Annotated in this window: 51 protein-coding genes (1 of these 51 running past the window's edge); 23 read left to right on the forward strand and 28 right to left on the reverse strand. The window is 33.2% G+C overall.

Annotated elements, in window-relative coordinates:
- Nucleotides 1-59: 59 nt before the first annotated feature.
- The 3 genes from WN975_RS01060 to WN975_RS01070 all read left to right on the forward strand — a co-directional run bounded on the left by WN975_RS01060 (nucleotide 60) and on the right by WN975_RS01070 (nucleotide 2,756).
- On the forward strand, nucleotides 60-932 hold the full coding sequence (locus WN975_RS01060; RefSeq protein ID WP_337964814.1) for an AraC family transcriptional regulator: 873 nt from the start codon (nucleotides 60-62) through the stop codon (nucleotides 930-932).
- A 346-nt stretch (nucleotides 933-1,278) separates the two neighbouring features.
- The gene (locus WN975_RS01065; protein WP_337964815.1) at nucleotides 1,279-2,148 is read left to right on the forward strand and encodes an alpha/beta hydrolase family protein; all 870 of its coding nucleotides are present in this window, start codon (nucleotides 1,279-1,281) and stop codon (nucleotides 2,146-2,148) included.
- Between the two features lie 89 nt (nucleotides 2,149-2,237).
- Complete coding sequence (locus WN975_RS01070) at nucleotides 2,238-2,756, forward strand: hypothetical protein (protein WP_337964816.1); 519 nt, start codon at nucleotides 2,238-2,240, stop codon at nucleotides 2,754-2,756.
- Nucleotides 2,757-2,813: 57 nt separating this feature from the next.
- On the opposite strand, the gene WN975_RS01075 is transcribed toward WN975_RS01070, so the two are convergent.
- The 4 genes from WN975_RS01075 to WN975_RS01090 form a co-directional block, all read right to left on the reverse strand.
- Complete coding sequence (locus tag WN975_RS01075) at nucleotides 2,814-3,809, reverse strand: hypothetical protein (RefSeq protein ID WP_337964817.1); 996 nt, start codon at nucleotides 3,807-3,809, stop codon at nucleotides 2,814-2,816.
- Between the two features lie 165 nt (nucleotides 3,810-3,974).
- Nucleotides 3,975-5,831 (reverse strand): T9SS type A sorting domain-containing protein, encoded by a 1,857-nt coding sequence (locus tag WN975_RS01080; RefSeq protein ID WP_337964818.1) that lies wholly within the window; start codon nucleotides 5,829-5,831, stop codon nucleotides 3,975-3,977.
- 175 nt (nucleotides 5,832-6,006) lie between these two features.
- Nucleotides 6,007-6,975 carry a TerC family protein gene (locus WN975_RS01085; RefSeq protein WP_337964819.1) on the reverse strand — a complete coding sequence of 323 codons (969 nt, stop codon included), beginning with the start codon at nucleotides 6,973-6,975 and terminating at the stop codon, nucleotides 6,007-6,009.
- Between the two features lie 548 nt (nucleotides 6,976-7,523).
- A complete protein-coding gene (locus WN975_RS01090) occupies nucleotides 7,524-8,540 on the reverse strand; it encodes a glutamine synthetase beta-grasp domain-containing protein (RefSeq protein WP_099711445.1) in 1,017 nt (338 codons plus the stop codon).
- A gap of 426 nt (nucleotides 8,541-8,966) precedes the next feature.
- Between WN975_RS01090 and WN975_RS01095 the strand changes: the two genes are divergently transcribed.
- From WN975_RS01095 to WN975_RS01145, 11 genes are all read left to right on the forward strand, one after another.
- The gene (locus WN975_RS01095) at nucleotides 8,967-11,156 is read left to right on the forward strand and encodes a glutamine synthetase III (protein WP_337964820.1); all 2,190 of its coding nucleotides are present in this window, start codon (nucleotides 8,967-8,969) and stop codon (nucleotides 11,154-11,156) included.
- A gap of 392 nt (nucleotides 11,157-11,548) precedes the next feature.
- Entirely contained in the window at nucleotides 11,549-12,451 is a 903-nt protein-coding gene (locus WN975_RS01100) for a hypothetical protein (protein WP_337964821.1), read from the forward strand.
- A gap of 72 nt (nucleotides 12,452-12,523) precedes the next feature.
- Nucleotides 12,524-13,060 carry a hypothetical protein gene (locus WN975_RS01105; RefSeq protein WP_337964822.1) on the forward strand — a complete coding sequence of 179 codons (537 nt, stop codon included), beginning with the start codon at nucleotides 12,524-12,526 and terminating at the stop codon, nucleotides 13,058-13,060.
- Between the two features lie 5 nt (nucleotides 13,061-13,065).
- Entirely contained in the window at nucleotides 13,066-13,476 is a 411-nt protein-coding gene (locus tag WN975_RS01110; protein ID WP_337964823.1) for a hypothetical protein, read from the forward strand.
- 5 nt (nucleotides 13,477-13,481) lie between these two features.
- Nucleotides 13,482-13,802, forward strand: a complete 321-nt coding sequence (locus WN975_RS01115; RefSeq protein ID WP_337964824.1) for a CsgE family curli-type amyloid fiber assembly protein — start codon at nucleotides 13,482-13,484, stop codon at nucleotides 13,800-13,802.
- A gap of 16 nt (nucleotides 13,803-13,818) precedes the next feature.
- Complete coding sequence (locus WN975_RS01120; RefSeq protein ID WP_337964825.1) at nucleotides 13,819-14,223, forward strand: curli assembly protein CsgF; 405 nt, start codon at nucleotides 13,819-13,821, stop codon at nucleotides 14,221-14,223.
- 1 nt (nucleotide 14,224) lies between these two features.
- Nucleotides 14,225-15,595, forward strand: coding sequence for a CsgG/HfaB family protein (locus WN975_RS01125; protein WP_337964826.1), 1,371 nt, complete (start codon nucleotides 14,225-14,227; stop codon nucleotides 15,593-15,595).
- Nucleotides 15,596-15,620: 25 nt separating this feature from the next.
- Nucleotides 15,621-17,108 (forward strand): carboxypeptidase regulatory-like domain-containing protein, encoded by a 1,488-nt coding sequence (locus tag WN975_RS01130; RefSeq protein WP_337964827.1) that lies wholly within the window; start codon nucleotides 15,621-15,623, stop codon nucleotides 17,106-17,108.
- A gap of 152 nt (nucleotides 17,109-17,260) precedes the next feature.
- Nucleotides 17,261-18,439: an AIR synthase-related protein gene (locus WN975_RS01135; RefSeq protein WP_337964828.1), complete on the forward strand. Its 1,179-nt coding sequence runs from the start codon at nucleotides 17,261-17,263 to the stop codon at nucleotides 18,437-18,439.
- A gap of 189 nt (nucleotides 18,440-18,628) precedes the next feature.
- Entirely contained in the window at nucleotides 18,629-18,985 is a 357-nt protein-coding gene (locus WN975_RS01140) for a hypothetical protein (RefSeq protein WP_099711455.1), read from the forward strand.
- A 201-nt stretch (nucleotides 18,986-19,186) separates the two neighbouring features.
- On the forward strand, nucleotides 19,187-19,795 hold the full coding sequence (locus WN975_RS01145; RefSeq protein ID WP_337964829.1) for a GNAT family protein: 609 nt from the start codon (nucleotides 19,187-19,189) through the stop codon (nucleotides 19,793-19,795).
- Nucleotides 19,796-19,807: 12 nt separating this feature from the next.
- Here the strand turns inward: WN975_RS01145 and WN975_RS01150 are convergent, their stop codons facing one another.
- From WN975_RS01150 to WN975_RS01160, 3 genes are all read right to left on the reverse strand, one after another.
- Nucleotides 19,808-20,266 (reverse strand): hypothetical protein, encoded by a 459-nt coding sequence (locus tag WN975_RS01150; RefSeq protein ID WP_337964830.1) that lies wholly within the window; start codon nucleotides 20,264-20,266, stop codon nucleotides 19,808-19,810.
- Nucleotides 20,267-20,405: 139 nt separating this feature from the next.
- Nucleotides 20,406-21,029, reverse strand: coding sequence for a hypothetical protein (locus tag WN975_RS01155; protein WP_337964831.1), 624 nt, complete (start codon nucleotides 21,027-21,029; stop codon nucleotides 20,406-20,408).
- Between the two features lie 102 nt (nucleotides 21,030-21,131).
- On the reverse strand, nucleotides 21,132-23,954 hold the full coding sequence (locus tag WN975_RS01160) for a tetratricopeptide repeat protein (RefSeq protein WP_337964832.1): 2,823 nt from the start codon (nucleotides 23,952-23,954) through the stop codon (nucleotides 21,132-21,134).
- A 243-nt stretch (nucleotides 23,955-24,197) separates the two neighbouring features.
- Here WN975_RS01160 and WN975_RS01165 point away from each other — a divergent pair, with 243 nt between their 5' ends.
- The 3 genes from WN975_RS01165 to WN975_RS01175 all read left to right on the forward strand — a co-directional run bounded on the left by WN975_RS01165 (nucleotide 24,198) and on the right by WN975_RS01175 (nucleotide 27,401).
- Nucleotides 24,198-26,519: a GH92 family glycosyl hydrolase gene (locus tag WN975_RS01165; RefSeq protein ID WP_337968974.1), complete on the forward strand. Its 2,322-nt coding sequence runs from the start codon at nucleotides 24,198-24,200 to the stop codon at nucleotides 26,517-26,519.
- A gap of 6 nt (nucleotides 26,520-26,525) precedes the next feature.
- Nucleotides 26,526-26,885 (forward strand): hypothetical protein, encoded by a 360-nt coding sequence (locus WN975_RS01170; protein WP_337964833.1) that lies wholly within the window; start codon nucleotides 26,526-26,528, stop codon nucleotides 26,883-26,885.
- A 72-nt stretch (nucleotides 26,886-26,957) separates the two neighbouring features.
- Nucleotides 26,958-27,401 carry a hypothetical protein gene (locus WN975_RS01175; RefSeq protein WP_337964834.1) on the forward strand — a complete coding sequence of 148 codons (444 nt, stop codon included), beginning with the start codon at nucleotides 26,958-26,960 and terminating at the stop codon, nucleotides 27,399-27,401.
- 251 nt (nucleotides 27,402-27,652) lie between these two features.
- Here the strand turns inward: WN975_RS01175 and WN975_RS01180 are convergent, their stop codons facing one another.
- The 16 genes from WN975_RS01180 to WN975_RS01255 all read right to left on the reverse strand — a co-directional run bounded on the left by WN975_RS01180 (nucleotide 27,653) and on the right by WN975_RS01255 (nucleotide 42,642).
- The gene (locus WN975_RS01180; protein ID WP_337964835.1) at nucleotides 27,653-29,512 is read right to left on the reverse strand and encodes a peptidase M61; all 1,860 of its coding nucleotides are present in this window, start codon (nucleotides 29,510-29,512) and stop codon (nucleotides 27,653-27,655) included.
- A 100-nt stretch (nucleotides 29,513-29,612) separates the two neighbouring features.
- Nucleotides 29,613-29,891, reverse strand: coding sequence for a DUF2805 domain-containing protein (locus WN975_RS01185; protein ID WP_068843242.1), 279 nt, complete (start codon nucleotides 29,889-29,891; stop codon nucleotides 29,613-29,615).
- Nucleotides 29,892-30,011: 120 nt separating this feature from the next.
- On the reverse strand, nucleotides 30,012-30,839 hold the full coding sequence (locus WN975_RS01190) for a sterol desaturase family protein (protein WP_337964836.1): 828 nt from the start codon (nucleotides 30,837-30,839) through the stop codon (nucleotides 30,012-30,014).
- Between the two features lie 93 nt (nucleotides 30,840-30,932).
- Nucleotides 30,933-31,175 (reverse strand): GlsB/YeaQ/YmgE family stress response membrane protein, encoded by a 243-nt coding sequence (locus WN975_RS01195; RefSeq protein ID WP_337964837.1) that lies wholly within the window; start codon nucleotides 31,173-31,175, stop codon nucleotides 30,933-30,935.
- Between the two features lie 38 nt (nucleotides 31,176-31,213).
- A complete protein-coding gene (aqpZ, locus tag WN975_RS01200) occupies nucleotides 31,214-31,921 on the reverse strand; it encodes an aquaporin Z (protein ID WP_337964838.1) in 708 nt (235 codons plus the stop codon).
- 24 nt (nucleotides 31,922-31,945) lie between these two features.
- Entirely contained in the window at nucleotides 31,946-32,302 is a 357-nt protein-coding gene (locus WN975_RS01205) for a DoxX family protein (RefSeq protein WP_337964839.1), read from the reverse strand.
- 87 nt (nucleotides 32,303-32,389) lie between these two features.
- Nucleotides 32,390-33,286 (reverse strand): DMT family transporter, encoded by an 897-nt coding sequence (locus tag WN975_RS01210; protein ID WP_337964840.1) that lies wholly within the window; start codon nucleotides 33,284-33,286, stop codon nucleotides 32,390-32,392.
- Between the two features lie 222 nt (nucleotides 33,287-33,508).
- Nucleotides 33,509-34,675, reverse strand: coding sequence for a peptidylprolyl isomerase (locus WN975_RS01215; protein ID WP_337964841.1), 1,167 nt, complete (start codon nucleotides 34,673-34,675; stop codon nucleotides 33,509-33,511).
- 49 nt (nucleotides 34,676-34,724) lie between these two features.
- Nucleotides 34,725-35,798: a peptidylprolyl isomerase gene (locus WN975_RS01220; protein ID WP_337964842.1), complete on the reverse strand. Its 1,074-nt coding sequence runs from the start codon at nucleotides 35,796-35,798 to the stop codon at nucleotides 34,725-34,727.
- Nucleotides 35,799-35,813: 15 nt separating this feature from the next.
- Nucleotides 35,814-36,503 (reverse strand): gliding motility-associated peptidyl-prolyl isomerase GldI, encoded by a 690-nt coding sequence (gene gldI / locus WN975_RS01225; RefSeq protein WP_337964843.1) that lies wholly within the window; start codon nucleotides 36,501-36,503, stop codon nucleotides 35,814-35,816.
- 4 nt (nucleotides 36,504-36,507) lie between these two features.
- Entirely contained in the window at nucleotides 36,508-37,512 is a 1,005-nt protein-coding gene (locus tag WN975_RS01230; protein ID WP_337964844.1) for a bifunctional oligoribonuclease/PAP phosphatase NrnA, read from the reverse strand.
- Nucleotides 37,513-37,698: 186 nt separating this feature from the next.
- A complete protein-coding gene (locus tag WN975_RS01235) occupies nucleotides 37,699-39,192 on the reverse strand; it encodes a rhomboid family intramembrane serine protease (RefSeq protein ID WP_337964845.1) in 1,494 nt (497 codons plus the stop codon).
- Between the two features lie 77 nt (nucleotides 39,193-39,269).
- Nucleotides 39,270-40,526 (reverse strand): voltage-gated chloride channel family protein, encoded by a 1,257-nt coding sequence (locus tag WN975_RS01240; protein ID WP_337964846.1) that lies wholly within the window; start codon nucleotides 40,524-40,526, stop codon nucleotides 39,270-39,272.
- Between the two features lie 166 nt (nucleotides 40,527-40,692).
- Nucleotides 40,693-41,076: a RidA family protein gene (locus WN975_RS01245; RefSeq protein WP_337964847.1), complete on the reverse strand. Its 384-nt coding sequence runs from the start codon at nucleotides 41,074-41,076 to the stop codon at nucleotides 40,693-40,695.
- Between the two features lie 341 nt (nucleotides 41,077-41,417).
- Nucleotides 41,418-41,726 carry a chaperone modulator CbpM gene (locus tag WN975_RS01250; protein WP_121325958.1) on the reverse strand — a complete coding sequence of 103 codons (309 nt, stop codon included), beginning with the start codon at nucleotides 41,724-41,726 and terminating at the stop codon, nucleotides 41,418-41,420.
- Complete coding sequence (locus WN975_RS01255) at nucleotides 41,719-42,642, reverse strand: J domain-containing protein (protein ID WP_337964848.1); 924 nt, start codon at nucleotides 42,640-42,642, stop codon at nucleotides 41,719-41,721. Before WN975_RS01255 ends, WN975_RS01250 begins: the two co-directional genes overlap by 8 nt.
- A 257-nt stretch (nucleotides 42,643-42,899) precedes the next feature.
- Here WN975_RS01255 and WN975_RS01260 point away from each other — a divergent pair, with 257 nt between their 5' ends.
- Both WN975_RS01260 and WN975_RS01265 read left to right on the forward strand, forming a co-directional pair.
- Nucleotides 42,900-43,154, forward strand: a complete 255-nt coding sequence (locus tag WN975_RS01260) for a hypothetical protein (RefSeq protein WP_337964849.1) — start codon at nucleotides 42,900-42,902, stop codon at nucleotides 43,152-43,154.
- Between the two features lie 456 nt (nucleotides 43,155-43,610).
- Complete coding sequence (locus tag WN975_RS01265; protein WP_337964850.1) at nucleotides 43,611-44,324, forward strand: hypothetical protein; 714 nt, start codon at nucleotides 43,611-43,613, stop codon at nucleotides 44,322-44,324.
- A gap of 200 nt (nucleotides 44,325-44,524) precedes the next feature.
- Here WN975_RS01265 and WN975_RS01270 read toward each other — a convergent pair whose 3' ends face one another.
- The 3 genes from WN975_RS01270 to WN975_RS01280 all read right to left on the reverse strand — a co-directional run bounded on the left by WN975_RS01270 (nucleotide 44,525) and on the right by WN975_RS01280 (nucleotide 48,847).
- Nucleotides 44,525-45,760 carry an MFS transporter gene (locus tag WN975_RS01270; RefSeq protein WP_337964851.1) on the reverse strand — a complete coding sequence of 412 codons (1,236 nt, stop codon included), beginning with the start codon at nucleotides 45,758-45,760 and terminating at the stop codon, nucleotides 44,525-44,527.
- 148 nt (nucleotides 45,761-45,908) lie between these two features.
- A complete protein-coding gene (locus WN975_RS01275; RefSeq protein ID WP_337964852.1) occupies nucleotides 45,909-47,645 on the reverse strand; it encodes a thiamine pyrophosphate-binding protein in 1,737 nt (578 codons plus the stop codon).
- Nucleotides 47,646-48,319: 674 nt separating this feature from the next.
- Nucleotides 48,320-48,847 (reverse strand): hypothetical protein, encoded by a 528-nt coding sequence (locus tag WN975_RS01280; RefSeq protein WP_337964853.1) that lies wholly within the window; start codon nucleotides 48,845-48,847, stop codon nucleotides 48,320-48,322.
- Nucleotides 48,848-49,058: 211 nt separating this feature from the next.
- On the opposite strand from WN975_RS01280, the gene guaA reads away from it, so the two are divergent.
- The 4 genes from guaA (at nucleotide 49,059) to WN975_RS01300 (ending at nucleotide 55,182) form a co-directional block, all read left to right on the forward strand.
- Nucleotides 49,059-50,588 (forward strand): glutamine-hydrolyzing GMP synthase, encoded by a 1,530-nt coding sequence (guaA, locus tag WN975_RS01285; protein WP_099711478.1) that lies wholly within the window; start codon nucleotides 49,059-49,061, stop codon nucleotides 50,586-50,588.
- A gap of 61 nt (nucleotides 50,589-50,649) precedes the next feature.
- Nucleotides 50,650-52,566 carry a LysM peptidoglycan-binding domain-containing protein gene (locus tag WN975_RS01290; RefSeq protein ID WP_337964854.1) on the forward strand — a complete coding sequence of 639 codons (1,917 nt, stop codon included), beginning with the start codon at nucleotides 50,650-50,652 and terminating at the stop codon, nucleotides 52,564-52,566.
- A 94-nt stretch (nucleotides 52,567-52,660) separates the two neighbouring features.
- Nucleotides 52,661-54,781, forward strand: a complete 2,121-nt coding sequence (locus WN975_RS01295; RefSeq protein WP_337964855.1) for a LysM peptidoglycan-binding domain-containing protein — start codon at nucleotides 52,661-52,663, stop codon at nucleotides 54,779-54,781.
- Nucleotides 54,781-55,182, forward strand: a complete 402-nt coding sequence (locus tag WN975_RS01300) for an OsmC family protein (protein ID WP_337964856.1) — start codon at nucleotides 54,781-54,783, stop codon at nucleotides 55,180-55,182. The genes WN975_RS01295 and WN975_RS01300 overlap by 1 nt, the downstream gene beginning before the upstream one ends.
- Before the next feature lie 359 nt (nucleotides 55,183-55,541).
- Here WN975_RS01300 and WN975_RS01305 read toward each other — a convergent pair whose 3' ends face one another.
- Nucleotides 55,542-57,416 carry a beta-galactosidase gene (locus WN975_RS01305; protein ID WP_337964857.1) on the reverse strand — a complete coding sequence of 625 codons (1,875 nt, stop codon included), beginning with the start codon at nucleotides 57,414-57,416 and terminating at the stop codon, nucleotides 55,542-55,544.
- 88 nt (nucleotides 57,417-57,504) lie between these two features.
- Nucleotides 57,505-57,671, reverse strand: partial view of a Gfo/Idh/MocA family oxidoreductase gene (locus WN975_RS01310; protein WP_337968975.1) — the 3' portion only. 1,159 nt of this gene lie beyond the right edge of the window; the window shows 167 of its 1,326 coding nt (coding positions 1,160-1,326); the start codon falls outside the window, past its right edge — the gene reads right to left on this strand; its stop codon occupies nucleotides 57,505-57,507.

The raw sequence follows: 57,671 nt of genomic DNA on the forward strand, positions 1-57,671 counted from the left end.
ATTTTGAGTTATTGTAGGTGTTTTTGTTAAATTTGCTATTATTTTTTAAAGATATTATCATGAAGACAATCGCCCCAGCTCTTGAAGTGATATCAAACTCCTACGGAAGTTCTTTTACCTACACTAAACACGCCGAAAAGACCAATAGTAAAGCTCATTTATGGCATTACCATCCGGAGATTGAATTGGTTTATATAAACGGTGGAGCAGGGAAAAGACAAATAGGAAGCCATGTTTCTTATTATACCAACGGTGATTTGATCTTGATAGGTGCTAATTTGCCACATTGTGGTTTTACGAACGAACAAACGGGAAACACGAACGAAACCGTTATTCATATTAAACCGGAGTTTTTAGGGAATGATTTTTTTATCGCCCCAGAAATGAGAAAGGTTCAGAATATCTTTAATCAGTCTAAAGGAGGAATTGCTTTTGGTGGTGAAACTAAAAAACAGATTGGTAAGAAAATCGAAATGATGGAAAACCAACTTCCGTTTGAACGATTATTGACGCTTTTGAGTATTCTGGACGAATTAGATTCATCTAGTGATTATACAGTTCTAAATGCCGATGGCTTTTCATTAGAATTGCAAACTCAGGACAGCGATAGAATTAATGTAGTTTTTAATTATGTGAAAGATCATTTTCAGGAATCAATTGCTATAGATGAGGTTTCGCGTTTGGTGAGTATGACAACGCCTTCTTTTTGTCGTTATTTCAAAAAGATTTCAAATAAAACTTTTACTGAATTTGTAAACGAATACCGTTTGGTTCATGCTTCAAAACTTTTGGCAGAGAAACCAATGAGTATAAATGAGGTTTGTTACGAAAGTGGTTTTAATAATTTCAGTCACTTTAGTAAATCATTCAAACAATATACAGGTAAAAGCGCTTCGCAATACCGTCTTGAACACAAGATTATAATTAGTTAAGATGATTGCCCACGGGTTTTACGGATTTAACTGATTGTCGCAGATATTCTTTTGCCACTAATGTCACGAATTTACACTAATTCAATTCGCGGAAAAAAGATAAATCAGTGAAAACCCGTTCCATCCGTAAAATCCGTGGGTAAAAAAAGATGCCCAGCATTCTATTAATGATAATTAATGAAATTCGAAGAAAAAAAATCAGTGAAAACCCGCTCAATCCGTAAAACCGGTAGGCAAAAAAATATCACAAATTCATAATCCGAGCAGAGAAAAACTGGTCGGATTTTTCATATAATTAATTCGAAAAAAGGGTATATTTACAACCCTTAATCGAAAAATTATAAATATGAAAAACTTTAAGATCTTAGTATTTACGGTTCTTTTGTGCGCCTCGTCTTTGAGTTATGCAGCAAAAGTAGATACTCTACAAGTTGCCAGTACAGCAATGAGCAAAACCTACAAAGCTGCTGTTGTATTGCCAAATTCGTATGCTAAAAGCAAAACAACATATCCGGTTATGTATTTATTACATGGTGCTTACGGGCATTTTAGTGACTGGTTGAAAAATACACCCAATAAAAAATTAGTTCAAAATCTATCTGATCAATACAATATTATTATTGTAATGCCTGAAGGTGAAACATTTAGCTTTTATCTGGATAGTCCAGTAAATAAAGGAAGTCAGTTTGAGACTTTTATTACGCAGGAAGTTATTCAGAAAGTAGATAAAACATATCGAACCATAAGCAATAGAAGCGGAAGAGTTATTACGGGACTTTCTATGGGCGGTCACGGTGCTTTATATTTATCGGCCAAACATCCTGATTTGTTTTGCGCAGCCGGAAGTATGAGTGGTGCAGTTGATATGAGTGTAATGCTTAATAGAGATTCTTCGGCTCAGGTAGTGAAATTAATGCAGCCGGTTTTTGGAGATAAAAGCGATAGTTCAGAAATGTATGCGCAATATGCAGTTATGAATATGCTTGATAAAATTAAAGCCAACAAATTACCGCTAATTATAGATTGTGGAGTTGACGATTTTTTAATAGAACCCAACAGAGAATTACACCGAAGATTGGTTTATAACAAAGTAGAACACGATTATACAGAACGTCCTGGAGCTCATACTTGGGATTATTGGGAGAATTCACTGCCTTATCATGTATTATTTTTTAATAAAATATTGCTTAAAAATCAGTTAGTTGTGAAAAAATAACAAAGAAATTTTAGCCGACTCCCTACAAAAAGCTTTTTTTGGTTTGATTTTTGGTTTACCTTTATATATAAACTTAAAAAAAATATGTTATGAAAAAGATACTTACCTTATTCGCAGTTGTTGGACTTTTCGCATTTTCTAGTTGTGAAGGACCTGAAGGTCCACAAGGACCTCCGGGAGATCAAGTAGTGGCTCCAGTTTTTGAGAGAGAAGTAGATTTTAATCCTACTGGATACTCTGTAATAATTCCTTTTATTGCGCCGATCTACCCATATGATGTTGTTTTAGTTTATCATTTGTATGAAGTTAATAATGGAAATAAAGTTTGGAGATTAATACCTCAAACATATTATATGAGTGATGGAGGTGCATTAGATTTTAATTATGATTTTACAGTAAATGATGTAAGTATTTGGCTTGCAGCAGATTTTCCATTAAATACGTTGTCTTCTGATTGGACTCAAAATCAAGTATTTAGAATTGTTATCGTTCCTGGTGAAAAACTTGCTACTGGTAAATCTGTTAATAAAATGGACTACTCAGATTATAGTGCAGTTATCAAAAAATATAATATTGATGATAGTAATGTTAAAAGAGTGAAATTGTAATCAATTTGTATTAAAATAAAAAAGGAGATCGTATGATCTCCTTTTTTATTTGTATTGTTAACGACGTGGTGGAGTTTTTATTTCAACGTTAAGTGATGGGTCAAATGGTTTCTCGCTAATATTTATTAAAGGTAAGGTCATTGTATAGTCATTTGTTGATATAGGTGTTCCGTAGCCAGGAGTGCTAGTGAAAGGATGTAATGAAATTACTAAAGCATTCTTTTTTTCCGTTGGGGAGAATTTAAAATTTATTGTTCTTTGTATTACAGCTCGACTATCTAGCGTGTAGGATCTTGTGTAATTGACAAGATAAGAATCATATCCAGACATAACATATCCGTAAATATTATTTATGCCGTTTTTACCGCAAGATTTTTTTTCATCGGGAACAATAACTCCGTCATCTTTTAATTGTGCAAAAATTGTAGGATATCCATCACTATATGCGTTATTAATTAAACGTTTATTATCGTAAAAAGTGACTTTAAGAGAGATTTCATAGGTTACACTTGCTTTAAAGGGATACTCTATTGAAATTGCAGAACCATTGTTATTATTATCATGCCAAATTTTTCCTGTTCTATCAGTACTTTTTTCTTCTTGATTACTTGCAAATAAAACTAATGAGTTGTAATAAATATTATGGTGAGTTGTTCCGAAACCACGTATTAAATATCCATTTTTATCATATGGTATTGAGCCATATACACCATCATCTGTAAAGTAGGAATTACCGTTATTGTATCTTTTAACTGTACAGCCGCTTTTTGTTGAACCACCAATACCATAGTCAAATTTTAAAGTAACAGATTGTTCTGAAGTTTTTGAAGTCAAATTAGTGACTTCATTTGTTTTCTCTGGAATGTCATATACAAATATGGGCTTTTTCGGTTTTGAGCCATCAGTAATTTCAGAGTAATATTCTATATCTCCATTAATAATGTATAATTGCATTGGGTTATTAAGCGCTTGTTTTTTTGAAGATAAATCTTCTTTACTGTCACAGCTTGTGATAATAAAGATTAACAATAAATAATAGGAAATTTTTCTCATGATAAATGGTTTTAAGGTTTATAGTGAGCTAAATGTATCGCTCAACACAGCTAGATCTTGCCAGTAAAAGATTTAATAATAACATTATAAGGTATTTAATAATAATGAGGTATAAAAAAAGGAGATCAAAACGATCTCCTTTTTTATGTTGCAGAATTTTATTTTTTAATTACTTTTTATAAAAGTTACCCCAGCATTTCTTCTTGAGCCTAATCCTGTTTGAACAGTTATAAAATAGGTTCCAATAGGCAGACTAGAAACATCGATACTAATTACGTTTGGACTTACAGTCGAAAAATTATTAGAATTTACAATAGTTCCCATTGCATTTGCTACTGTTATTGCTGTATTCGATAAAGTATAATCAGTTCCTTTGTATTCAATGTTTATAATTGATGAGGCAGGATTTGGATATGCAATTAATGTTGCAGCTCCGTAGTCACGTCCTGATCTTACATATATCTCATTACTATACGATTTTGTACTTGCATCAGAATAATTTCCATTACTATTTGTAGTTCTATAAGTAATTGTTGCAATACGTCTGTAGTTATAAGTAGTTTGAACAGATTGACTTGTTCCTCTTGGGCCAGTTGTTACTGTGTATTGTAAAGGTACAGGAAGGCAATCTTTTGATGTTGCTCCATTAATATTAGTCCAGGCTCCATATTGAGAAGGTCTAGCGCTTAGTATGGTTTGATTCTGCCATTGGTACGTTATATTTAAAATTTGAATATTTGCACCATTTGGATTTTCAACAGATGGAGTTACACCAGTAATTACTGATGGCTTTTCTACTTCTGAAGGGCCTTCGGTTAAAACCTGATCACAGCAAATAATATTGTTGTTCTTTACTGTTCTTGGTATAATTTTTAGAAAATTACTAACTCTTTGAATGTCTTTGTAAATTGCGATTCTTCTAACTACGAAGTAATTGTCGTCTGTAGTTGACATGTTTTCCGGAGTGAAATTCTCTAAAGTTGAACCGTTTTCATTTGGTAACGTTACCCAAGTTCTAAAATAATTAGAATCATTGTAATTTGTTTTTGCATATTGCCATTCATATCGGTCTAAATTATCATAAGTATCTCCTCTTTGAGCAACGTGATAAGGATCTGCAAGAATGTTTAAGTTTACTTGATCTGCTCCTCTGCCATTACCGCTTCCGTATATTGATTTTGGATTTGTATTTGTAATTTCAGCAAAACCATTTGCATCTTTAGCGCCTTCAATCGAGATTTCATTTGAAGTTATTGGAGAAGGAATTATTCTGATGTTTACAGGATTGCTATCATTAAAAGGGAAATCGTTACCTAGTCTTCTTTTATAAGTTCCAGGTTCTGTTACGTAATCTGTAATTAATATATTAGACTTATTTGTAGAATAGTTAGGGCCATTGTATGTAGCATTAGGAAATTGACCGCCAACAAGTTTAAGCCATGAAGTTGAAACTTTTGAAGGATCAACTGTACTAGCGATCATTGGAGCTGGTCTATCTCCATATCGTACGTCTTGATCACAGCATAATGTGTTTTTGAAATTTGGAGCAGTTGGTGTTGTCGGAGGTGTTACTGGAGGAGTGGTAGGTGTGCTGCCATTTTTAATAACAGATACATTGGCACTCTTGTAAACAATACCCGAAAAGCTTTTGTATTGTGCGGAGATAGATCCTCCTGAAACATTAAAAGAACTTAGGCTTAATGTGATTACAAAGCTTATCGTTGCAGAATTTCCTCCTGAAAAGTTTGTGATTCTTTCGAACCCTCCTTCGGCTACAACTGGAGTAATTGCATTATCTTTGGTAAACCAGATACTAAGCGTACCTTCGGTTCCTACAGGGATTGGAGAATCTATTTTTACAGATAAAGAAACACTTGATCTGTCTACAGATTCAAGATTTATAGGGCTTGTACTCGCTACGCTTTTGCCGTTAACGACAAGCGGTGTAATAGTAACTTTTTGTCCAAACATTAAAGTGTTTAGAAAAAACAGGAAAATAAAAGGAATGTAATTTTTACTCATAATAAAGTTTTGATTATTTATAATAAGTAAAAATAATAAATTGGTTAGGTATAATCTTATTTTTTAATTTTAAAACATAAGATTTGTTTTATATTATGATATTGTGTTAAAATAATGCACATAAAAAAGGAGATCAAAACGATCTCCTTTTTTATGTTTATATATTTTAGAAAAACTATTCATTATCTGAATCTGTAAGTTCTTTTTCTTCTCCGAATTTTAGAGAAACCAAAATTCCCACTAAAAGCGAAAGTGCAATAAATCCTAAAGAAGCCCATTCCGGAACGTGAATAAAATCATGAAGAATCATTTTTAATCCAACAAAAGCAAGAATAGCAACTAAACTATATTCTAAGAAACTGAATTTTGCCAGCATATTCGCCAGGAAGAAATACATAGAACGTAAACCTAAAATTGCAAAAATATTAGAACTAAATACTAAAAACGGATCTGATGTAATAGCAAGAATTGCAGGAACACTATCGACAGCAAAAAGTACATCCATAACTTCGATAACAATCAAGGCTACAAATAATGGAGTTGCTGCTTTTTTCGCCGTTTTTGTAGAAATGAAAAATTTCTCTCCATCCATTTCTGAAGTAATTGGAATAATTTTTCCAAGTGTTTTGTATACAAAAGAATCTTTTGGCTGAAAATCATCGTCTTCGCCAGAAAACAACATTTTTAAAGCGGTGAAAATTAAGAATGCACCAAATAAATAAGTTGTCCATGTAAATTTATTGATCAACATTACTCCAAAGAAAATCATTAATCCGCGAAAGATTACTGCTCCAAGGATTCCCCAGAATAAAACACGGTGTTGGTATTTTTGTGGTATTTTGAAAGAAGCAAAAATAATTGCGATCACAAAAATGTTGTCTACACTTAATGATAATTCAATCAAATAACCTGTAATAAACTTCATAGAAGCTAAAGCAGGTTTTAGATTGTCAGGATTTTCAATATAATCTGTTGTATAAAGCCAGTAAATAACTCCTGAAAACAAGAATGAAAGTGTAACCCAAATAAGGGTCCATTTACTTGCTTCTTTGGTACTAATAATATGAGGTGTTTTGTTGAAAACGCCTAAGTCTAAAGCAAGGATGAAAACTACCGCTAATAAAAACAAAATCCAGACTATCATGATACTTTTTTTAAATGATCTACAAAGATAGTTTTTGAAGTTTAACTTAAAAATTTATTAGTATAAATAACCTTAAAATTTACGGTTTGTCACATTGAGCGAGATCGAAATGCAAACTTGACGTGACCTTTGTCAAAGTTTAAAACTTTGACAAAGGTTTTAGTTCAAAGTTATTCTGCCAATCTTTGTCGAATCCCGCGTGTGATTTCTCCTCCGTCGAAATGACAAACTAACTTGTCAATCTTTGTCGATCATCGCGTGTGATTTGTCCCTTCGTTCGAAATGACAAACTAAACGAAAAGATTCTTATGAAAATGTTTGCCTTAGCCCCGATAGAAGTGGAAATCCTTTTGTTCCGGGGTTCGGAACAAAAGATTGGAACAAATAGCGGGATTAGCTCCCGAAAAAAATTATAGAAACCGAAATGACAAGATTGGGTTATTTACGCAAAGATAAACCCGACAGGTTTTTGAAACCTGTCGGGTTTTCCGGTAATAAAAAAAGTGCCATCAATTTGATGGCACTTTTTTTATATTCTAAACTAAGAATTACAACGCTGATTTTACAGTTTTGATAATTCTTGCAGCGATTTTGTATGGATCACCGTTTGAAGCTGGTCTTCTGTCTTCAAGATATCCTTTCCATCCTTTTTGAACAGTATATAAAGGAATTCTGATTGAAGCTCCTCTATCAGATACTCCATAAGAGAAATCGTGGATAGAAGCAGTTTCGTGTTTACCAGTCAAACGTTGGTCGTTGTAAGCTCCGTAAACTGCTATATGCTCAGCAGTAACAGGACGGAAAGCTTCACAGATTCTTTCGTAAGTTTCTTTAGAACCACATGTTCTTAATACTTCGTTAGAGAAGTTAGCGTGCATTCCAGAACCATTCCAGTCAGTATCTCCTAGTGGTTTTGGGTGATATTCGATATAGTAACCATATTTTTCAGTCAAACGATCTAATAAGTAACGAGCAACCCAAATTTCGTCTCCGGCTTTTTTAGCACCTTTAGCGAATAATTGGAATTCCCATTGTCCGCAAGCAACCTCTTGGTTAATACCTTCAAAGTTAAGTCCTGCAGCGATACATAAGTCAGCATGTTCTTCTACTAATTTTCTTCCGTGAGTGTTTTTTCCACCTACAGAGCAGTAGTACATACCTTGTGGAGCAGGATAACCTCCAACAGGGAAACCTAATGGCAATAAAGTTTTAGTATCCATGATGAAATACTCTTGTTCGAAACCAAACCAAAAATCATCATTATCATCATCAATTGTAGCTCTACCGTTAGAAGGGTGTGGAGTTCCGTCAGCATACATAACTTCTGACATAACAAGGTATCCATTGATACGAGTTGGATCAGGGTAAATTGCAACAGGAACTAATAAACAGTCTGAAGATCCACCTTCAGCTTGTTTTGTTGACGAACCATCAAATGACCAATTTCCAAGTTCTTCTAATGTTCCTTTGAAATTTTCGTGCTCTTCAACTTTAGTTTTACTTCTAAGATTTTGAGTTGGTTCATATCCATCTAACCAAATGTACTCTAACTTAATTTTAGCCATAATAATATAAATTAATTTTTTTGTTTTTTTCGTTGGGTCAAATATAGATTTATTTTTTTAGTCCCGAAAATTAGGGGGCTATTTTGTTTAGCGGAGTATAATTTTTTAGAGAAGCGCAATTTTGTTAGGGGTATATTTTATAAAAAGCAATTTTTAACACCTTTAAAAAATAAATTCGTAATAATTACGGTAGATTTTTGAATTTCTTGGTTAAGGAATTATGAAAAAATGTTTATTTAATGAATAATACTGAGGTCTTTTGTTATATTTCTATAGTTAAGATTCATTATTCTTTGCGAAAAGCTTTTTCTATTAAAAAATCATCGCTTAATTTTCTAAAATTTATCTTTAAAACAGGGCTTTTTATTGTTTATATTTGTTCCTCTTTTTTTAATTAAAATATTACGAATTTTTAAACTTATATACATGTCAACATTACGTTTCCAAGCTTTACAAGAAGCTTCTACAAGAAAGCCGGTACATTTTGAAGAAATAGATAGAAAATCTAACATTTTTGGTTCAAATGTGTTTAATGAAAAAGCAATGAAGCAATTCCTGACTTCGGATGCTTTAAAAGGAGTTAGAGATGCGGTTCAACATGGAACTAAAATAGACAGAAAACTGGCAGATTATATCGCCATGGGAATGAAAGAATGGGCATTATCAAAAGGTGTTACACATTATACACACTGGTTTCAGCCTCTTACGGGAACAACTGCTGAAAAACACGATGCTTTCTTTGAAACTTCTTACGACGGAAGCGATCCTGTAGAAAAATTTGGCGGAGCACAATTAGTACAACAAGAACCAGATGCATCAAGTTTCCCGAATGGAGGAATCAGAAACACATTTGAAGCAAGGGGTTACACAGCTTGGGATCCAACTTCTCCAGCCTTTATATATGGAACAACTTTATGTATTCCAACCGTTTTTATCGCTTATACAGGAGAAGCTTTAGACAATAAAATTCCGTTATTAAGAGCTTTGTCAGTTATGGATGAAGCTGCAACTGAAGTTTGTAAATATTTCGATAAAAATGTAAAGAAAGTTACTGCGACTTTAGGTTGGGAACAAGAATACTTTTTGATTGATAAAGCATTAGCAAATTCACGTCCGGATTTAATGATGACCGGAAGAACATTATTAGGACACACTTCTGCAAAAGGACAACAACTTGACGATCACTATTTTGGATCTATTCCTACGCGTGCCTTAACATACATGAGAGATTTAGAACAAGAATGTATGTTGTTGGGAATTCCGGTAAAAACACGTCATAATGAGGTTGCGCCAAATCAGTTTGAGTTAGCGCCAATTTTCGAAGAAACAAATCTTGCCGTAGATCACAACTCCTTATTAATGGATGTTATGCAAAGAGTGGCGGAGCGTCATGATTTTAAAGTATTATTTCACGAAAAACCATTCAAAGGAGTAAACGGTTCAGGGAAACACAATAACTGGTCATTGGCAACAGATACCGGAGTTAACTTATTGAGTCCGAGTAAAACGCCAATGAGCAATTTACAGTTTCTTACCTTCTTTATTAATACTATAAAAGCGGTTAACGATTACGAGACTTTATTAAGAGCTTCGATCGCAACAGCAAGTAACGATCATAGGTTAGGAGCAAACGAAGCGCCACCAGCAATTATCTCTGTATTTATTGGAGCACAATTGACAAAAGTTTTATCTGAATTGGAAAGCGTTACTACAGGAAAATTATCTCCGGAAGAAAAAACAGATTTAAAACTAAATGTAGTTGGTAAAATTCCAGATGTATTATTAGATAATACAGACAGAAACAGAACATCGCCATTTGCCTTTACAGGAAATAAATTTGAGTTTAGAGCTGTTGGTTCAAATGCAAACTGTTCGAATGCAATGACAACTCTAAATGCAATTGTAGCTAAACAATTAAGAGATTTCAAAACAGAAGTTGATTCATTGATCGAGTCGAAAGACATGAAAAAAGACGATGCAATTTTTAATGTTTTGAGAGAATACATCAAACAATCTAAAAAAATACTTTTTGAAGGTGACGGATATAGTGAAGCTTGGGAAAAAGAAGCAGCAAAAAGAGGTTTAAGTAATTTTAAAACCACTCCGGAAGCTATCAAAGCCAAAGTTTCGAAACAAGCATTAGATTTATTTTCGGAATTAGGAATTCTAAATCATATTGAGGCCGAAGCGCGTTACGAAATAGAATTGGAAGAATACACCAAGAAAATTCAGATTGAAGGAAGAGTTTTAGGTGATATCGCAAGAAATCACGTAATTCCAACTGCTATTCGTTACCAAAATACTTTAATCGAAAACGTAAAAGGATTAAAAGAGATCTTTGGAAAAGAATTTGAAACCATTGCAAAAGAGCAAATCGTTTTAATCAAAGAAATTTCGGGTCATATAGAAGGAATAAATACTAAAGTATTGGCAATGACCAATGAAAGAAAAAAAGCAAATCAATTAACCGATGCTCAAAAAATGGCAGAAACATATTGCAATAAAGTAAAACCTTATTTTGAAGATATCAGAAACCATTGCGACAAATTAGAATTATTAGTAGACGACGAAAGTTGGACTTTGACTAAATACAGAGAATTGTTGTTTACAAAATAACAATTACAAAACATTGGTATAAAGCCCGTCTCAAAAAGACGGGCTTTTTTTGTCATTATGTTAAAATAAGGCTTAAAGTTGTTTAAATTTAACAAATGTTTTAGGTTAATTGTAAATAAATTGTAACACGTAGGTTATTTCGTATGAATTTTTTTTTGAATTACAGTAGTTCATCGAGATAGTTTTACCTTTCATCGAAAAGTGATTAAGCTCTTGTAAAATAGCTGTTTGTACTTTATTTTGATTTCGATAAGTTTTCTAATTTTGGTCATGAGAAAGAGAAAAAGAAACATTAGGTTTCATTTTCAAATGACATTTTGTAAGCTTGATTTCCCCCAATCACACTGACCTACATAATAACTTGTATTAATAACCAATTAAATATATTTATTATGAAAAAAGTAATTTTAAGTATCTCCGCGATGCTTTTTGTTGGTGCAATCGGAACCGCACAAATTCTACCAGGAACTATTGCTCCAAACTCAAGTTATGTTAACCAAACAGGCTCTAGCCAGGATGCTTATGTTCATCAAATTGGAACTGCTCAAAGTTCTAGTGTAAAACAAATGGATTGGGATAATACATCAAAAGTTTATCAAGGAGTTTATCCATCTCAAATGACAATTCTTGGAGTTAACATTTCTCATGACAACTTAGCAGATGTATCACAAGATGGAGAACAAAACAATGCTTTTATCTCTCAAAACAACTGGAGAAATAAAGCGTACCAAACTCAGGTTGGAGACAAAAATGAGGCTACTATCTGGCAAGATGAAACAAATGTTTCTTATGGTCTTTTTACAGGTAACTTAAAAGGAGAAGACAAAGCAACGCAAACACAAACAGGTAAACACAACAAAGCAACAATCGATCAGGGAACAACTGGAAACACGTTGCCAACTGCTGCTGTATTTACAGGTATGGCTCCTTTGACAACTTCAGTTCCGGCTTCTCCTCATGGAAAAAACAAAGCTACTCAAACACAAACCGGAAGCTATGGTGAAGCTTATGCAAGCCAAGGTGGTTTAAGCAATGAGTCAAATCAAACTCAAACTAGTGGAGCTTTTGCTACTGCTGCTTCTAAAAACGTTTCTAACCACTACCAATTTGGAGATAACAACTTAGCTAACTCTACTCAAACTGGTTACAGAAACATTGAAAATGTACTACAAGAAGGTAACGGTAACCAATCTTATGGAACACAAACTGCTGCATCATTCTTCTCTACAGGAAATGTAAGTGTTGTGTTACAACAAGGAAATACCAATTTATCTAATGTGATTCAAAGTAATTAATAATGGTCCTAGAAATACATAAATATAACAGCTAAATTCTATTTAGCTGTTATATTTTAAAATCATAGAAAAATGAAAACTAGCTTTTTATATATTTTTCTTTTCACAACGCTTTTTACTGTATCAGGACAACAAAAAGAAGATACTTCAGGATTTAAACCTTATAGTTCTTCTGTGTTTGATTCTAAAGATACAGCTTTAAGCATAGTGTCATCGATTAATAAAAAAAGCACAGATCAATTACAATTAGAACAAGTGCAGCAATTTTCGCAAGGCGTAATAATTCAGCAAATAGGCGATTACAATAAAGCCAGAGCAGAAGTTGATGCTTCAGAAATTAATGTTTCGGTTTTCCAAAAAGGAGATTTTAATGAGTTATCATTAGTGAAAGATGCTAAAACAATATCTCAGAATTTCATCCAACAAGGAAAAAACAATAGTATTTCAGATTATTCCTTTCGAACAAATCTTGACATAAAAACTGAGATGATTCAAAACGGAAACGATCAAAAAATACAAAGTTATGGCTCGAATTCTATTTCAAAAGATATGAAAATCACACAAACCGGAAATGGAGCTTCAGTCATTATTTTAAACAAATTAAACTAAAAGAAATGCAATTTTTATTCAGATATATGCTCTTGGTTTTCTTGTTTTTTAGTGCTGTTTTGACAGGGCAGGTTTCAGTTCCCCAAAATCAGATAAAAGCAAAAATAGACATCGAGAAAATAGAAGATAACTTTAAAATCACAGGAACGGCAGAAAACCTAACCGATGTTCTTAAAAGTGCTTCTTATAAATTATCTGTAATAAAAAATAATGATAAAAGTAATAATCAGTCTAATAATGCCCAAGTGGGAATTTTTACATTAGAACCAAATGAAGTTAAAAAATTGTCAACCACTCAAATAAATGTGAGTACAGACGATGAGGTTATTGTGTTGCTATTGTTCTATGACGAAAACAAAGAAATAGTAGCAAAAGACAGAGTGGTTCTGGGTGAAGAAAAAAAAAAGATGATGTAATAATTATGCCCGTTGACGGATTTGAGTTAAGAGGTATCGTAACAGATGATACGAAGACCAAAATGGGAAAAGATTTTTACGATAAGTATTATTACAAATACAATGACATTGGAATAAATGCAAAAAAAATAGTTGTTATAACTGAAGAATATAGTTTTGGAAGAAATACAAAAATAACCGTCTCGATAGAAAACGAAGTTATTTATGATTTTTTAGTGCGACCGGACGATGAATTTTTAGAAGCTGTAGCTCAGGAATCAATCAATGCAACTATTTATTATTTGAAAGATTTAGAAAAACAACGCAAATATTTCACTCAGTATTAATTTTATTATTAAGGTCATGAAATTTATTTTAAGCCTCGTATTATTCCTTCTGTTTTCACCATTTATCAGATCACAAGCGTTGGTTTACAAACCTGTAAATCCAGCTTTTGGAGGTGATACTTTTAATTATCAGTGGCTCTTAAGCAGCGCTGAGTCTCAAAATAAATTAAAAGATAAAACAGCAGTCACACCACAAAAAACAGATCTGGAGCAATTTAAAGCAAGTTTAAATGCCCAGTTATTAAGTCAGATCTCAAGCTCACTTTATAAACAACAATTTGGAACAAATGGTCTATCTATAGGTTCGTACACTTTTGGAAGTTATTCAGTCGATATATTTCCTTCGTCTGAAGGTTTATCGGTGAACATTTTAGATACAACTACGGGAGAACAGACACAAGTAATCATTCCAAATAAATAAAATGAGAAATTACTACTTATTGCTGTTATTTGTTTTTTTATTTTCGGGTTGCGGAGCTTTTTACAATCAGCCAACCGGAGTAGAAAAAGCAGTTTTGGGCGAAAGCACACCAGCAACTTCTCTATTAAAAGAACTTCCAAAACCAAAAGAACAAATTGTAGTTGGAGTTTATAAATTTAGAGATCAGACAGGACAATATAAACCTCAGGAAAACGGAAGCAATTTTAGTACCGCCGTAACTCAGGGCGCAACTTCGATATTGCTAAAAGCGCTCGAAGATTCTAAATGGTTTATACCAATCGAACGTGAAAATATTGGAAACTTATTGCAGGAACGAAACCTTATTCGATCTACAAGACAAGAATATTCAAAAAATCCAAATCCAAATGAACCACAATTAACACCATTGTTATATGCAGGAGTTCTACTGGAAGGCGGAATTATTTCTTATGATTCCAATATTATTACAGGCGGTTTTGGAGCGCGATATTTTGGCACAGGCGGTTCTATAAAATACCGTCAGGATCGTGTAACGGTTTATTTGAGAATGGTTTCAACCTCAAACGGAAAAATTTTAAAATCAGTTTACGTTTCAAAAACAATTTTGTCACAAGCAATAGATGAAAGTTTGTTTAAATATGTAAGCTTTAAAAGACTATTAGAAGTAGAAACAGGATATACTACAAACGAACCCGTTCATATGGCAGTTACCGAAGCTATCGAAAAAGCAGTTCAATCATTGGTTTTAGAAGGAATTCAGGACAATATCTGGCAAGCAGATGCAACGCCATCAGAATTGAAAATCGCCATGAACAAATATGAAACCGAGAACGAAGTCGCAGACCGTACCGCATTATATGGAAGAGATTTGGAGCCAAGACGTTCTAAGTTTGCTATCGAAATTTCCGGCGGAACTTCACTTATTGATGGCGATTATGTAAATCCGGTTTTAAAACCAATGGGACGTGGCGCTTTAAAATGGTTTATTACGCCCAGTCTTAATCTAAGTGCTTCTACAAATGCAGTTTTGCTCGCCAATAAAGATTTGCTTGACGTGGGATATCTTACTTACGATCTAAATTTGGAGCTTTTGCTGCTGCCAAGAGATAAATTTAGTCCTTATATATATGGAGGCGCCGGATACGGAATGAATAAGAAATTTGAAAACACGCATTCAAAAGTACAATTTGGTGCAGGAGTAGAATATCTCGTATCGAATGCCATCGGAATTAAATTATTTGGAGAATATGATGTCAATTTTAGTGATAATCTGGATTATATCGTGGCAGGAGTTCGGGATGATTATTACTATAAATTCGGATTAGGATTGACGTATTATTTTTCGAGTCATAAAAATAAGAGTAAAAAATAGTCTATTGAAATAATTTAAAACACAGATGATGAATAACTTATATTTTAAATTTTGTTTTCTTTTTTTCATTGTGCTAAGTTCTTGCAGTGAAGAAAAAATAGACGCCGTAAGCTACGGAACCGTTACCGGAAAAGTAGTAATCGCAGACAGCTTTCTGCCAATGGAGAATGCAAAAATTACATCAAGCCCAACTTCTGGAACCGTTTTTACAGATGCCGACGGTAAATTTGTAATGACTAACGTAAAAGTTGGTGAATACTCCTTTCAGGCACAAAAAGATGGTTATGTCGCAAAATACGAATCAGTATCGGTGACAGCCAACAATACATCTGAAGTTATATTCGAAATAAAAAAATCAACAGGAAATAACAAAGCGCCCGCAATTCCTGCTTTGACAGCTCCTGTAGACAATGCTGTAAAACAAAATATAGCGCTAGATCTTACCTGGACAGCAACAGATCCTGATAATGATGTTCTGACTTTTAAAGTTACTTTGCGAAATGATGCTAATACAGATGTAAAAGTTTTTACAGATATAAAAGACAAAAAACTATCATTGACAGGATTATTATACGGAGTAAAATACTTTTGGCAAGTAACTGTAAATGACGGAATAAACGCAGATGTTTTGAGCGCCGTAAGTTCATTTACCACAATGACATTTCCAACGACGAGATATTTGGTAGTCAATAAAGTGGGAGATAATAATATAATATCTTCGATTGATGATGCAGGCAATAAATATCAACTCACGGCCAATGAAACCAATAGTTGGAGACCGCGAAGAAATACACAGGCCAAAAAAATCGCATTTATAAGAGCCAGCGGAGGACAAAATCATATTTATACCATGAACGAAGATGGATCTTCAATTACAAAAATCACAAACTCGGTTCCTATTACAGGCTTTAATTCAGATTATATAGGTTTTAGTTGGAATACATCAGGAAGCCAGATTATTTATCCGAATTTTGATAAACTCTACCGAATCAATAATAACGGAAGCGGTTTAGTTCAAATTTACAAAACACCAAATGGCAAGTTTATATCAGAATGTGATTGGAGTAACGACGGAACAAAAATCGCTTTAAAAGTAAATGATGCCAGCGGTTATAATGTCGAAATTTATGTTATAAATATGTCAGGAACCGTACTTACTCAGGTACTTTCGGGATTGAAAGGCGCTGTAAACGGATTGAATTTTTCGATAACCGGACAAAAACTACTTTATGCCAGAGATATTTCTGAATATGAAAATCAGAATTACAGACAACTCGACAGCCGAATTTTTGAATACAATTTTGCCACTTCAACAGCAGCGTCAATTACCAATGAAAAACCGGCAGGAACAAATGATTATGATCCAAGATATTCGCCTAACGAAGCCGAATTTATTTTTACCAATACTTCAAATGATGGAGTATCTGTAAAAAATGTAATGAAAAGTGGTATTTCGACTGCAGATACACGTGTCAATTTATTTTCAGGATACTATATGCCAGATTGGGAATAACCGAAAAAGGCCAAAATTTTTAAACCAATTTTATTGCAGAAAATCGGCAGAGACAACAAACTGCCGATTTTTTTGTGAAACAGACATCGGAATCAATCAAAGAATTAAAAAAAGGGATTATCTTTGCACCACATCAACACAAACTAAGTTTCATGAGTTCAGATTCTAGCAAAAGGTACGCACAAAGAGGTGTTTCGGCATCAAAAGAAGACGTACACAACGCCATAAAAAACATCGATAAAGGTTTATTTCCTCAAGCATTTTGTAAAATCGTTCCTGATTATTTAACACAGGACGAAGAATATTGCTTGATAATGCACGCAGACGGAGCAGGTACAAAGTCGTCATTAGCGTATATGTATTGGAAAGAAACCGGAGATATTTCAGTTTGGAAAGGAATCGCTCAAGATGCTTTAATCATGAACATCGATGATTTATTATGTGTTGGAGCAACAGATAATATCTTGCTTTCTTCTACAATTGGAAGAAATAAAAACTTAATTCCAGCCGAAGTTATCTCAGCAATTATCAATGGAACCGAAGAATTAATCAACGAATTAAAATCTTTTGGCGTAACCATTCATTCAACAGGAGGAGAAACTGCCGATGTTGGAGACGTAGTTCGTACCATAATTGTCGATTCTACCGTTACCGCTCGCATGAAACGCAGCGATGTAGTCGATAATGCAAATATCAAAGCCGGAGACGTAATTGTAGGTTTGACTTCTTTTGGTCAGGCGACTTACGAAAAAAGCTATAATGGCGGAATGGGAAGCAACGGATTAACATCTGCGCGTCATGATGTTTTCGGAAAATATTTAGCTAAAAAATATCCGGAAAGTTACGATGCACTTGTTCCCGAAGAATTAATTTATTCTGGTCAGGTAAATCTAACAGATGCCGTTGAAAACAGCCCAATCAACGCAGGTCAATTAGTACTTTCTCCAACGAGAACTTACGCGCCAATTATCAAGAAAATTTTAGACACTTATACACCAAACGAAATTCACGGAATGGTGCATTGCAGTGGAGGAGCACAGACAAAAATTTTACATTTTGTTCAAAATCTTCACATTATAAAAGACAATTTATTTCCGGTTCCACCATTATTTAAATTAATTCAGGAACAATCAAAAACAGATTGGAAAGAAATGTATCAGGTTTTCAATTGCGGTCACCGTATGGAAATCTACGTTCCGGAGAATATTGCACAAGATATTATTGCAATTTCAAAATCATTCAATGTCGATGCACAAATCGTAGGTAGAGTAGAAGCAGCCGATGCTAAAAAACTTACTATCACCAGCGAATACGGAACATTCGAATATTAATTTTTTTGAGTTACAAAGGTTCAAAGGTTCTGAGTTGCAAAGGATTTTTACTGGAGTTTACAACAGAACCTTTTTTATTAATAATTAGCTTTTTTAGGAGCTAATCCCGCTATCCGTTACAATCTTTTGTTTTTTAAAGAAAAAAACAAAAGGATTTTCACTACTATCGGGGCTAAAAAACACCAAGCTATGTACGAATTACTTTTTTGGAAATATTTAGAAGAAGTTTACTTAAATCATCACGAAGTTTACGAAGCCCTTGTTGAAAAAGAAGAAGTCGAAGGTTTAGAAAAACTTCCTGTTGAGGTAATCATGAACAGAATCAATTCTGTTTTTTCAGAATGGGAAAAAGTAGATGAAAACAGCTGGAAAAATACCAACGGAAAAGGAGCATTTCAAGTAATCACAACGCCACAAAGTGTCAAAATCGATTGTTACGGAACCGAAGGAAAAACCATGAACAAGTTAGTTGCCTTAATGGAAGAATTCAAATGTCCGTTGTACGATCCGCAAGTTCCGGAGCGTTATGACGAAATGAGTGAGTAATTTATAGTTCATTCATTTTATTTTACCAATATCTAACTCCTATCGGAGTATTTCAAATCAGATTAAATATCTCGGAGAGATTAAATATTGGTAGAAACATATTTTACAAATTCCTCATTTGTCCCGTAGGTACTACATAATTAAACCAGAAAAAAAATATTGGATATTTTTATAATCTATTAAATCTGCGACAAAAAAAATATGAATACAATATCAAATTTCAATTTCTCAGACAACATTATCCTTGAAGACGATTTAGTTTTATTACGTTCATTACAAGAATCCGACGTCGATAATTTATTAGAAATCTCGATCAACGAGCCAGAAACCTGGAAGTATTCATTAGTTGGAGCTGACGGAAAAGAAAATTTGATAAAATACATCCAATCAGCAATAAAAGCCAGAGAAGACAAAAGAGAATTTCCGTTTATAGTATTCGATAAAAAATCTCAAAAATACGCAGGATCAACACGTTTTTACGATATCCAATTAGAATACAAAACGTTACAATTAGGATATACATGGTATGGTTCAACCTTTAGAGGAACCGGATTGAACAAACACTGCAAATTTTTATTGCTGCAATTTGCTTTCGAAACCCTCGGAATGGAGCGTGTAGAATTCCGTGCTGATAATAACAACGAGCGAAGTGTCGCTGCAATGAAAAGCATCGGTTGCAAAGTCGAAGGTGTTTTAAGAAGCCACATGCCAACAGCAAACAGCGAAGTAAGACGTGATTCAATCGTTCTAAGTATCCTAAGAGACGAATGGTTTGCTGCCGTAAAAGAAAATTTGAAGGGAAAATTATAATATCATAACCGTTTATTTTGGAATTGCAGTTTTAGCATTTAAAATTTCGTACAACTTTTTGTTGTCATTTGACAATGAAGACCAGCTTTCTATTGACGAATACTTACACAAAATACTTGTGGAGCAATAACTGATTTCAATTGTTATATTTTCTCCAGCTCCACATGTCATTGTTCTGGTAGCAAGAGTTGGTTGATTTATGATTCGATAGGCATATTTTGCTAAACTGTCACGCTCATTTTTGGTAAAGTTTAGTTTTTTTTGGACTTGTTTGTATTTTCCATCTTTCTCCTTAATCCATTCGTCTAAAGAAGAAAAATCATCGGTTACGCAAATTTTTTTTCGCTTTGATTCAAAAATAATACTGCAATAATCTCGCAAATTCGTATTTTCATTTTCTTTTTTTTGAGAACAAGACTGAGTTATAATGCATGTCGTAATTATTGAAGCTAATAATACAAACTTTTTCATAATTTGGGAAGTTTAAGATATCTGTTCTAATTCTTTATTTAGTTCTGACGGTTTACGTTCACGAATTTTGAAACTGATTTATTTTTCGGTTAATGAAAATCAGATTTGGAATTTGGAATTTTTAGAATTGGAATTTATTTTACCCATCTTTCAACAATAAATCTTGTTCCTTTCTCAGCTTCACAACCAATTGATCAACATAAGTTTTTATTTTCTGCGGAAGCGTATTCCAATTTTGATCTTTTTTGAAACTTCTGCAATCATCTAAATCACATTCAACAGCACGAATTGCATATTTTTTGTTCTTATAAACCGTAATAATTTTCACGCGTCTAATTTCGTCATTCTCATTTCGAGTTCCATAAACGATAATTGGATCAATATAACCATCTCCATCAAGATCTTTGGTACTACAATATTTTGTCCAGAACCAAATGTTAGTTTCTTTAGGGTCAGTATTTTCTAATAAATCATTAATTCTCCATTTTTCCAGAAAACCACCATGATCATTCATTGTAGAAATCGCTTGAATCTTAGTATTTAAAGTGTCTTTTTTAGAAATAGATTTCTGATTTTCGCAGAAAAGCAATTCATAAACGCCGCCTTTATCCTGATATTCGAAAGCTTTGTAAATAGGAAAATCAGAAACTCCATTAAGTTCTCTTTGAATTATTTCGTCTTTAGTCAATCGATAACTGCTTACTTTTTGCGAAAAACTGAAAGTTGAATAAGAAAGTAGGAGAAATAAAATATAGTGTTTCATTGGATTAGGAATATTTTTTTGAGTAGTTCAAAGAAATTTAAATGGAATTTAGTTTAAGAGTATAATCACTTTGATGTTTTTTAAAATTAGATTGTATTAGTTTTATTTTTTACAACATCTTTTATATTTTATTCCACTACCACAATTACATAAATCATTATTTCTTTGTTTTGGGAGTTCTCGTTTAATAGGTTCGTTAAAAAACTCCTTTATTTCAATACCTTTTTGGTATTCTTGATCTAATTTTTCATAAACTTGATTTGCTAATATCTTAAAATTATCTTTTCCAATTTTTTTTGATATCTCAGTTATCCAATCGAGGACTAATTTTTCATCGGCTGTATTACCTGTTCCTCTCCATAAACATAGTGATTTAAAAAAATTCAATAGACTTTCTGTATGATCTGAATTATCTAAATAGAAAGATCCAATATTATTGTAAGCAGATGCTAAACCTCTTAAATTACCAATTTCTTTGCTTATTTTTATACTTTGATTAAACATTACAAGAGCTTCTTCCTTTCTATTTTGAAAATTGAAAATTAATCCGATTATATTTAAGCAGGTTATTATTCCTGCCTTATCTCCGATTTCTTCATTAATTTTTAAAGCAAGATTTATTTTTAATAATGCTTCATCTATTTCTTTTAATTTGAATAAGCTATTACCAGCATTTGTCAAATAAAGTGCTAGAGAAATCTTATCGCCATAATTTGTAGCAATTTCTATATTCTCTAAATGTATTTTTAGAGATTTTCTATACTGATGTTTACGGTCAAAAATGTTAGCTATATTATTGTTAGTACTTGTAATTCCTTCTAAATCATTTACTTCTTTTCTTATTTTTAGTGCTTTAGTAAGGTTGATTAGGGCAATGTCTAATTTATTGAAATCAGTATTGATAAGACCAATATCATTTAGCGCTCTTCCTTCTTCTTTGCGTAAATTTCTTTCTTTTGCAAATTCATATGCTTTTTCAAAAATTACCAAAGAGTTCTTCGTTTCTCCTTTTCGAAAAAGTATCTCGCCACATTTAATTATTCCTTCTGCGATAATCGTATTTTCAGTATTATTTTCTTGGGCTTTTGTAAAAAATAATAAAGCGTTATCCCATTCACATCTAATTTGAGAAATATCACCATTTAAAATATCAAATATTGGTCTTGAAATATTTAAATGATTTAGTTTATTTAGAAATTCAGTTAATAAGCCTAATTGTCCTTGTTTGATAAATGATCGTCCCTCTTTTTCAATGTAATCTGCAATCACATTCCATTCTTTCGCCGCAGACAAATGATAGAAAATTTTCTCTTCTAAAGAGGCGTTTAATATTTCCTTTCTTAAATTAATTAAATAATTAGCAGCTTTTTTATGTACAGGTTGTTTATTTTGAAGTTTTTCGTAGCTGAAAGAGCGAACTAGAGGATGTATTTCATAATAACCGTCTCTATGAGTAATAAGTAGCTTATCCATCAAGCTATCTAAAAAATAAAATATATCTACATCTTCAAATAAGCTTGTAATTTCATTTATTGTAATTTTCTCATTAAAAATCGAACATTTTAGAAAAAATTCTCTTTCCTCATCAGTTGTTTTAGGATGGTTAAAAATATCTAAGAACAGCCTTTTACTAAATTCTTCAGCTTTTTTAGAGCTACTTATTCCGGATATATTACTTAGTATATCATTAGCAGATTTTCCACGACTCATTAACCACATCGAAAATTCAATAGCTAGGGGATGTCCATCGACTCCTTTACAAACGATTTCTAAATCGAAATCTGAAATAGTTGAATATACACTGTTTGATTGCTTTATTTTTTTAGCATAATCTAGCGCGTCATTTTTTAAACCTTCAAGTCTAATTAATTGTAAAAGAGTAACTTTTTCTATTGAAGGTTCAGTTTTAGTAATTAAGACTATAGTAGCTTTAGTTAAATATTGGTAAGCGAAGTTTAAAAATTCGGCGAATGAATTATCTTCATAATCGTTATAATTATCAAAAAAGATAATGCGTTCATCTTTTTCAATCAAGTCTTTTAAACTACTATATAGAGAAAGATTTGTTTCTTTTTCTGTTTTTAAAATTTCTCCATAGCCTGCATTTTGTACAAATACATCAAAATTTGATTGAGAAGAACCATTTAGCCATACAATTCTGCTTTTATCTGGAATATTATCGTGAATAAATTTTGCAGTCAATTGAGTCTTACCAGTTCCTCCTAATCCCTGTACCCCGAAAATTCTATGAGAATTAAAAGCTTCTTTTAGTTCTTCAATTTCTTTCTCTCTTCCAGTAAATAGTTTGGATGGTTTAGGATAGTCAGCAAGAATATTTACATTAGAAGTGGAGTTATTTGTAGATATATCAATCTCTGTTTTTTTTATTTTTTGAAAAAAAAAAAGTAATGACTCTTCAATTTTTTTTACCAATGCTAAGTGATATCTATCTATGTTTGGATTTGGAATTATTGTACCATCGGTTTCTTTAAATTTGATTAAATCGGAATATGTAAAATTTTCAATTTCACTTTTTCCATAAATTTTCCCATCTGGTTTAAAAAACTGTATTTTGCTTAAATCCTCCCAGCGATTAAAATCACAAGGCTTAAATACAATTGGAACAATTAAAATACCTTTATCAACATAACGCTTATTAAATTCCTCAAATTCTTTTTCTTTTATATATTTTGATGACATAAAACCAATACTAACTAACAGTATTGCAACATTGCAATTTTGTATGTTATTTTGAATTTCTTCATCCCAAAAAGTTCCGACATGAATATTAGTATCATCCCAAATATTCCAATCAAAATGTTCTGTATTTTTAATAACCTTTTTTAATCCTTGGCTGAATACTTTAAAATAGTCACTATCATCATGTGAATAAGATATAAAAACATTAATTTTTGGATTACTCATTTTTAAATTTTATATATAAGAAAAGAAATTTCGTTGATTGAAAATTATTGTTAATTGCAAATAAATATAATGATTTTTTTTTGGTATCATTTATTATTTTTCATAAAATTTAGTTTTTGCTTTGTGTAATAAAAGCATATTTTGTTGTATTTTTCTAACCTAAAAGTATTGGTAAATCGTTTTAGTAAAAAGCCAATATTGTTCTGGACCAAAATAATATTAAAAAATTACCTGATGAATAGAATGAAATGTAAAAGTCTTCTTTTGGGATTAACCTTTTTAGCGCTGGGTTATGGCAATAAAATGAATGCACAAAAGAAAATAGAGAAACAAAATTTGATTCAATATGTCGATCCAATGATTGGTACAGCCAAGATGGGACATACTTATCCCGGCGCAACAGTTCCTTTTGGGAGCGTGCAATTAAGCCCGGAAACAGATACAATTGCCTACAGTTTAAATGGAAAATACAATGGCGAAGTTTATAAATATTGCGCAGGATATCAATACGAAGACAAAACGATTGTAGGTTTTAGCCACACCCATTTTAGCGGAACCGGACATTCAGATTTAGGAGATTTTTTAATCATGCCAACAACCGGAAAATTACAATTGAATCCCGGAGTTGCCTCAAAACCATTGTCAGGATATAGATCTGCGTTTTCACATTCGACTGAAAAAGCAGAACCAGCTTATTACAGCGTATTTCTTGAAGATCATAAAATCAAAGCCGAACTTACTGCAACGACTCGAGTTGGAATGCATCAATATACTTTTCCAAAGTCAGATGAAGCACATATTATTCTTGATTTAACTTCCGGAATTTACAATTATGATAAAAAGAATGTGTGGACATTTGTTCGTGTTGAGAATGATACATTAATCACAGGATATCGTCAGACAAACGGTTGGGCAAGAACAAGAACTGTTTATTTTGCAATGTCATTTAGTAAACCAATAAAAAGCTACGGACAAGCTGTACAGGAAAAAAGTGTTTACAAAGGTTTTTGGGGAAGATTTGATCAAACCAAAAATTTCCCGGAAATGGCAGGTCAAAACTTGAAATTGTTTTTTGACTTCAATACGGCAGAAGGAGAAAAAATCAAAATCAAAATGGCATTATCGCCAGTAAGTTCAGCCGGAGCACTTGAAAATATGAAAAAAGAAGTTCCGGGTTGGGATTTCGAAAAAGTCAAAAAACAAAGTCAGGAAGTCTGGAACAACGAACTGAACAAAATTCAGATTGAAACCATTCAAAAGGAAGATTTAGTGAATTTTTATACCTCAATGTATCACGCTTTTTTAGGTCCAACAGAATACATGGATTTAGACGGTAATTACAAAGGTTTGGATATGAATGTTCATAAAGCTGAAAACTTTAAAAATTATACGAGTTATTCTTTGTGGGATACTTACAGAGCCTTGCATCCTTTATTTAATATTGTTCAGCCTGCGAGAAATTCAGATATGATTAGTTCAATGTTGGCGCATTCAGATCAAAGTGTGCATAAAATGTTGCCAATCTGGTCGCATTATGCCAATGAAAATTGGTGTATGATTGGTTATCATTCCGTGTCTGTTGTTGCCGATGCAATCGTAAAAGGAAACGGGAATTTTGATAAAGAAAAAGCGCTTCAGGCTTGTATAAATACAGCAAAAGTTCCTTATTATGATGGTTTAGAATATTATATGAAAATGGGTTACGTGCCCGAAGACAAAAACGGATCTTCGGTTTCTAAAACATTAGAATATGCTTATGACGATTGGGCAATTGCACAGGCAGCAAAAAAGTTAGGCAAAACAGAAGTTTATAATGAGTTTATCGAAAGATCTAAAAACTACAAAAACGTTTACGATGCAAAAACAGGATTTATGCGTCCTAAATTGAATGATGGAACTTTCAAAAAAGAATTTGATCCGCTTGATACACACGGACAAGGTTTTATCGAAGGAAACTCATGGAATTATAGTTTATACGTTCCGCAAGATCCTGCTGAAATGATTAAAATGATGGGAGGAAATGACAAATTTAATGTTCGTTTGGATTCCTTATTCAGCATGCATTTACCGGACAAATATTTTGAAAATACAGAAGATATTACCAGAGAAGGAATCATAGGAAATTATGTCCACGGAAACGAACCTTCACATCACGTTGTTTATCTATACGATTGGACAAATTCACCTTGGAAAGCACAAGACAAGATCAGAATGATTCTGAAAAAAATGTACAGAAATGGTGCTGACGGTTTAGGCGGAAATGATGATTTTGGACAAATGAGTGCTTGGTATATTTTTAGCAGTTTAGGATTTTATCCAGTTGCGCCAGGTTCTGATGAATATGCTTTAGGAAGTCCATTGGTTAAAAAAGCGGTTTTTAATTTAGAAAACGGAAAAAATTTCGAAGTAGAAACGGTTAATCAATCGGATAAAAATGTGTTTGTGAGTAAAGTACTTTTAAACGGAAAACAATTAGACAAGCCTTTCTTGAAACATTCGGATGTAGTAAACGGCGGAAAAATTACTTTTTATATGAGTAATAAACCGAATAAGAAGAATTATTAGATTTTTATGGAAATAGTAATTGAAGAAGTATTGTTTTGGATGGATGGAGGAACCATAACTTTAAAAATGAAAAAAGATAATTCAGTTTTTTATGAAGTTGAATTTGTACAAAAAGTTTTATTAGAAAAAAGTAGCAGAGATTATGTTAGAGCAACGCCAGGGAGTCTTCGCTTTGATGGTAAAGATGTAGAGATTCGATCAGAATTGGAAAGAAAACTGCTATTAGAAGTTAAAGTTGCTGAACTTGGTCCAAACATTTCGAAAAAAGAAAGAGATTCCACAAAAAAAATAATATTAGAAGCTATAGATTTCGTTGAATCTGAGGATTATATAACAGTTGCCAGAAAAGTAGGTCGTATAAAATAATTTAATTTAAAAAAGAAATATAGTCAACTTTATAAAAACTTCACGAAATTTGCACTTTAAACAAAAGTAAATATGAAAATAAATCTAAAATCAGGAATTGATAAATTGCTTTTCGGAATGAAGCAGAACGATGTAACGGCTGCTTTAGGAAAACCTGATAAAAATTATAAAGACGAAGATGATAATGTGATTTTTGTGTACAACGCACAAAAAATCAGATTGACATTTTATCAGGAAGAAGACTTGAAATTGGGTTATGTAGTGGCTTCAAGTAATGATTTAGAGGTTTTTGGCTTTAAGTTAATCGGAAGAAAAATTGCTGATGTAAAGAAAGATTTGGGAACAAAAGGAATCACAAAATATACTCAGGAAACTTTTGATACTTTCGAAAATTATTTCAATGAAGACAATTGGTTTATTCTACAAACAGAATTTGACGAAGTTGTAAAATTCGAAGTAGGAGCAATCATCAATGATAAAGACGAATTTGACTGGAAATTTCCGGTTAAGAAATAAGCGTATTTTTTCGAAAAACCTTTGTCAAAGTTTTAAACTTTGACAAAGGTAAAACCAAAGAATTACACACAATCGTTGTCAGACTGAGCGAAGTCGAAGTCCGCATAGTGATTCGGCTTACGGGACTTCGACTTCGCTCAGTCTGACAAAAAAAGTCTGACAGATTTTAAAGTAACAAGAATCTAACAGATTAATAAGCACAAAAAAAACCGACAATCACTTGTCGGTTTTTTTTATGGTTTGAAAAGAAATTATCCTTTTAACCAAGCATTTCTAAGTTGCTCTTTAGAAGCGTCAGTTGCTTTAAAAGTTTCTTTTTCTTCAAAAGGTACTTTTACAGTTCCTTTGATAGTTTGCTCTTTTCCTGCACGTTTGATTTGAAGAGTGATTGCATCGTTTTCTTTCCAGTTTTCACTTTCTGTAATCAAATCATAAATATTGTCAAGACTATATGCTTTATTATTTACAGAAACAATTACGTCTCCGGCTTTTAGATTTAAGTTCGTGAAAAACACGTTTAAATCAATATCAGAACGAACACTTATTGCTTTAGTTGCTTTGTCTACAGTGATATATGGATTTTGTCCTTTGATGAAAATTGTTCCAGGAACTTTCTCAGAAGCTTTTGTAACACCAACTTTTGCTAAATAAAAATCATAAGGAATTGGAGTTGGTCCAGCCACATATTTATTCAAAAATTCTCCAACTTCAGGATATGTCAATTGCGTGATTTTTGCAAAAAGATCTTCATCATTAAATGGTTTTTCAACACCATATTCAGCAGATAATTTATGCATTAAATCAAGAATTCCTCTTTCTCCGTTGCTTTTTTCTCTAATGATAATATCAATACACATTCCAATTAACGCCCCTTTTTGGTACACATTTAAGTATTGATCTTTGTACGGCTGCTCCAATACATTTTTACTCATTACAGTAAATGGCATTGTGTCATTTAATGATTTTGATTGTTCGATTTTATCAGCGATACGAGTATAGAATTCAGTTTCGTTAATCAAACCTTGGTTGATTTGAAAAAGATTAGCAAAATATTCTGTTACACCTTCGTACATCCATAAATGTTCTGACATTTTAGGCGCATTATAATCAAAAAACTGAATTTCTTTTGAGTGGATAGTCAATGGAGTCACAATATGGAAAAACTCATGAGAAACAACGTCTTTCATCGTTTCTACCAATTTTTCTTTTGGCATAGATTCAGGTAAAACAACCGTAGTTGCAGTTGGATGTTCTAAAGCTCCAAAACCGTGTGCGTCGTCTTTTGCCATAGATGATAAATACACTAATACTGTATATTTTTTATTAGCATTTACTTTTCCTAAAAAGTTTTTCTGCGCCGTCATCATTGTCTTCATTTCCGGAGTGATGCTTTCTGCAGTAAATTTTCCTGTTGGAGAATAAACAGCGATTAAAATATCCATTCCGTTTACGTTGAATGTAGTATAATCCGGTTTTGAGTACATAATTGGATTCTCAACCAAAACAGCATAACGTGATGTTGTAAAAACGTCGCTTGTTTTACTTGCATCTTCATCAGTCATTGAAGTTGCTCCCCAAAGTGTTTCAGGATGTGTTATTGTAACTTTGTACGGAATTTCAAGTTTATCTTGGAAATAACCTACAAAACCGTGCGTGTTAACTAAAAAATTGATTCCTGCATTGATGTTTGTTCCGGCTGGCGAGAATACATCGTCGTTACCAAATCCGGTTCCTTTTTCAGTATCAAATGTGTCACCTACTAAATAAGTAACTTTTTTTAATGTTTTAGCATTCGAAATTGACCAAGAGTTATCGTCAATTCTTTTTACAGTTAATTCATTTCCTTTAGCATCAAAAGCTTTGAAACTATCAGAGTATTTTCCGTAATTATCCGTAGAATAAGTTCCCGGAACTGTTTTAGGAATGCTATAAATAATTTCGTCAGTTTTGATCTGTGGAGGAGTAACCGTTACCAGAACTTTGTCATCTTTTACATCGACAAGATTAATATTGACCTCTACAACATTGCTTTTTGCAGCGCCTGAAGAACTTCCTGTTTTACAGCTCCAAAGCGTTACTGCAAGAGCTAAAGTATAAAGTATTTTTTTCATTTGAATAAGTTTAATTATGTGTATTTGACTACCAATCGGTAAAAATGTTACAAGAAAAATTAAAATATAAAAAAAACTCCTGAAGAACAGGAGTTTCGTCTTAGTCTAGTTTGTTTTTTATATAATATTTACCATCCAAATCTTCATCAAAATCATCTATTTTAACTGGTTTTGGTTTTGGTTTATTAGCAATGGCCTTCTTTTTCCACATCTCAAATTTTTCAAGAGGCATTTTCTTTTTCATGATTTCCAGAACTTCTTTTTCTGCTAATCCAAATTCTTTCTTTATGATTTCAAATGGATTTTTTTCTTCTAAAGCTAACGAAACAAGTCTTTCCGTTTGTTCCCAATTCAATTCTTTGCGGTTACTCTTTTTCATCACGTGAAAATTAATTCAAAATAGAGGTTAATGATTAATAGATTGATTTTCAATTTAAGTATCAATATTAATAAAAAAAATAATTACTTGGTGAGTTCAAGTACGTTTTTTTTATTGTTTTTAACTGTTTTTTATAGATCTCGATTTTTGAAACGGGATTTTCAATAAATTTTTCAATTTATTATTTTCTTCAGGCAACATATGTGTGTCAACGCCATAGATTAATTTGTCTTTGGATAATGTTGTAAATGTTCCAAAAAGACGGTCCCAAACCGAAAATATGTTTCCGTAATTGCTGTCTGTATAAGGAACAACATAATGATGATGTACTTTATGCATATTGGGAGAAACTATAAAATAACTCAGAAAAACATCTAGTTTATTTGGCAGCGAAATATTGGCGTGATTAAATTGCGTCGCTACAACTGATAAAGTTTGGTACAAAAAGATCATCCACATTGGAGTTCCTACGATCAAAACTCCAAGAGTTGTAAATACAAAACGAATTACACTTTCTCCCGGATGATGTCTGTTGGCAGTTGTTGTGTCAATCCAGGTATCTGTATGATGGACAATATGAAAACGCCACAGGAATTTTATTTTATGTTGAATATAATGCGGCAAATAAGCCCCGATTAAATCCAATAAAAGCAATCCGATTAAAGTATAAAGCAAAATTGGAATTTCCGGAAGCCATTGAAGAATTCCAAAATGATTTTCAGTTGTCCATGATGCTGTTTTGATTAAGATAAAAGCCAGTAAAAAGTTAATGATAATGGTCGTCAATGTCAGGAAAAAGTTGATTCCTGCATGATGCCATTTTTTGTATTGCATCTGGAATAGGGGAAAGGTATTTTCTACGATCCAGAAAAAAGTTATTCCTCCAACCAAAATCAAACTTCGGTGTGCAGAGGGAATCGTACTGAAATATGCAATTACTTCATTCATAATACTTGAATTTAGAATAAAAATAAGAAAGAGAAAATCAAATATAAATATATCAGATTTTCTCTTTCAAAATATGGTCACTTATAAAAGTATTTATGCTTTTTTTACGAGACTAATTAGAAATAATAGCACCCATGCACCTCCAACGGCTATAATAATTTGCCAAAGCAATCCACCGCCGCCAATACCGAGTCTTCCGGCAATCCAGCCGCCAATGATTCCGCCAACAATTCCAACGATGATATTACCAAGTAATCCAAAGCCTGCGCCTTTCCAGATTTGGCCTGCTAACCATCCTGAAATGGCTCCTATAAGTAAAAAGTATAAAAATGCCATAGTATAAGTTTTTTAGTTATGATTTGTTTATAATGGGATTAAGCTTCAGCGTGGTTTTGTAATAATGTTTTATAAATAAATCCGGCGACTATTGCTCCTAAAATTGGTGCGACCCAAAATAACCAAACTTGAGATAAAGGTTCTCCTCCGGTAAAAATTGCTTGTGACAATGATCTCGCAGGATTTACTGAAGTATTGGTAATTGGAATACTGATTAAGTGAATTAAAGTCAAGGCTAAACCAATTGCGATTCCTGCAAATCTTCCGTTTGCAAATTTATCTGTAGCGCCAAGAATTACCAATAAGAAGAATAATGTCAGAACAAACTCAGCTATAAATGCAGATTGTAAAGAATATCCATCAGGAGAAAATGCGCCAAAACCATTTGAAGCAAAAGCTCCGGCTTTAGTATTATCAATTACATTTCCTGCTTTTCCAGACCAGATTATAAACAACGTTCCCGCAGCTGCTAATGCGCCAACACATTGCGAAATAATGTAAGGCAATAGATCTTTTGCCGGAAATCTTCCTCCAGCCCATAAACCGAAAGATACAGCAGGATTAAAATGTCCGCCTGAGATATGTCCAACTGCATAAGCCATCGTTAATACGGTTAAACCGAAGGCCAAAGCAACACCAGCAAAGCCAATACCCAGATTAGGAATGCCGGCAGCAAAAAGAGCGCTCCCGCAACCACCGAAAACAAGCCAATAGGTTCCGAAAAATTCTGCAAATAATTTTTTCATAATAAAATAATTTAATGGTTAATATTAAAAGGTGTATTGGTAAGCCCAATACACGAAAATAATCTGTAGGAACAAACGTACAAATAAAATCCATTTTGGCAAGCCGAAACTCGCTTTTTTATTTTGAAACATGAATAAGTTAGCAGGAAATACAGCAATTAAGAGTAAAATGATACCCCAAGCTGCTAAATGCGTTGTAGGATGAAACAGCAAAAGTATGCCAAGAATTATTTCGGCAGCTCCGCTTATGGTATTTATTAATTTAGGGTTTTTAAATGCGGGGGGAATGATTTTGATATACATTCCCGGTTTTCTAAAGTGATTAAGTCCGGCAACTATATAAAGAAAAGCCATTAAATATAAATGCCAGGGTAGATTCATGATATGTTATTGTTTATCACGAATTTATAAAAAAATTAACAATTATAACATTACAAGACGCTTTTTTTTCGTGTCTTGCAAATTAGGCTATTTTTTAGACTTGAAATTTACATTCATAATAATTATTGCTAAAATAATTAATACAATTCCAACCCATTGAGAGAAGATAACTTGCTCGTTTAATAAAACGTAAGCCATCATAACAGAAACCGGAAGTTCTAGTGCCGAAACAATACTTCCTAATCCAATTCCGGTTAACGGGAAACCTGCAGTCATTAACATCGGAGGAATAATAGTTCCGAATAAAGCCAGTATAATTCCCCATTTCATGAAAATCTCAAAGTTAAAAGGGGTAACCTGAGTTGCAAATGCAAATGAGAACACAATAATAGATCCTCCCAAAAGCATGTATAAGCTTCGTTGAGCTGATGAAATTTCAGTAGCAACACTATTTGCAGTAAACATAGTTGTAGTAAAAGATGCAGCCGCCATAACTCCCCAAGCAATACCTCTCCAATCTAATTGTATATCGTTATGAATAATATTGGTTGCCAAAACAGTACCAATAAGTACAATAATTACAGCAATGACTTTTTGTTTTGAAGGTAATTTTTTTTCTAAAATCATTTCAAGTAAAACACCCATCCAAACTGTTTGCATTAAAAGAACAATACCAATAGATACCGGAATATATTTTACGGCTAAGTAATAGAACAAACTTGTCATTCCTAATGAAGTTCCTGCAAGCATTAAACTAAATATATTTTTTTTGGAAGCTTTTACAACTTTGTCTTTATGTTTTACTTTTTGAAAAGCATTAATCAATAAAATACCAATAATTCCAAGTATAAATTGAGATGTTGTTACTTCGGCAGTTGTATATCCTTCAGAATAGGCCATTTTTACGAAAGTAGCTAACATTCCGTAAGTTGTTGCTCCTATTGCAACTAAAAATACTCCCTTTAATACGTTGTTTTGTGACATCTTATACTTGTTTGATTAAAAAAATAAAGCCGGCAAAGGTAAGCTATTTTGTTTAAGAATTAGCAGAAAAAGGTTATAAACATTATTATCGCTATAGTTTGATGACTTATTTTTATTCTAAAATTATGAATTTGATATAATTACCACACGAATAAAAATAAGAAACCCATCAAAATTTAGATTTTGATGGGTTTCATTATATAAGATAAAATAAACTTGTTGTTATTTTACAACAGGCTGATTTTGATATACTTCAATTTCGAAAATCAAAGTTGCGTTTGGTGGAATTACTCCTCCGGCACCTTTTTCTCCGTAAGCTAAATTTGCAGGAAGAATGAATGTCGCTTTTTCTCCGTCAGTCATCATATCTAATGCTTCGATAAAACCAGGAATCATTCCGTCTTTTTTACCAACTTCAAAAGGAAACGCTTTATATCCGCCTTGTGAATCTCTTGCAGCATTATATTGACCGTAAGCTTTTGCTACACTTGGTAAACTGCTGTCAAAAAGATTTCCGTCTTCAAAATAACCTGCATAATGAAAGTAAATTGTAGATCCCGGAGCACCTTTTACGCCAGTTCCTTTTTTTGTAATTACATATTTTAAACCAGATGCAGTTGTAGTAGCTGCGGCTTTTGTTGCTGCAAAAGAAACTGCTTTTTCGGAAGCTACTTTTTTAGTTAGTTCTTTTTGAGCTTCTAGTTTTTGAGCTTCTAATTTTTTATCAGCTTCTATGTTTTTTTCATAATCGCTAAAAACTTTTACAGCGTCAAATTTTTTGGCAGCAGCGCCTTTGCGTGTAATAACGATTTTTGTGATCACATCATCCTGAATAATTTTATTTACAACGTCCATTCCAGAAACTACATGACCAAAAATAGTATGTTTTCCGTTAAGCCATTGCGTGTCTTTATGTGTGATAAAAAATTGACTTCCGTTTGTTGCAGGTCCAGAGTTAGCCATTGCTAAAATTCCGCCTTTATCAAATTTCAATTCAGGAACAAACTCATCTTTAAATGCATATCCCGGATCTCCAGAACCATTTCCTTGTGGATCTCCACCCTGAATCATAAAGTCATTGATAACTCTGTGAAATTTTAATCCGTCATAAAAAGGCTTTCCTTTTTTGCTTTCAACTTTTACAAAAGGGTTTTTACCTTCTGCCAAAGCGATGAAGTTTGCAACCGTTACAGGAGCTTTTACATATTCTAATGTTAAAACAATATCTCCTTTTGTAGTTGAAATAGTAGCAAAAATACCTTCAGCAGGATTTGTTGCAGGAGCTGCTTTTGCTGTTGCAGGTTTTGGTTTTGCAACCAGTTTTTTTGGTGCCTGAGCTTGAATATTAGCTATTGCCAAGCAAAATAAAAATAGAAATTTAAATTTCATAGTATATCGAATTTAAGTCTGTAATAACGTTTTAAAGATAAGAATATTATTACGGTTTCTCTAATAATTGTATTTCGAAAATAATATTAGCATTTGGCGGAATAACTCCTCCTGCTCCGGTTGCTCCATATGCTAAATGAGATGGAATAAAAAGAACTGCTTTATCTCCAAAAGAAAGTTGCTCGATTCCTTCAATAAATCCAGGAATCATACCGTCTTTACGACCTGCCTGAAACGGAATTGGTTGGTATCCGTGTTGTTCAGCTCTTGCCTGATCAAACTTTCCATAAGCTTTATTAACTTCTTCTACACTTGAATCAAACAAAGTTCCGTCTTCTAAGAAACCAGAATAGTTAATGTAGATTTGAGTTCCTGCAGCTGGTTTTTTACCATTTCCTTTTTCAGTAATTACAAACTCTAAACCAGTAGTTGTTTTTGTCGCTTTTGGTCTTACAGAAGCCAAATAAGCTACTTTTTCTTTTTGAACACCGTCGTATTTGCTTTTTTCTTTTGCGATTTCAGAAAAATAATCGTGAAATACTTTTACAGCATCAAACTTCTTTGCAGCTTCACCATTTCTGATGATAGTTACAGTAACAATTTTATCGTCTTGTTTAACTTGATTTACAACTTCCTGACCTTTTTCTACAACGTGACCAAAAATTGTATGTTTTCCGTCTAACCAAGGAGTTTCAACGTGTGTGATAAAAAATTGGCTGCTGTTTGTTCCAGGACCATTATTTGCCATCGCCAGAACTCCACCTTTGTCAAATTTAAGATCTGTGATTTCATCTTTAAATCTATAACCTGCATCTCCAGAACCAGTTCCTTCAGGATCTCCGGTTTGAATCATGAAATCTTCAATAACTCTGTGAAATTTTAATCCGTCATAAAAGTGTTTATTTTTTAAATAATCTTTTGTCACGAATTCATTTTTACCTTCGGCAAGAGTTACAAAGTTAGCAACCGTAATTGGCGCTTTTTTATAATCTAATTCTACAATAATATGTCCTTTATTAGTTTCAATATCAGCATATAAACCATCAGGTAAATTGCTGTGTTCGTCTTTACAAGAATAAAATGAGGTAACGGCTAGTAGTAATAATAAAATACTTTTTTTCATTTTTAAAATGTTTTTTTATGGGTTTATTGTATCTTTTTTAGCTTTAGGTGCTGGTTTTACGGCTAATGGTTTTGGTATAGCAGGCGGTGGAGTTTGTCCTCCTGCAGTTTGCGCAGCAGTAGTTTGTCCTGCCGGAGTTCCTGTTTTTGCCGCTGCAGGATCCGGTACAAAATTTCTAAGTGTAACTGTGCAAATTAAGGATTGATTAGTACCAATTTTTTTATTGTCTCCATGATATCCGTAAGCAATATGCGATGGAAATAAGAAAGTTACCGTTTCGTTTTTGTGCATCAGTTTAATACCATCGCGCAATCCCATCATGATATCTTGTTTGTCTACATAATAAGTTTGCGGTCCAAGATCAGCTTCAGAATAAATAATATTGCCTTTTATATCTTTTACTTCCAAATTAAAATAAGCGATATCACCTTTTCTAGGTGTTGCAAGATCGGTTTCATTTTTTTCATCATAAGAAAACCAATATCCTTTTCTGGTAGCAAAATATTTAGTTTTAGGATTGCTTTTGATTATTTTTTTGATAACCTCTTCTTCATTCGCAATTATTTTTTTGTTACGATCAACTGATTTTTTCATGAAAGTTCCCGAAGTCCTTGAAATAGGTCTTCTCGCATCTTCATGCTGTTTACAGCCAACCAGTAAAACAGCAAAAAGTAGGGTGTAAATGCTTGTTTTTAGGTAGTTCATGGGGTTATATGTTTAGTTTGGTTACTAAATTTTCAAATTTTGTCAAAGTTTCTTCCATCGAAACATCAGATCTTCCGCCGGCAGCATTGCTATGTCCGCCTCCGTTAAAATGATCTCTCGCAAACTGGTTCACATCAAATCCTCCTTGCGAACGGAAAGAGATTTTGATGATTTTCTCGTCTTTATTTTCGATAAAAATAGCAGTAAAAAGAATACCTTTTATACTTAAACCATAATTTACGATTCCTTCAGTGTCACCTTTTACATAATTAAAAGAATCCAACTCAGCTTGAGTAAGCGAAGTATAAGAGGTTTTATGCTCTTCAAAAACTTTCATGTTTTGCAAAGCACGACCTAATAATTGCAAACGGCTGTAAGAACTATTATCAAATAATAAAACCGGAATTTGAGTATTTTCAACTCCTAAATCAATTAATTCAGCAATGATTCGGTGCGTATTTCCTGTTGTTCCCGGAAAACGAAACGAACCTGAATCAGTCAAAATTCCTGTATAAATACACGTTGCAATTGTTTTGTCCAGATCTTCTTTTTTGCCTAAAAACGAAATGAAGTTATAAATCATTTCGCAAGTTGACCCAAATGTAGTATCAGAATACATAAAAGCAGCATAATCATCAGGTTTTTGATGATGATCAATCATGATAAATGGAGCCGTTAGCTTTGCTAAAGTGTGTTCCATTTCGCCTGTACGATGAAAAGCATTAAAGTCGAGCGTAAAAATAAGCTCAGCTTCTTCTAATATTTTGGTGCAGTTTTCAGTATCTTTTTCAAATATTTTTACAGTTTCTGAGCCTGGTAACCAAGCTAGAAAATCAGGAAAATCGTTCGGTGCAATTACAGTTGCCTGATGATTATTTTTTTGTAAAAAATGATATAATGCTAAGGTCGAGCCCATAGCGTCTCCATCAGGACCTCTATGCGGAATTATGGCGATTTTCTTTGGGGTTGCGAGTAATAATTGTATCGCTTGAATATCTTGTATTTTCATAGTGTGCGAATTTACATTTTTTTAATGTAATGTTGAAATCATTTTGCAGATTAACACACTTTTATAAGTTGTCAGTTACAGTCAAAATTTTCAGTTTTTAGAATTTCAGGTTCTGTGTTTTTAATTGATGATAATCAGACCGAAAATTATTTTGTTTGATACGCACAGAAGAATTTCGCTTTTAATTTAATTCTTGGCTCTTGCTTTATTGATTTTATTCATAACACTTGCAATCTTAAAGTTAAGTTCAAGCATTTTTTCATCATAAGCGCTGCTGCTTTCAAGGATCTTTTGATAAGCCAATTCATATAAACTAATTCTCAATTTGCAATATTCTATAAATCTTTGATTTTGTTCATGAATTTCTTTTGGAAGATATAATTTATCAAGTTCTGTTATCAAAGTGATACATTCATTCCAATAATAAATACCGCGATCTTTGATTAAATATAAGGTGCTTTCTTTATTTTCAGAATATGAATTACCATATTGAACACTATAAGCTTCCAAAGCCATGTTTTCCATATCGGTGAATTCCTGCATCCTTTTTTCATATTCCATAACCTGATAAATATAAACCTGAGAACTTCTGAAGTTGAAGTATAAAAAAACAATTGCAATTGTAGCCGTAGAAGTGATAAAAGCTACTGCGTAATTTCGTTTTTTTCCAAAAGCAAAAAGGATTAAACCAAATAAAATTCCAGTTGAAAATCCGCCAATCGGTTGTGCATAATTAATGGTATCAGTAAAACTGAAGCAAACAATTAAAAGAACTAAAAACACAATTGGGAATATTGATATAATGTTTATTTTCTTTTTTAAAGTTCTAAAAATAAGCGCAATAAATAAAATCCCGTACAAACCAAAAATAGCGCCAGATGCGCCAGCACTTACAACATCTTTATCCCAATATAAACTGCTTAAATTGCCAATTATACCGCAAAATAAATACGTAATAAGAAATCCCCATTTCGTTAAATAAGATTCTAAAAGCAAGCCAACATAAGCTAAAGCAACAGTACTAACTACAAGATGAAAGAAATTAAAAGGAACAAAGCACGCAGAAAGTAATCGCCACCATTGATTTTCACTAGTCAACGGACCTTGATTTCCTCCCCAATCAATTATTTCCTGAATTTCTGGAGAAAAGAAATGAACTCCGGAAAATAACATAATCAGAAAATACAGAATATTTAAATAGATTAAAATTGGAGTAATGACATAGTTTTTAGTCGGAATAAAAATGGAGAAAAAAGAATAAAATGAAGTGATATTTTGTTCCGTTTCTTTAACAGATAAAAGGTTTTTCTGCTCAATTTTAAGATCTTCAAGAAAAGCATCTTTATCCAAATTTATATTTGAAATATTTTTTAATTCTTCGAAATAAAGTTCTAAAAAAGAATCAGTATTTTTTTTATTTCTGCCACAATCATAAAATTGATTTCCATTTGACGAACTTGTAATTATGGCAGTTGCTTCTTCTTCAAAAGCAATAGAAATAGTTTCGTTCCAAGTGTTTTTATTATTTTTTGAAACTGCAATAATTTCGTTTTCATCAATACTAATTAAACTCCAATTTAGTTTTTGGCAGATAATTATTGCTTTCAGAATAAATGTTGATGGAGGTAAATTGTTTAAAGGCGTTAGTTGAGAAAAGGAAGCAGGAAATCCGAAAGCCATTTGTAGTTTGATTTGATTTAGCAAAAACAATACTACAAAAAAAAGTAGTACTTATTCTAAAAAACAAAAATATTTGTTTACAAATGCTGTAGCTCTTCTTTTTTAAATTTCTGATACAATTTATATTTCGCTCCTTTAACAATTTGCGATTTATAAATTCCCACAGAACCTGAAGAAAAATAAGCGATTGTACAGGCAATTGCAATGAAAATTCCGGGTTGAATTCCAAAAAGTTCCATGCCCATAATCGTGCAAGCGATAGGAGTATGGGTCGCGCCCGAAAATACTGCAACAAATCCTAATCCTGCTAAAAATGCAATTGGCAACGGAATTATCAAGGATAAAGCACTTCCTAAAGTAGCACCAACAAAAAATAACGGAGTCACTTCGCCGCCTTTAAAACCTGCGCCTAAAGTAAAACCTGTGAACAGAATCTTCAATAAAAAATCATACCAAGGATTTGCATTCGAAAATGAATCTACAATCACAGGAACGCCCAATCCTGAGAATTTCGTAAATCCGAAACCTGCAATTGCAATGGCAAGAATAATTCCGCCAATAAAAGGACGTAACGGAGGATATTTTATATTTTTCGAAAAAAGCGAACCCCAAAAATGAGTGCTTCTAGCAAATAATAAAGCCGAAACTCCGGATAAAATTCCAATTATAATAACATAACCAACAGTCGAAATACTAAAGTCGGGAACAACAGGAATGCTGTAATGTGTATGTTTTATGTGCCAAAATTCTACCGTAAAATAAGCTGCATAAGCCACTAAAAAAGATAAAATAATGCTTTTAAGATCGATTTTGCTGAAATATAAAACTTCTAAAGCGAAAATTGCGCCCGCCAACGGAGTTCCAAAAACAGAAGCAAAACCGGCACTAATTCCCAAAATGATTAAAATCTTTCTTTCGGAATTATCCAATTTAAAAATCTTAGTAAATTGATCGGCAATTGCGCCGCCCATTTGTACAGCTGTACCTTCGCGACCGGCCGAACCTCCAAATAAATGCGTAAGTAAAGTTCCTAAAAGTACTAAAGGAGCCATTTTTAGCGGAATCACTTTCTGAGGATTTTCATATTCTTCAAGCAATAAATTATTGCCTTTTACAACAGATTCTCCCCAATAGTAATAACTCAAACCAACTAATAATCCGCCAAAAGGCAAAAGCCAGATAATCCAATCGTGCTGAATTCTAAATTGTGTAACAAATTCCAGAGAAACCAGAAAAAATGCAGATGCAGATCCTGATAAAATCCCTATTAAAACGCAAATGAGAATCCATTTGAAAACTGAAAGAAGTATTTGTTTTGGGTTTTGAGAAGTCATTAAGTTTAGTTTTTCCGCCACGAATTTCACAAATTTTCACAAATTAAAACATTATAAATCAAAGAAAATAGAATAATCATTTTAATCTTTTTAATCTGTGGCAAAAAAATAATTCGAGCTAATTCGTGAAATTCGTGGCAAAAAAAATATTCGTGGTAAAAATAAATTACTGTACAACAGCAGTAAATTCAATTTCAACTAAATATTCAGGAGCAACCAATTTACTGATTTCATAAAATCCGGTTGTAGGTTTTACATCTTTAAAAAACGCTGAGTGCGCTTTTGCTACATCTTCAAAAGTAGAAATATTGGTTGTAAAGATTCTCGTTCTGATAACATCTTTCATTCCAACATTCAAATCTTGTAAAACTTTTTCAACACGTTCCAGAATGTTATAGGTTTGAGCATAAGCGTCGTCCGCCTTTACTTTATCGCCATCAACAATAGCCACAGTTCCTGAAACTTCAATAATATTGCCAATTCTTACTGCACGACAATATCCCATTTTGTCCTCCCAAGGTGATCCTGTTAAGATGTTTTCTCTTTTCATTTTTTAAGTTTTTTTGAATTTGTTTTAGCATTTTTAAAAACAAATTCCGGTTCGTTAATTTCGCTGCAATTTATAAAATATGCAGCTGAAAAGGAATTATATTAGATTGAAATCAATTCGTAAAACATTCTTTTTTGTGATATTTTGAGAGTAAATAAAAGATGCTTTTTTCCACTCCTTAATATTTATCTGTGAGTATAAGTAAGCTTTCTTTTTCTAGTAGAGAAGCAAAATCCCCAAAAGTCTTTCACGCAGATTTAAAAATATTTAAGCAGATCAACACAAATTTTTATTAAAAATAAATCTGCTCAAATCTGCAGAATCTGCGTGAAACAAAATCTTTATTCCTCGATTTGATGCTGTTCATAAAGACGAAGCTTATTTTGTGTCGTCGTAAGATTTTGTTGCAAGGTTTCGATTTTGTCCAATAAATTAGCAATAACATCAATACCTTCAATGTTGATTTTAAGATCATAATGAAGGCGAATCATTTTCTCTACAGCAGGCAATTGTTCCGGTTGTAAATATTCATCTTCTTCAAGAACAATAATTTGCACCAAACCATAATTATGCAATTCCGTTATAAAAGTATTTTCGATTTCGTGATACACACAAAACTGTTTTATTTGAATTAAGTTTTTACTATTCATGACTTCTTAATTTAGCTAATTCCTGAAATAATTCTTTTTCTTTTTGAGATAATTTAGTCGGAAGTTTTAAAGTATAAGTAATGTATAAATCTCCAAACTGATTCTCTTTTTTATACACCGGAAAACCTTTTCCTTTCAGTTTGACTTTAGTTCCCGGTTGCGTTTCGGCAGGAACTTTTATTTTTACTTTTCCATCAAAAGTATTCACGAAAATCTCTCCGCCCAAAATTGCAGTATATAAATCCAGATCAATATCGGCATATAAATTATTGCCTTCACGTTTAAAATCAGAATTATTATCAATTAAAAAAGTAATGTACAAATCTCCATTTGGACCGCCATTTGCGCCGGGAGCGCCGTGATTTGGAATCTTTATAATTTGTCCGTTTTCAACTCCGGCCGGAATTGTAATTCGGATATTTTTGCCGTTTACAGTTAAGTTTTGTTTGTGCGTTGTATAAGCCGATGCTAAATCTAATTGCAGTTCTGCATTAAAATCCTGTCCTCGATATTTTGCCTGACTTCTGGAACTTCTTCCCGCAGAACCATACATAGAATTAAAGAATTCAGAAAAATCACTTCCCGAAAAATCTCCACCGCCAAAATCAGTATAACTTTGATTTCCGCCTTGTTGTTGTCTCGAATATTGTTGCTGGTTAGGATCGTAACCCGCTTTTTCAAACTCATCAGCATGTTTCCAGTCCTTTCCGTATTTATCATATTTTTTACGATTTTCAGGATTGCTCAAAACCTCATTAGCCTCATTTATTTCCTTGAATTTTTTCTCAGCCTCCTTATCATTCGGGTTTAAATCCGGATGATATTTACGAGCCATTTTTCGATAAGCCTTCTTAATTTCAGCTTCAGTCGCTGATTTTGTTATTTCCAGTACTTTATAATAGTCGATATAATCCATTTTATAAGATTTTATTAAAGAAATTAAAGTCTTGAAGTTAGGAATAAGTTGGTAATTATCAAAATTTTATATTTTTTAAATAAGGAACTTGATATATAATGCCAATTGTTTGTTTTTAATATAATTCTTACAAATATATTTTTCTAAACATAGAATATTGTCTATAATTGCAAGAGAATTAATATAGACTATTGTCTATTTCTTTAAGACAATTAAAAGATGATAAAGAAACCACAGCAATAATATATTTTATAATTATGAGAAAATTATCTTTTTTAAAATCGACAATTAGTTTTGTTCTTTTATTTACGATGTCAATTTTATTGGCAGGTTGTAGTTCTGGTAGCGACAGTGATTATGTGCCATCGAATGCCAATAATTTTAATGTAGAGGATTTTGTTTTAACATATACACCACAAAAAATATATGGCGATTATCTTGTAATCGATTTTAATATAAAAACACTTCTAAAACATCTTATTCGAAATATGAGCAAGGAAATTTCACGGTAAAATTTACGGCTAAAACTACTGATGGAGAAATTTTTCAGAGAAGTACATATGTAGAATATGTTGAAGCGGGAGTAACCTATACAGATAATGTACATCTTAATTATACAGTTGGTAAAACATTAAATCTTAAAACATTGACCGCGGTTATTGTTAGGGATTAGTTTAGTATAATGTTGTTATAATGAAACATAAGTATTTTTTTATTTGATTTTTTATTTTTTTCAGTAATCCGACTTGTGAAAATGAGTCGGATTTTTTTGTTCTTATTATGAATTATCATTGGAGAAAATTCAACAAGACAATCTTTTTGGCAGGTTTTTTGATTCCAAAAATTAGCCTAATATATTGTTATAATACTCTTAAAGTTGTAGCCCCTAATTAAATTATGCTATTTTTGTGATGCTATACTTAGATTTTATAAAAACTATAAAAGCCGATTCGATAAATACTTTTTCAATGAAGCACATTTTATTTTTCATACTACTTTTTACAGCTGTAACGGTATCAGCGCAAACTGAATTTGGAACAAAATTCAAACCTATTGCTGCTCCAAAATTTAGTGCAAAACCTAAGAAAACGCCTATTCCTCAAATAAAGGATCCTCAGGCTGATAATAGTGATATTCCGAGTATTAAAACGCCAAATGTTTTTGATCATACAACTATTACACCAAAATCTCAATTGCAGGTTGGACAGGAAAAAAGCAAATTTACGATGTCTACAGAAACTGATTTTGCGAATCCCGGAGATCGTTATGTTGCAAAAATGGAAAAGGATTTAGACAAAACTTTGAGAGATGAAGGATTGCGTGAAGGTCGTGGACAACTCGTTAAGAAAAATATTTCGCTTGGCGAATTTAAAACCAAATCACAGTATTTTATTGTAAAGTTTCGTGATTTTGGCGCTATCGATGGCGATTTAGTTAGAGTATCTTCAAACGATATGGTGATCAGAGATCAGATATTTTTGGATTCTAATTTTAAAGATGTAAAAATTGTGCTTTCAAATGGCTTTAATAAATTAGATTTTGAAGCTTTAAATATTGGTACTTTAGGCGGAAACACTGCCGAAATTCAGGTTTATGACGATAAAGGACAATTGGTTACCAATGATTATTGGAACAATCTTGCCGCTGGATTCAAAGCTTCGATTATAGTTACTAAAGAATAGTAATATACTACAAGATTTTTTTTCACGCAGATTTGGCAAATTTTAATCCTTTTAATCGCTGGCTTTTATTTAAAACACATAGAAACACAGATCAGCTATGTGTTTTATAAATAAGTGAAACGCCTCTTTTAAATAATCAAAAGCTATGTTTCTATGTATTAGAAAATTACACACAGGATTTTATTAGTTTTCCAAATTACTTACTTTCCCTGACCAGTTTCTTTAAGCATTAAACTTACCAAAATAGCAATCGAAATTCCGATAATCCAAAACAAACCCGCTTGCTGAAAATGCAATGCTTTATCTGTAGTATCATGAAGTGTTTTTCCAAATAAATTACTGAATAACGGACTTAAAAGCGTTGTTACTCCAAAGGTTATAAAATTAATTGCTCCGGTTGCGCTTCCTTTTACATTGTCCGGATTTGCTTCTTTGATTATTGAATAGGGAATCATCGCAGCGCCAGAAGCAACACCCAATAAAAACATGCTGATTTTTGTGGGAAGTAAATCCGGGAAATACAACAACTGCACTAAACTTGCGATCATTAAAAGCGCACCAAATATTAAAACTGGTTTTCGTCTGTTTATTTTATCGGTAATATATCCTAATAACGGACATCCAAATACCCAACCAAAAGCTACCATTGCACTTGAAATAGTTGCGGTATGGAAATCAAAAGCACGATCTTTCTGGAAAAAGTCAACCGCCCAAGTCATCGCAAAAATAGTTGTTGGCGCAAATAATAATCCCGAAACAATACCGCACAACCACGATTGCGGATTGCTAAAAACAATTTTATAAGGATTAAGCAGACTTTGTTTCTTGGTGTTCGCTTCTGTTTTTGGTTCCGTTTGATTTGCCGGAGTTATAAACCAAAGTCCAAAAGCGACTATAATAGTAAAAATTCCAATTGACAACCAGAAAGTAGAAATATCCATTCCTTTTTCGATCAAAGGTCCTACAACAAATTGTCCCGCAGAACCGCCAAGCATTCCTAAACATTGCGTAAAACCAATTGCTGTTGCCAATGATTTTGCCGAGAATCCTTTGCTTGCAAGATATACACAACCCGGAAATGCAAAAGCACAACCGGCACCTTGAAATAATCGGCCAACGACTCCGCTAAACTGACTTGAAATAAGAAATAACAAACAGCCAATTCCTAAAATAAGTGCTCCGGTAAAAAGAGAATATTTTGCCCCAAAGCGATCCAATGCAATTCCTGCAATCAAACTACAAGTAGAATAGGTGTAATAATAAGTCCCAACAATTTCTACTAATCTGATTTCGTTAACCGAAAAATTTTGAGAAAGTTCCGGAAACATTACCGCTGGAGCAGAACGTATTACATAATCCAAGAAATAGAAAACTAAACCAAATACCCACGCAAAGACATAGTATTTACTAAACGATTTATTACTGTTTATATCCATATAAGTAATTTTTATTTAAGCTTAAAGTCTGTAAAAATAAATGAACACGAATTTCACGAATTGACACTAATTCTTTCATGAAATTAATTCCACAGAATATAAGTTAAACTTTAAAATTTGTGCTAATTCGTGAAATTTGTGTTTGTATTTAGATACCTTCTTTTAGATGTTTGTAATTTGATTTAATAGTATCTATAACTTCTTCCATTTTGCCGCCAAGCATTAATCTCGTCATTGATTTTGTCATACCAATTACTTGTTTCCATTCTACAGTTGGTGGCATTGCAAGCGCATTCGGATTCGTGAAAATATTCAGTAAAACGGGACCGTTATGACGAAATGCATTTTCAATTGCAGTTTCAACTTCTTCGGGTTTGTGAACATTTATACCTTGAAAACCCATTGCCTGAGCGATCAAACCAAAATCTGGATTCACCATATCGGTTTCATTATCGGGTAAACCGTTCACTTCCATTTCGAGTTTTACCATTCCCAAAGCACGATTATTAAAAACAATGATTTTGATCGGAATATTATATTGATTTATTGTTGCTAAATCACCCAAAAGCATCGACAATCCTCCATCGCCACACATTGCGATAACTTGTTTTTCGGGATGTGCGAGCGCTGCTCCAATAGCCATTGGCATTGCATTTGCCATTGATCCGTGATTAAAAGAACCCAGCATTTTTCGTTCTCCCGTTCCTTTAATAAAACGAGCGCCCCAAACGCAAGTCATTCCCGTATCTACCGTAAAAATGGCATCTTTATTGGCTAATTTATCAATAATATGCGCGACATATTCCGGCTGAATTGTGTCTTCGCCGCCATTATCATCAATATAAGTATTCATGTTTTCTTTTACACTGGCGTATGATTTAAGTTGCGCTTGTAGAAAACTATCATCCGTTTTGGTTTCCAGAAGAGGTAATAAAGCTTCAATAGTATCGGCTACATCGCCACATAATCCCATGTACAGATTTGCGCGTCGGCCTAAACGTTCAGAACTTGTATCGATCTGAATAATTTTATTATCTGTTGGCATGAATTTATCATACGGAAAATCAGTTCCCAGCAATAAAACCAAATGAGATTCGTGCATACTATGATATGCCGAAGGTTGTCCGAGTAAACCTGTCATTCCTATTTCGTTAGGATTATTAGGCTGAATGCTCATTTTTCCTCTAAAAGAATATCCTACCGGAGCTTTAATATGTTGAGATAATTGTACGACTTGATCGTGCGCTTTTTCGGCGCCAATTCCGCAGAATAAAGTGATTTTGGTACTTTCGTTTATAGCTTTTGCTAAATGTTGCAATTCAGTATCTGAAGGTCTGATTACAGGATTACAATGAAAAAACTGAGTAGAAATGTTACTTTCAACCGCTTTTAATTCCGAAACATCGCCCGGTAAACCAATCACGGCAACACCTTTTTTGCCCAAAGCGTGCTGAATGGCAGTTTGTATAATTCGGGGCGCTTGTTCAGCCGTCATAATCATCTGATTGTAACAACTGCAATCGTCGAAAAGCTTAAGAGTATTGGTTTCCTGGAAATAATCCATTCCCATTTCGCCCGTATTAATTGTAGATGCAATTGCTAATAAAGGCACGTGTGAACGATGTGCATCATACAAACCATTAATTAAATGCACATGTCCGGGACCACAACTTCCGGCACAAACGGCAAAACCATCCAATTCGGCTTCAGCAGCAGCTGCATAAGCGCCAACTTCTTCATGCCGAACATGAATCCATTTTATTTTTCCGTTTCTGCGTATCGCATCATTAAAATAATTTAAACTATCGCCTGTAACCGCATAAACGCGTTTTACTCCGGCTTCTACCAACATTTCAACTAATTGTTCTGCAACTATTTTACTCATGGATTATATTTTTAAAATTAATATTCAGATCGTATAAACATTGGTTATCGTTTACTTTCTAATGATTACATTTTAAGATACACTGGTTATGATGTAAAAGCGGTTTTGGTATGGGTTTATAAATTTAGGAAATTTTTTATAGAAACTAAGATTCTGAGGTTCTAAGTTGCTAAGTTTTTTTTGAAGGTTCTGAGATTCTAAGCTACTATTCCGAGGCTTCGGGCAATGCCATTAAGTTAATATATTTTAGATTTTGTTCCATCGGAACACCTTATTGGTAGAAAAAAAATGCATCGTGAGAAACATCGTCCCATTGGGACGTTTGATAAATTGTATATGTAATCTGCATATGTTTTTACCAAATATTATTTATAAAATCAAACGTTCCTACGGAACGTGAAAAAACGCCGTCTTTATTGAGCTACCAATGAAATGTTCCGATGGAACAAAAAAAGTGATGAGATATTATTCTTAACAAATTGTTCCATTGGATTTTTCCTTAACTTGATAAGGTTGGGTTTCGGGACTAAGTTTTTCTTTTGCGGGAAAGACAAAACAAAGGTTCAAAGGAACAAGTTTTTGATCTTGTTTACCTTTGAACCTTTGTTTTTTAAGAATCGAAGATTCTAGTTTCTTTTAACTTAGAACCTTAGTAACTCAGAACCTAAGAACCTTTAGAAAGGATCCGCAGTCACTTTAAACTTCATATCTGCCTTAACCGTTACATCTTTGGTAAGTGTTTCTTTTAAGGTAACCTGAGTTCTGATTTTATATTTATCGGATTTAATATATTGATCTAATTTTTTATCGGTACAAATTAAATCGATCATATTCGTTGTTTCGTTGATATTGTCCTGATAAGCCAATTCTATTTCGTCAGAATCGGTAGTAGAAATAAACAAGTGAATCGATTTTAAAAACGTAAATGTCTTATCTGCAGGATTTGTGATCGTCAATTTAAGCGATTTCAGTTTTACATCTTTCACCAAACTAGCTTTGGTTTTGTTGTTTGCAAATTCAGCTGATGAATTTGTAGTAACGTCAGGCGTAATAATTTCTGATGGCAAATTAACTGGAAAAGAGCTTTTGATCTGAATCGAAGCTTGATTCGAAATTGTAAAAGTCAACAAGTCGTCGACCGCACTGCAAGAATTTAAAAATACAGCTAAAAAAAGAATAAGGGCAATTGATTTTGATTTCATAAAATGGGTTTTTCTCTAAATACGGATTTTTTTGAAGGTTGGATTTTTCTTTTGAAGGTACTAAGTTTCTGAGTTACTAAGACGCTAAGTAACTAAGTTTTTTTTGACGATCCAACACCTTAGAAGCTTAGCAACTTAGAAACTTAGAACCTATATAGAAAAAAAATAAAAATCCATTTTTCATTTTGGAATATAAAAAGTATTTTTGCGCATGCAACACAACGTACTTATTTTAGATTTCGGATCGCAATATACACAGCTTATTGCGCGTAGAGTTCGCGAATTAAATATATTCTGCGAAATTTTCCCTTACAATCACTTTCCTAGTGATTTATCACCTTATAAAGCCGTAATTTTAGGAGGAAGCCCATTTTCTGTTCGTGCAGAAGATGCTCCACATCCTGATTTATCTCAAATTCGAGGCAAGCTTCCAATGTTGGCAGTTTGTTATGGAGCACAATACTTAGCACATTTTAGTGGAGGTGAAGTAGCAGCTTCGAACACCAGAGAATATGGTAGAGCTAATTTATCTTATATTAAGGAGAACGAAGTTTTCTTTAACGGAGTTTCAGAAAACAGTCAGGTTTGGATGAGCCATAGCGATAGTATCAAAGCTTTGCCAACAAATGCTGTAAAATTAGCAAGCACGCATGACGTAGAATATGCAGCTTACAAAATTGAAGGCGAAACAACTTATGCAATTCAGTATCACCCAGAAGTTTTCCATTCTACAGATGGATCAAAAATGCTGAAAAACTTTTTAGTAGACATTGCCGAAGTTCCTCAAAACTTTACACCAAATGCTTTCGTAGAAGAAATGGTGGCAGAATTAAAAGAGAAAGTAGGAAATGATAAAGTAGTTTTAGGACTTTCTGGAGGAGTAGATTCTACTGTAGCAGCAGTTTTATTACACCAGGCAATTGGAAAAAACTTATACTGTATTTTCGTAAATAACGGTTTACTTCGTAAAAACGAATTCCAAAATGTATTAGATCAATACAAAGGAATGGGATTGAACGTAAAAGGAGTAGACGCTGGAGATCGTTTCCTTGGCGAGTTAGCCGGAATCAGTGATCCTGAAACAAAACGTAAAACTATTGGTCGTGTATTTATCGAAGTTTTTGATGATGAATCACACTTAATCGAAGACGTAAAATGGTTGGCGCAAGGAACTATTTATCCTGACGTAATCGAATCAGTTTCGGTAAAAGGACCATCGGCAACAATTAAATCGCATCATAATGTAGGTGGATTGCCGGATTATATGAAATTAAAAATTGTAGAACCACTTAGAATGTTGTTTAAAGACGAAGTTCGTAGAGTTGGAGCTACTTTAGGAATAGATCCTGAATTATTAGGAAGACACCCTTTCCCGGGACCAGGATTATCAATCAGAATTTTAGGAGATATTACTCCTGAGAAAGTTCAGATTTTGCAAGATGTTGACGCTGTTTTCATCGATGGATTAAAATCTTGGGGATTATATGACAAAGTTTGGCAAGCTGGAGCAATTTTGCTTCCGGTAAACAGTGTTGGTGTTATGGGAGATGAGCGTACTTACGAAAAAGTAGTAGCGCTTAGAGCCGTAGAATCAACAGATGGTATGACTGCTGACTGGGTTCATTTACCTTATGATTTCTTGATGAAAGTGTCAAATGACATTATAAATAAAGTAAAAGGCGTGAACCGTGTGGTTTACGACATAAGCTCAAAACCACCTGCAACAATTGAGTGGGAATAGTATTGTTTTTCAAATTAAGGCGTTACATTTGTAATGCCTTAATTTTTTAAACCTACTAATTATGAGAGAGTTTTTAACGATTTCTCTTGTGTTTATTTTGTCTTTTAACAAAATAACTGCGCAAGATTCAATTATTAAACACAAAATTCAAAAAGGAGAAACCGCTTATTTTATTGCCCAAAAATACAAGGTTTCAATTGATGAAATTTACAAACTCAACCCCGAAGCGCAAAACGGAATCAAAGACAATCAGATTATCAGGATTCCTGTTCACGGTGAAGGAAAAGAAAAAACTAACCAACAAATTACCCATATTGTTGGTGCAAAAGAAACGCTTTTTGGCTTATCGAAACAATACAATGTTTCTGTAGAAGCGCTACAAAATGCAAATCCAATTCTTGCCAACGGACTTCAGATTGGTCAGGAATTAATTATTCCGCAGAATCCTGCAAATATTTCCAAAACAGAAAGTACAGCTTCGTCAAAAGTGACACATCAGGTTGTTGCTAAAGAATCTTTGTTTAGCATTGCGAGACAATACAATGTTTCCGTACAGGATTTAGAAAATCAAAACAAAGATATTCTTCAAAACGGTTTGCAAATTGGTCAGACAATTGTAATTCCAAACAAACGAAAAACCTTAGACGGAAGAGTTCGTGTGATCAATCAGGAAACTATTTTTCATGTGGTCGAGCCAAAGGAAACCAAATTCTCGATTGCCAAAAAATACGGAATTTCAATCGATCAGTTAGAATCTCAAAATCCTGAAATTGTAAACGGATTAATTGTTGGCAATAAATTAGCCATTAATACCAAAGAAGTTAAGCCCACAAACGAAAGTGAAGAATTGATGTTGGCTCTTGCCGAAAAACAAGTTGTGGTCGAAAAAGGAAAAGCCAAAACGGTTGAAATTGATGATTTAAAAGACAGATTGGTGGTTCAGAAAGAAATGAATCAGAAGATTATTAAGATTAATGATCTGAAAGTTAATCTGAATGATATGAATGGTTCTAAAGAAAATTCAGTTGAGAAATTACGTTTAGTTTTAGAAGCCAATAAAAATGTGCAGGATATTTTAATGGCAAAATTAGATTCATTAGTCAATACAATGAATAATGATTTGGTTGAGTTAAAACGAATGGATGTTTTGAATATTGACCAATCAAAACGTCTGGAAAAACAATCGTATGAAAGCATCGGAAAAACAAGCGAGCTATCTTCTCAACTAAAGAAAGAACTGGCTGAAAACCGAAAAGCTTACGCCGGATTAATGAATAAAGTTGAAAGAATTGCTGTTGAAGAAAATCAGGAATACAAGAAGAAAATCCGCGAAAGCGAGAAAAATAATACTTCGACTTCCTTGCAGCAACGACTTTCGCTTGACGAAATTAAACGTTATAAAATAGAGCAGGAGCAAGGTGATGCACAAAATCAGCTTTTGATTGCAAAAATTGATTCCTTAGATATTCAGAAAAAAATTGAAGTAAAGCGTCATATTAGTAAAGCTTCGTTTTATAGTATGGAAGCCCGAAAATTTGATGATAAACTGGCTTTGGTAAAATTGAAAAAGTATCAGGATCAAGCGGTTAAAAATCAAAGTAAAAATGCTTCCGCCGAAGCTGCAAAAACAATTTCGCTGGAAGAAATGAAGCGCGAATTAAAGGAAAATCCTCTTAAAAATGACAAAACAATAAAGGTTGAAGTTTTTGATAATCTTAGGGAAGTTTCAAACGGCTATTACTTAGTTTTAGGTATATTTACAGACGCGACGCTAAGAGATAAGCTCATTATGAAACTCATTGATTCTGGTGATTTTAACGCTAGTTTCTTCTTTAATATCAACAGTCTTTCGTATTATGTTTATTCGGATAAGTTCGAAAATATGGAAGAAGTGCTCTATCAATGCAAGAAAAAAGAAGAAGATGAGTTATATAAAGAGATCGTTATTGCTAAGTTAGAAATTGATCTTAGAGAATAATTAGCGCAAAATTAACAAGTGGCAAGAATCTTGTTTTAAAGAGAAATTAGTAACTTGTTTTTGAATTAGAAATTAAATTGTTTTAAGCCCTATTATGAAATATTATTCAACATTATTGTCTCTGGTTTTTTTTGTTACCTGTAACGCTTTTTCCCAAGAAAAAGTAGTTAAATACACGGTTTCAAGTGGAGAATCGATAAACCAGATTGCCGTAAAATTTAAGGTTACGCCTTATGATATTTATGCACTAAATCCGGATGCCAGAAATGGCGTAAAACCAAATACGGTTTTGTTAATCCCAACAAATGGTGCGAAAACTACTGTTGCTAAAACAGAAGATAAATCAGTTAAAAAAACTGTGGGTAAGAATCCAACTTCGCACGAGGTTCAGCCTAAAGAAACTTTATTTGGGATTGAAAAAAAATATGATATTACCGATGAAGCTTTAAAAGCAGCAAATCCTTTTTTAGTAAAAGATGGTTTGCAAATTGGACAGACATTGGTAATTCCTGCAAAAGGATCAACAGCAAAAACTGCAGCTACAACTACTTCAGCTACAGCTAATAAAACTGTAAAATCTGTTGCACAGGAAAAGTATGTATATCATGATGTTGTAGCAAAAGAAACTAAGTTTTCGATTGCAAAAAAATACAATACAACAGTTGAAGATCTCGAAAAACGCAATCCTGAAATTGTTTCGAGTTTGCCTGTAGGATATCGTGTTACTATAAAAGGAACGGCTCCAAAAACGGAAATTCCTGCGCAAACGGTTACAAATGTTGCAAAACCAGTTGAAACTAAAAAAGCGGCAGAGACTTCTAAAAAAGCAACTTCTTATATGGAATATCAGGTAAAACCTAAAGAGACTTTTTATAGTTTAGGAAGAACTTTCCATATCTCGCAAGAAGAATTAACGCAACTAAATCCTGCACTTTCTGAAGGTGTAAAAGAAGGAATGGTTCTAAAAGTTCCTGCTGGATATTTAGCGCCACAACCAATTATTCCTCAGGAAAAACCTGCTGAAAAAGCAACTGAAGTAGCAATTGACAAATCGACTGAAAGTACGGCTGGTATTAAAATAGTAGATAAAGTGAAATCTGAAACTGTTTCTGCAAATCCAGAAGTAGTAGAATTGACTAAAAAAAGAGGTCAGACGGAACGTAAAAAATTAGTTTTGTTATTGCCATTTAATCTGGCAAAAATGCAATATGATACTACAAGTACCGCTAACAGAATCAAAAATGACAAGTTCCTTAATATGACTCTTGATTTTTATTCGGGAGCTATGATGGCAATAGATTCAGCTAAAACGTTGAAATTGCCAATTGATGTTTCGATTTATGATTCTCAGGAAACTAAAAGTTCTTCGAATATTGCGAGTTTAATTGCTCAGAATAAATTGCAGGATGCAAATGCTGTGATCGGACCATTTTATCAAAGTAATGCCGAAGCTACGGCAAATGCATTGCGTTCTTACGAAGTTCCTGTGATTTCGCCATTATCGAAAGATTCAGCGAATCCAATTGAAAACTTATATCAGACAATTCCATCGAATGACGTTGTTAGAAATGCGATTTTTGATTATATGCGTTCTAAAAACGGAAATATCGTTGCGGTTGTAGATAAGAAAAAAGAATCTGTGATTAATTACATCAAACAAAACCAAAAAGGTGTTGTTTTTGCTGCCTTAACAGAAACTGGCGGATTGGATGTTGCAAATTTAAAAAGTTCATTATTACCAAACCGAATGAATTATGTCGTGATGGAAACGGGTAATACTGCAATGGTAAAAACTACGATTAAAGCGTTGCTTGATGTTCAAAAAACATGTCAGGTGCAATTGGTGATTTTAGAACCAAACAGTACACTTGATACTGATGAAATTAGTTTTGACAATTTGGTAAAACTAAAATTAATGTATCCGTCTGTAACTCGTGAAAGTGATGAAGCGGGAGTTTTAATTTTCGAAAAACAATATAGATTGAAAAATAAAGTAAACCCAAATACGTATGCAACTCGTGGATTTGATGTTACTTTTGATGCAATGATGCGTTTGGTACAAGGAAAAACATATCAGGAAACAGCAGATTTAATGACAACGGAACAAGTTGACAATAAGTTTCAATTTTATAAAAAAGAAGATGGCGGACACGCAAACAAAGGTGTTTACATTTTATATTACGATAGCGATTTAACTTTAAAAGTAGCAAATTAATGACATCAAAAGTAACCTATTTAGGCGATTTAAGAACAAGCTCAATTCATGTACAATCAGGAAGCGAAATTATTTCTGATGCACCACTTGATAATAACGGAAAAGGTGAAGCTTTTTCTCCAACAGATACTGTTGCCAATGCTTTGGCAAGTTGCATGATGACTATTATGGGAATCAAAGCACGCGATTTGAATGTAGATTTCGTTGGCTCAACTGCCGAAGTGACTAAAATAATGAACGCTGAACCAAGAAGAATTGGAGCAATCGAAATTGTTTTTGACATGCAAGGTGTTGAAGACGAAAAAAGCAGAACAATTCTTGAACGTGCAGGAATGACTTGCCCGGTATTCTTGAGTTTAAGTTCAGAAATTGATAAACGAATTACTTTTAACTGGAAGTAATTTTGTAAATGATAAAAGCAAAAAAAGCCATCCGATAATCGGGTGGCTTTTTTTTGTTTTTAAGCTTTAAGCGTAAATTTAAACACAATATTGTCATTTCGACGGAGGAGAAATCACACAAGAATTTCCTCAAAGAAAATCGCCAATCTTTGTAGATCTCGAGTGTGATTTCTCCTCCGTCGAAATGACAAAACTTTGCGCCTTTGCGTTTTTGCGAGATTTAATTTAGATTTTAAAAGCTTACAATAAGATTAAAAATAAAATCAGCGGGCATCAGCTTAAATCAGCAAAATCTGCGTGAAATATTTTTTAATCCTTTTAATCTGTGGCTAAAGATTTCTCTCGCAGATTCCGCAGATTTAGTAGATTTTATTTATAAACCCTTTTTCAGGTTTTAAATCTTCCAGAATTGGCGTACTCATCGTTTTTACTTCTTTTTGCATCACTTCATTTTTTTGTTCGAAAATCAGGATACTATTTTTACCTTTTTTAAGCCAACAACCTGGCAAGTACAAAGTTTGTTGCGGACCAACGCTCCAATAACGTCCAATATTGATTCCGTTTACAAAGACGATTCCTTTACTAAAATCGCGCATGTCTAGAAAAGTGTCTCCGGTTTTGCTAAGTTCAAAAGTTCCCTGATATAAAGTAGGACGGTTTATTTTGCCCGAATTTTTATACGCTTCCAGATTTGGTTCCTGCGACATTGGTAATTGATACATTTTCCAATCTCCGGTAATTGTTTCTCCGTTGATAATAACCGGACTTATAATTCCTTTATTATTAGCATTAATTTGAGAACCATAATTAATACGTCCCATGTTTTCGACCAAAATATCTAAAGTTGCATTAAACGGAACTTCAATTTCGCAATCGTATTTTTTATAATAACGATTTAACTCCGCGACTTTTTTTCCGTTTACATAGACGATTGCATAATCACGTAATCCGTTTAATTCCAGTTTTCCGCTTATGGGTTGTGTAAATCTTTTGCTGTACCAAACATAACCGTCACCTTGATTTAATTGCTCAAATGTTTGCGGATTATCGTTTGTAACAGGCGTGATTTTAGATTTTACATCGGCAAGATCAACAATTTTTGTTAACGCTATATTTGGAATTGTAATTACAGGCATTTTCTCCGGAACTGCCGGAGTTTCCTTTGTTTTTAGTAATTCTCTTAAAGCATTATATTTTGGCGTTGCCCAGCCAGCTTCACTAATTGGAGCATCATAATCATAAGAAGTCATATCGGGCTGAATATCGTGTTCTTTATCATAATTTGCGCCCGAAGTAAAACCAAAATTAGTTCCGCCATGCACCATATAATAATTGAAAGAAACCTGATTGTCCAGATATTTTTTTGTTTGTTGAGCGGTTTCTTCCGGAGTTTGCGTCGGGAAAGGTTCTGCCCAATGATCTAACCAACCCGGATAAAATTCGGCAACCATATAAGGACCTTTTCCGTTGTTGAATTGATCGACTACTTTTTTTAATTTAGTGATATCACTTTCACCATTTGCAGTTGGCAATGCACCTGGCAAAGCGCCTCCTTCAAACAACCAACTTCCGTCTGAGGTAAAAAACGGAACTTCAAAACCAATATCTTTTAATTGCTGAAATACGGCTGCACTGTATTTTTTATGTTCGTCAAGCGGAATATCTTTGCGTTGCGCTACATAAGAACCAAACTCGTTTTCGCCCTGAACCATAATAATTGGACCACCTTTAGTAATTTGCAAAGCCGCGACTTGTTTGTATAATTCAGTAAAATAAGCTTTTGTAGCAGTCAAATATTCCTTGTTGTTTCCGCGAATAACCATATTAGGAACGTTTTGTAAAAACCACGGATAACCGCCAAATTCCCATTCGGCACAAACATACGGACCTGGACGTAAGATTACGAATAATCCTTCTTCTTGTGCTGTTTTAATATATTCAGCTAAGTTTTTATTTCCGGTTTTAAAATCCCAAACTCCCGGCGCAATTTCATGATAATTCCAAAACACATAAGTTGCCACAGCATTTAATCCCATGGCTTTCATCATTTTCAAACGGTGACGCCAATACGGTTGCGGAATACGGGAATAATGCATTTCACCCGAATGAATCTGAATTGGCTTTCCGTTCAGTAAAAAGTTTCCTTCGCTAATCGCAAAAGTTTGCTTTTTTTGGGCTGAAGTAATCGCAATCGTGAAGATCGAAAACAGAAGTATAAAGTATATTTTTCTCATTTTAATTTTTCATTTAGAAATGTCTTTAAATAAGCAAGAGAGCACCATGACTTGCTCTCTTGCTTCCTTTCAACTAACCAATAAATATTTATTCTGAAAACTCTAATTTTTGAAGTTTGTTCCATCCACCGCGAGTAAAATCGGGAATTTCTACAGGAACAGAACCTTTGTCAAGCGAGATCTCCGTCAAAGGTCCTAAACAAGACCATTCGGCAAGATCATAAACATCCATATCAAGCGGAAGCCCGTTTTGCA

The organism is uncultured Flavobacterium sp., from assembly GCF_951805225.1.
GTDB lineage: Bacteria > Bacteroidota > Bacteroidia > Flavobacteriales > Flavobacteriaceae > Flavobacterium.

Excerpts from the sequence above, each read along its gene's own strand:
- WN975_RS01150 (WP_337964830.1), bottom strand. The coding sequence starts at position 20,266 with ATGAAAAAGTTTGTATTATTAGCTTCAATAATTACGACATGCATTATA.
- WN975_RS01125 (WP_337964826.1), top strand. The coding sequence starts at position 14,225 with ATGAGAAATTACTACTTATTGCTGTTATTTGTTTTTTTATTTTCGGGT.
- WN975_RS01190 (WP_337964836.1), bottom strand. The coding sequence starts at position 30,839 with ATGAATGAAGTAATTGCATATTTCAGTACGATTCCCTCTGCACACCGA.
- WN975_RS01130 (WP_337964827.1), top strand. The coding sequence starts at position 15,621 with ATGATGAATAACTTATATTTTAAATTTTGTTTTCTTTTTTTCATTGTG.
- WN975_RS01250 (WP_121325958.1), bottom strand. The coding sequence starts at position 41,726 with ATGAATAGTAAAAACTTAATTCAAATAAAACAGTTTTGTGTGTATCAC.
- WN975_RS01300 (WP_337964856.1), top strand. The coding sequence starts at position 54,781 with ATGACATCAAAAGTAACCTATTTAGGCGATTTAAGAACAAGCTCAATT.
- WN975_RS01095 (WP_337964820.1), top strand. The coding sequence starts at position 8,967 with ATGTCAACATTACGTTTCCAAGCTTTACAAGAAGCTTCTACAAGAAAG.
- WN975_RS01260 (WP_337964849.1), top strand. The coding sequence starts at position 42,900 with ATGAGAAAATTATCTTTTTTAAAATCGACAATTAGTTTTGTTCTTTTA.
- WN975_RS01135 (WP_337964828.1), top strand. The coding sequence starts at position 17,261 with ATGAGTTCAGATTCTAGCAAAAGGTACGCACAAAGAGGTGTTTCGGCA.
- WN975_RS01270 (WP_337964851.1), bottom strand. The coding sequence starts at position 45,760 with ATGGATATAAACAGTAATAAATCGTTTAGTAAATACTATGTCTTTGCG.
- gldI (WP_337964843.1), bottom strand. The coding sequence starts at position 36,503 with ATGAACTACCTAAAAACAAGCATTTACACCCTACTTTTTGCTGTTTTA.
- WN975_RS01295 (WP_337964855.1), top strand. The coding sequence starts at position 52,661 with ATGAAATATTATTCAACATTATTGTCTCTGGTTTTTTTTGTTACCTGT.
- WN975_RS01215 (WP_337964841.1), bottom strand. The coding sequence starts at position 34,675 with ATGAAATTTAAATTTCTATTTTTATTTTGCTTGGCAATAGCTAATATT.
- WN975_RS01170 (WP_337964833.1), top strand. The coding sequence starts at position 26,526 with ATGGAAATAGTAATTGAAGAAGTATTGTTTTGGATGGATGGAGGAACC.
- WN975_RS01235 (WP_337964845.1), bottom strand. The coding sequence starts at position 39,192 with ATGGCTTTCGGATTTCCTGCTTCCTTTTCTCAACTAACGCCTTTAAAC.
- aqpZ (WP_337964838.1), bottom strand. The coding sequence starts at position 31,921 with ATGAAAAAATTATTTGCAGAATTTTTCGGAACCTATTGGCTTGTTTTC.
- WN975_RS01175 (WP_337964834.1), top strand. The coding sequence starts at position 26,958 with ATGAAAATAAATCTAAAATCAGGAATTGATAAATTGCTTTTCGGAATG.
- WN975_RS01240 (WP_337964846.1), bottom strand. The coding sequence starts at position 40,526 with ATGACTTCTCAAAACCCAAAACAAATACTTCTTTCAGTTTTCAAATGG.
- WN975_RS01090 (WP_099711445.1), bottom strand. The coding sequence starts at position 8,540 with ATGGCTAAAATTAAGTTAGAGTACATTTGGTTAGATGGATATGAACCA.
- WN975_RS01220 (WP_337964842.1), bottom strand. The coding sequence starts at position 35,798 with ATGAAAAAAAGTATTTTATTATTACTACTAGCCGTTACCTCATTTTAT.
- WN975_RS01145 (WP_337964829.1), top strand. The coding sequence starts at position 19,187 with ATGAATACAATATCAAATTTCAATTTCTCAGACAACATTATCCTTGAA.
- WN975_RS01245 (WP_337964847.1), bottom strand. The coding sequence starts at position 41,076 with ATGAAAAGAGAAAACATCTTAACAGGATCACCTTGGGAGGACAAAATG.
- WN975_RS01070 (WP_337964816.1), top strand. The coding sequence starts at position 2,238 with ATGAAAAAGATACTTACCTTATTCGCAGTTGTTGGACTTTTCGCATTT.
- WN975_RS01305 (WP_337964857.1), bottom strand. The coding sequence starts at position 57,416 with ATGAGAAAAATATACTTTATACTTCTGTTTTCGATCTTCACGATTGCG.
- WN975_RS01065 (WP_337964815.1), top strand. The coding sequence starts at position 1,279 with ATGAAAAACTTTAAGATCTTAGTATTTACGGTTCTTTTGTGCGCCTCG.
- WN975_RS01185 (WP_068843242.1), bottom strand. The coding sequence starts at position 29,891 with ATGAAAAAGAGTAACCGCAAAGAATTGAATTGGGAACAAACGGAAAGA.
- WN975_RS01105 (WP_337964822.1), top strand. The coding sequence starts at position 12,524 with ATGAAAACTAGCTTTTTATATATTTTTCTTTTCACAACGCTTTTTACT.
- WN975_RS01275 (WP_337964852.1), bottom strand. The coding sequence starts at position 47,645 with ATGAGTAAAATAGTTGCAGAACAATTAGTTGAAATGTTGGTAGAAGCC.
- guaA (WP_099711478.1), top strand. The coding sequence starts at position 49,059 with ATGCAACACAACGTACTTATTTTAGATTTCGGATCGCAATATACACAG.
- WN975_RS01155 (WP_337964831.1), bottom strand. The coding sequence starts at position 21,029 with ATGAAACACTATATTTTATTTCTCCTACTTTCTTATTCAACTTTCAGT.
- WN975_RS01195 (WP_337964837.1), bottom strand. The coding sequence starts at position 31,175 with ATGGCATTTTTATACTTTTTACTTATAGGAGCCATTTCAGGATGGTTA.
- WN975_RS01100 (WP_337964821.1), top strand. The coding sequence starts at position 11,549 with ATGAAAAAAGTAATTTTAAGTATCTCCGCGATGCTTTTTGTTGGTGCA.
- WN975_RS01140 (WP_099711455.1), top strand. The coding sequence starts at position 18,629 with ATGTACGAATTACTTTTTTGGAAATATTTAGAAGAAGTTTACTTAAAT.
- WN975_RS01080 (WP_337964818.1), bottom strand. The coding sequence starts at position 5,831 with ATGAGTAAAAATTACATTCCTTTTATTTTCCTGTTTTTTCTAAACACT.
- WN975_RS01060 (WP_337964814.1), top strand. The coding sequence starts at position 60 with ATGAAGACAATCGCCCCAGCTCTTGAAGTGATATCAAACTCCTACGGA.
- WN975_RS01265 (WP_337964850.1), top strand. The coding sequence starts at position 43,611 with ATGAAGCACATTTTATTTTTCATACTACTTTTTACAGCTGTAACGGTA.
- WN975_RS01110 (WP_337964823.1), top strand. The coding sequence starts at position 13,066 with ATGCAATTTTTATTCAGATATATGCTCTTGGTTTTCTTGTTTTTTAGT.
- WN975_RS01160 (WP_337964832.1), bottom strand. The coding sequence starts at position 23,954 with ATGAGTAATCCAAAAATTAATGTTTTTATATCTTATTCACATGATGAT.
- WN975_RS01165 (WP_337968974.1), top strand. The coding sequence starts at position 24,198 with ATGAAATGTAAAAGTCTTCTTTTGGGATTAACCTTTTTAGCGCTGGGT.
- WN975_RS01230 (WP_337964844.1), bottom strand. The coding sequence starts at position 37,512 with ATGAAAATACAAGATATTCAAGCGATACAATTATTACTCGCAACCCCA.
- WN975_RS01085 (WP_337964819.1), bottom strand. The coding sequence starts at position 6,975 with ATGATAGTCTGGATTTTGTTTTTATTAGCGGTAGTTTTCATCCTTGCT.
- WN975_RS01280 (WP_337964853.1), bottom strand. The coding sequence starts at position 48,847 with ATGAAATCAAAATCAATTGCCCTTATTCTTTTTTTAGCTGTATTTTTA.
- WN975_RS01255 (WP_337964848.1), bottom strand. The coding sequence starts at position 42,642 with ATGGATTATATCGACTATTATAAAGTACTGGAAATAACAAAATCAGCG.
- WN975_RS01115 (WP_337964824.1), top strand. The coding sequence starts at position 13,482 with ATGCCCGTTGACGGATTTGAGTTAAGAGGTATCGTAACAGATGATACG.
- WN975_RS01290 (WP_337964854.1), top strand. The coding sequence starts at position 50,650 with ATGAGAGAGTTTTTAACGATTTCTCTTGTGTTTATTTTGTCTTTTAAC.
- WN975_RS01075 (WP_337964817.1), bottom strand. The coding sequence starts at position 3,809 with ATGAGAAAAATTTCCTATTATTTATTGTTAATCTTTATTATCACAAGC.
- WN975_RS01120 (WP_337964825.1), top strand. The coding sequence starts at position 13,819 with ATGAAATTTATTTTAAGCCTCGTATTATTCCTTCTGTTTTCACCATTT.
- WN975_RS01210 (WP_337964840.1), bottom strand. The coding sequence starts at position 33,286 with ATGTCACAAAACAACGTATTAAAGGGAGTATTTTTAGTTGCAATAGGA.
- WN975_RS01205 (WP_337964839.1), bottom strand. The coding sequence starts at position 32,302 with ATGAATCTACCCTGGCATTTATATTTAATGGCTTTTCTTTATATAGTT.
- WN975_RS01180 (WP_337964835.1), bottom strand. The coding sequence starts at position 29,512 with ATGAAAAAAATACTTTATACTTTAGCTCTTGCAGTAACGCTTTGGAGC.